Below are 56,046 nucleotides of genomic sequence, written 5' to 3' on the forward strand. Positions count from 1 at the left end.
CCTTCGACAAAGCTCTAGAGCAGCCGCTCGATATCCCCGGCCAGCTTCTCCGGCGCGGTGGAAGGCGCGAAGCGCGCCACCACCCGCCCCTCGCGGTCCACCAGGAATTTGGTGAAGTTCCACTTCACCGCCTCGGTCCCCAGCGCCCCCGGCGCCGCCTTCTTCAGGTGCCGGAACACCGGGTCCGCCCCGGCGCCGTTCACCTCCACCTTGGCAAAGACCGGGAAGGTCACGTCGTACTTCGTCGTGCAGAAGGTCGCGATCTCCGCCGCGTCCCCCGGCTCCTGCCGGCCGAACTGGTTGCAGGGGAAGGCCAGCACCTGGAAGCCCCGCGCGCCGAAGCGCCGCTGCAGCGCCTCCAGCCCTTCATATTGCGGCGTGAAGCCGCAGCGGCTGGCCGTGTTCACGATCAGCAGCACCTTCCCGCGGTAGTCGGAAAGCGGCTGCGCCCCGCCGCCCGGCAGCGGCGCCGAAAGCTCCAGCAGCCCGCTCAATTCGCCGGCTCCAGCCGCAGCACGCGGCCCTGCGCCTCGTCGGTGAGGATATAGAGCAGCCCATCCGGCCCCGGCAGCACCTGGCGGAAGCGCGTGCGGTTCCACAGCAGCCGCTCCTCGCCCACCACGCGGTCCCCCTCCATGGTCAGCCGCACCAGCCCCGAGGGCCGCAGCGCCGCGAGGAACAGGTTCCCCCGCCAGCCCGGAAAGGCATCGCCGGCGTAGAAATTCCCACCGGAGGGACTCACCGCCGGCGTCCAGTGCCGCAACGGCTCCTCGATCCCCGGCGCGCTCGCCCGCCCGGTGCCGACCGGGCTGCCGTCGTAATCCGTGCCGTAGGAGACGATGGGCCAGCCGTGATTCGCCCCGGCCCGCAGCAGGTTCACCTCATCCCCGCCCCGCGCGCCGAACTCCACCTCGATCAGGGATCCGGTGGCCGGGTTCACCGCCAGCCCCTGCGGGTTCCGGTGCCCATAAGTGAACACCTCCGGCCGCGCCCCGGCCCGCCCGATGAAGGGGTTCCCCTCCGCCGGCCGCCCGTCCCGCTCCAGCCGCAGCACCTTCCCGGCCAGGTCCCCCAGCCGCTGCGCCCGCTCCTTGTCGGTGTAGCGGTCGCCGGTGGAAAGATAGAGCTTCCCATCCCGCCCGAAGACGATGCGGCAGCCGAAGTGGTTCCGCCCGGAAGCCTGGGCCGGCCCCGCATCCAGCAGGGTCCGCACCCCCTCCAGCCGCGCCATGTCGGCCGAGAAGGTGGCGCTCGCCAGCCGCGTCAGCGCCCCGCCCTCCGCGGCCCCGGCCAGGCAGAAATACACCTGCCGCGTGGTCGCGAAGTCCGGCGCCAGCGCCACATCCAGCAACCCGCCCTGGCCCTGGGCCACCACCTCCGGCACGCCGGGCACCGGGGCCGAAACCGCCCCGTCCCGCCCGAGGATCCGCAGCCGCCCGGGCCGCTCCGTCACCAACAGCCGCCCATCCGGCAGGAAGGCCGCCCCCCAGGGCCGCTCCAGCCCCGTGGCGAACTCCACCACGCGGAAGGAGGCCCGCTCGCTCCGCACCACCTCCTGCGACGAAACGGGGGCGGCGCATCCCGCCACCCCCGACCCGATACCCAGCAGCAGCGCGAGAAGCCGGGCGCCCCGCAAGCCGGTCAGCCCCTCACCCCTGCGCGCCGATCGCCTGGTCCACCCAGGCCCGAAGCTGGCCCCGCGGCATCGCGCCCACCTTCATGTCCACGGGCTTGCCGTCCTTGAACAGGATCATCGTCGGGATGCCGCGCACCGCATACTCGTTCGGCGTCATCGGGTTCTCGTCGATATTCACCTTCGCGACCGTCAGCTTGCCCGCATAGTCCTTGCCGATCTCATCCAGGATCGGCCCTACCATGCGGCACGGGCCGCACCACTCGGCCCAGAAATCAACCAGCACGGGGCCCTGGGCCTCCAGCACGTCGGTCTTGAAGCTGTCGTCGCTGACGGCCTTGGTGTTTTCGCTCATCTCGCTTCGTGTCCCGGGAAAGGGGTGTCGGGACGGAAAGTCGGGATGAAGCCGGGCCGGGTCAAGGCTGCCGCCCAGCCGGCGGGCTAGGGTCCGTTAGACATGGCTGGCGGCTGAGGTCCGGCGAGGGATTTTTCGGCCCTGCCAGGCGCCGGGCGCGGCCGATGCTCTCTGCATCGGCCGCGCCCGGCAACGCCGCAGGGACGGAAAAGACCCGTCCGGACCGACCCGCCAGCCTTGTCTAACGGACCTTAAAGATACCGCCCGCGCTCCATGATCTCGAGCGTGTACTCGCGGTAGCTCATCCCCAGCTCCTCCGCCCGCGCCAGCCGCCGCAGCGCGATCTCCCGCGGCGGCGTCTTCCACGCCTTCCGATGCGCCTGCCGCCACACGAAAAGCCGCCAGGACGCGCCGGCATCCGGCTCCAACGGCGGGCCGCCATTATGCCCGATCCCCGGCCCCATGCAGGCCTCCATCCTGTCCACCGGAAAGGACAAGCAAGGAAGGGGCCGCCATCCCACCTTCCGCTTCCGGCGCGGCCCCCCTATTCCGGGCCCATGCAGGACGCGACCGACGCCCAACTCGCCGCCCAGTACGAGGCCCTCCCCTACCCGGCCCGCGACCCGCGGGACGAAGCCAAGCGCCTGGTCGTCGGCAGCCCCTCGCACCTCGCGGAGGTCGATCACTGGGTCTTCGGCGCCCGCCGCCCGGCCGGCCAGCCCCTCCGCGCCCTGATCGCCGGCGGCGGCACGGGGGATGGCGCCATCATGCTGGCCCAGCAGCTCGCCTGGGCCAGCCGCCCCGGCGAGGTCACCTGGCTGGACCGCTCCGCCGCCGCCCGCAAGGTCGCCGAGGCCCGTGCCGCCACCCGCGGCCTCACCAATCTCCGCTTCGTCGAGGGATCCATCCTCGCCCCGCCCGCGCTCGGCCCCTTCGACTACATCGACTGCTGCGGCGTGCTGCACCACCTGCCCGATCCGCTGGCAGGGCTGAAGAACCTCTCCACCCTCCTCGCCCCCGGCGGCGGCATGGGCATCATGGTCTACGCCCCCCATGGCCGCACGGGCGTCTACATGCTCCAGGACGCCCTGCGCCTCATCGCCCCGCCGGAGGAAACCCCCGCCGCCCGGGTGGATATCGCCAAGCGCGTCATGCGCCACCTGCCCGAGACCGCCTGGCTGCGGAAGAACCCCTGGATCACCGACCACCTCCCCCTTCCCCAGGGGGGCGGCGACCCCGGCCTCTACGACCTCCTGCTGAACCCACGGGACGTCTCCTTCACCGTCCCCCAGCTCGACACCCTCGTGCGCGATGCCGGCCTGCGCATCACCTGCCTGGTCGAGCCCGTCCGCTACGACCCGGACCTCCTCCTGCCGGACCCCAGGCTCCGCGCCCGCACCGCCGGCATGAGCATGATCGAGCGCGCCGCCCTGGCCGAGGCCCTGGCCGGCAACATGGGCATCCACATCGCCTACCTCGCCCGCGCCGAGGACCCGCCCGCCACGCCCGACTGGAACGACCTCGCCGCCATCCCCATCCTGCGCGGCCAGGACGGCGCGGGCTGGGCCAAGGGCATCCGCAACGGCGCCCTGCCCATCACCTATGACGGGCTGCGTATCAACCTGCCCATGCCGCCCCTCGCCGCCGCGATCCTCGCCCGCATCGACGGCAAGGCCAGCCTCGCCGAGATCGCCCGCGCGGTGGAGGCCGGCGGCGCGAACCCCACCGCCGTGGCGCGGGACATGGCGGCCCTCCGCGCGGCCATGGAACCCACCAACCGCCTCCTCCTCTCCGCCCCACCCGCCGCCTGAACGGCCGCATGACCGCCGCCATCGTCATCTTCGGCGCCGCCGTCCGCCCGGACGCCCGGCCGAGCGAAACCATGCGCCGCCGCGTCACCGCCGCCGTCGAACTCGGGGAAATCCTGGGGAACGACCCGCTCTTCGTCCCCACCGGCGGCCAGGGCCGCCACGGCCCGGCCGAGTCGGCCGTCATGGCGAAGCTCCTGCGGGACTGGGGAATCGACCCCGCCCGCATCCTGGAGGAACCCACGGGCACCGATACCCTCTCCTCCGCACGGGCCGTCGCCGCCCTCCTGCGCGGAAGAGCGGACACGGCCCACCCGGTCTCATCCGGCTACCACCTGCCGCGCTGCGCCCTGCTGCTCCGCCTTTGCGGCCTGAAAACCGGCCGCGGCCGCGCGGCGCGCCCCGGCCCCGGATTCTCGGAATGGCGCTGGCGCCTGCGGGAACTCCCCGCCCTGCCCTACGACGCCGCCCTGGCGGTCTGGCACCGCACGAAAGGCTGAGGGCAAAAGGCGGAAAACACGAGGGCTCCGCCCTCGCCCGCCAAGGGCCTGAGGCCCTTGGAACCCCATCGGACTGCCGTGGATACCCCGGATCGGCAGGGTCTCCGGGGGAATGATCCCGACTGTGCGGTCGCCTCGGTTCGATGACCCGAGGCGCACCGTCAGCCGACTGACGACAAACTCGAAGAAAAAGAACGTGAGGAGCCCGGGGAGAGGAGGAATCCCTTCTTCCCCTCCCCGGGCTCAACCCACCAGCCGGAAAGCCTCAGCTCTCCTCGTCGTCCGCGGTCTCGACGCCGATCTCCTCGCCGAGGTCCTCGTCCTCGTCCAGGTCGTCGGCATCCTCCGCCACATCCGCGTCGGCGTCCTCCACCTCCACGTCATCCACATCCGCGCCCTCCACGGCCGCGGGGCGCTTGCGCACCTTCTCCTCCGGCAGCGGGGCCGCCGCGCGGCGCGGGCGCGGCTGCTCCGCCGGCTGCTCGGTCCCGCATTTCGGGCACACGGCCGGGGACTTGGTCAGGTCATAGAAGCGGGCACCGCAGGCGACGCAGGTCCGCTTGAGGCCGAGTTCGGCAAGGGCCATCAGGGAAGCCTCGGATGGGTCCGGGCGGGCCGCGGACCGGGGTGTGCGAAAGGGCGGCGCCGATTGCCATGCGTGCCCGGGCGTGTCAAACGCGGGACCGGTTTTTTCCAGCGCAAGTGCCGTCGATGCCCCATCTTTCCGAGCACCCGGCCCCCATGCGCGCCTCGGCCGCCCAGGGGAGCCTCCAGGGCCGCCTCACCGTCCCCGGCGACAAGTCCGTCTCGCACCGGGCCCTCATGTTCGGCGCCCTGGCCGTCGGCACCACCGAGATCACGGGGCTGCTGGAAGGCGAGGACGTCCTCCGCACCTCCGCCGCCATGCGCGCCCTTGGCGCCGAGGTGGAGCGCCTGGCCGAAGGCCACTGGCGCGTCGCCGGCCGCGGCGTGGGCGGGCTGGTCGAACCGGCTGATGTGCTGGACATGGGCAATTCCGGCACCGCCGCCCGCCTCATCTGCGGCCTCCTCGCCGGCCATCCCCTCTTCGCCGTCCTCACCGGAGACGCCTCCCTCCGCAAGCGCCCCATGCGCCGCGTGACGGATCCGCTCTCGGCCTCCGGCGCCCGCTTCTCCGGCCGCGCCGGCGGCCGCCTGCCCCTGGCGGTGGAAGGCGCGGCCGACCCCATGCCGCTCGACTACCGCGTGCCCGTCCCCTCCGCCCAGGTGAAGTCCGCCGTGCTGCTGGCCGGCCTCTGCGCCCGCGGCACCACCCGCGTCGAGGAGCGGGAAGCCACCCGCGACCACACCGAGAACATGCTCCGCCACTTCGGCGCCACCGTCCGGGTGGCCGCCGAAGGCCATGGCCGCATCATCGAGCTGGATGGCCAGCCGGAGCTGCGCGCCGCCCCCGTGGTGGTCCCCGCCGACCCCTCCTCCGCCGCCTTCCCCCTCGTCGCCGCCCTGCTCGTCCCGGGCTCCGAGGTCACGGTCCAGGGCGTCGGCCTCAACCCGCTCCGCACCGGCCTCTTCACCACGCTCCGCGAAATGGGCGCCCACCTCTCCGTCTCGAACGAGCGGGTGGAGGGCGGCGAGCCCGTGGGCGACCTCACCGCCCGCTTCTCCGAGCTGCGCGCCGTGGACGTCCCGCCCGAGCGCGCGCCCTCGATGATCGACGAGTACCCCGTCCTCGCCGTCGCCGCCGCCTTCGCCCGCGGCACCAGCCGCTTCCGCGGCCTGGCCGAGCTGCGCGTGAAGGAAAGCGACCGCCTCGCCGCCACCCTCGCCCTGCTGGCCGCCAACGGCGTCCCCGCCACGGTCGAGGGCGACGACCTCATCATCGCGCGCGATGGCCGCCCCGCCGCCGGCGGCGGGCTCGTCGAAACCCATATGGACCACCGCATCGCCATGTCCGCCCTCGTCATGGGCCTGGCCAGCACGGCACCGGTCACGGTGGACGACACCGGCTTCATCGACACCTCCTTCCCCGGCTTCACCGCCATGATGAACGGAATCGCCGGCCAGCCCGCGATCACCCCCGCAGAGGAGCTGGCATGAGCGCCACATCCCCGGGCGCCGCCCCCCCGGAAGCCCTGACCGCCCCCGTCGTCATCGCGGTGGACGGCCCCGCCGCCGCCGGAAAGGGCACCCTCGCCCGCCGCCTCGCGGCCGAGCTCGGCCTGCCCTATCTCGACACCGGCCTGCTCTACCGCGCCACCGCGCGCCGCGTGCTCCTCGCCGGCGGCCTGCCCACCGACACCGCCGCCGCCGAGGCCGCCGCCCGCACCCTGGAAGCCGCCGACCTCCAGCGCCCGGACCTCCGCGGCCCCGATGTGGACCAGGGCGCCAGCCAGGTGGCCGCCCAGCCCCCCGTCCGCGCCGCCCTGCTGGACTTCCAGCGCAGCTTCGCCGCCCGCCACGGTGGCGTCATGGACGGCCGCGACATCGGCACGGTCGTCTGCCCCGACGCCCGGGTGAAGCTCTTCGTCACTGCCTCCCCCGAAGCCCGCGCCCGCCGCCGCTGGCTGGAACGCCAGGCCCGCGGCGAATCCATCCCGCTCGAGGAAGTCGCCCAGGAAATGGCCGTCCGCGACGCCCGCGACGCCGCCCGCGACGTGGCCCCCATGAAGCCCGCCGAGGACGCCATCCTCCTCGACACCACGGAACTCGACGCCGAGGCCGCCTTCCGCGAGGCCTGGCAACTCATCCAGGCCCGCCTCGACGTCTGACCGGCGCCCCGCCGCATTCCTCTTGCCCCGCCCCGCGCCTATGCTGCGGGGCGATGCCGCCCTCCGAAGTCCTGGCCCCCGGGGGTCCGCCCGCGCAGCCCGCGGGTCCGCCCGCCCAGAACGAACCCCGCCTGCGCGACCCCGAGCAGACCCGCCGCGAGATCCTCGAGGCCGCCACCGCCGCCTTCGCCGAAAAAGGCCTCTCCGGCGCGCGGGTTGACGAGATCGCGGCCCGCACCCGCACGACCAAGCGGATGATCTACTACTACTTCGGCTCCAAGGAGGGCCTCTACGCCGCCGTCATCGAACGCGCCTACGGCGCCATCCGGGACGCCGAGCGCGAGCTGAACCTCGATTCCCTCCCCCCCGCCGAAGCCATGCGCCGCCTGGTGGAAAGCACCTTCGACTACCACCACACCCACCCCAGCTTCGTCCGCCTCGTCTCCGTCGAGAACATCGAGGAAGGCCGCCACGTCCGCACCAGCGCCGCCATCGCCCGCCGCAACGCCGAGGTGATCCAGACCATGCAACGCCTGCTGGACCGCGGCGCGGCCGAAGGCCAGTTCCGCCCCGGCGTGGACCCGCTGGACCTGCACATCCTCATCAACGGCGCCAGCTTCCACCGGGTCAGCAACCGCCACACCCTCTCCGCCATCTTCGGCCGAGACCTGCGCGACCCCAACGTGGCCCGCGCCCAACGCGACATGCTGGTCGAAGCCGTCCTCGCCTTTCTTCGGGCGCGCTGAGCCGGGGCTGTTCGGTCTGTCCCGGGGAGAGGAAGAAGGAATTCTTCCTCTCCCCGGACCCCTCACCTTCTTCTTTTTCTGGAAGTTTGGAATCGCTCGGCTGACGGTGCGCCTGAGGTCGATGACCTCAGGCGACTGCAACGGCAGAACGGCACCTAGCAACCCGAGACCCCTTCAATCCGGGGCATCCACGGCAGTCAGACGGGGTTCCAAGGGCCTCAGGCCCTTGGCGGGTGGAGGGCGGAGCCCTCCGTCACGAGGATCAACCCGCCCGCACAGCCTCTTCCCCCAGCGCCGCGAAATGCGCCTCCATCCGCCCCGCATCCGGCTCCAGCCCCGTGAACAGGCGGAAGGCGTGCACCGCCTGGAACACCGCCATTCCGCCGCCATGGGCGGTGCGGCAGCCGAGCGCCCGCGCGGCGCGGAGCAGCGGCGTTTCCAGCGGGAAGTAGACGATCTCCGAAACCCAGAGCCGGGGGTGCAGAAGGTCTGCTGGCAGGGGCAGGCCCGGATGAGCCGCGGTGCCGGTCGGCGTCGCGTGCACCAGCCCGTCCGCCGCCGCCACGGCCGCCGCCAGGTCTTCCCCGGCCTCCGCGCGCCCGGCCCCGTGGCGCCCGCACAGTGTCTCGGCCAGCGCCGCCGCCCGCGCCGGGTCCTGGTCGAACAGCGTCAGCCGCCCCGTGCCCATGGCCAGCATCGCCTCCGCCACGGCGGAGCCCGCCCCGCCGGCCCCCAGCTGCACCACCCGGCCCAGCGGCACCTCCGGCAATTGCCGCCGGAACCCCTCCGCGTAGCCCGAGCAGTCGGTGTTGTGCCCGACCCGCTTGCCGCCGCGGAGAACCACCGTGTTCACCGCCCCGAGCGCCCGCGCCTCGTCGGAAAGCGCATCCAGCAGCGAGATCACCGCCTGCTTGCAGGGATAGGTGATGTTCAGCCCATCGAACCCCATCCGCTCCGCGGCCTGCAGCAGCTCCGGCAGCGCCTCCGTCCCCAGCCCCAGCCGCGTCAGGTCGACCAGCCGGTACACCCCGCGCAGCCCCAGCGCCTCCGCCTCAGCCTCATGCAGCGCCGGCGTGCGCGACAGCCCGATCCCCGCCCCGATCAGTCCCAGCAGCACGGAGCGCCCGCCCGTATGCGGCGCGGAGGCGGGATTCGGCGCCAGAAGAGCGGGCATGGCGGAAGGCATGACGGACCTCTCTTTTCCCCTTGAGAAGTGAATGTACCGGTTAGTACATTCCCCTTCAACGCGCTCCCGAAGGAGCCGGTCCAGGAGGAACACCCCATGCCCATCAGCCGCCGCACCCTCGGCCTGGGAATCACGGCGCTCGCCACCGCCCGCGCCCTGCCGGCCGCCGCCCAGGCCGACTATCCCAGCCGCCCGGTCACCCTCGTCGTCTCCTGGGCCCCCGGCGGCTCCACCGATTTCGTCGGCCGCCTCCTGGCCCAGGGCATGAGCCGCTCCCTCGGCCAGCAGGTGGTGGTGGAGAACCGCGCCGGCGCCTCCGGCACCATCGGCCACGCCTCCGTCGCCCGCGCCCGGCCGGATGGCTACACCATCCTCCTCGGCGTGAACTCCACCTACGCCATGGCCACCCACCTCTTCCCCAACAAGGGCTATGACGACGCCCGCTCCTTCGCGCCCATCGGCCGGGTGGCGGAAACCCCCATCTTCCTCTGCACCACCCCCGCCACCGGGGCGACGACGGTCGCTGAGCTGATTGCCCTCGCCAAGCGCCAGCCGGGCAAGATGTCCTACGCCTCCTCCGGCGCCGGCTCCTCCGCCCATCTCGCCACCGAGCTCTTCCTCAAGATGGCCGATATCGACGTGCTGAACGTCACCTATCGCGGCGGCGCCCCCGCCGTGCAGGCCCTGCTGGCCGGCGAGGTGCAGATGGCCTTCGTCGACGCCGTCACCGCCCTCCCCCTCATCCAGGCGAAGAGCGTCGTGCCGCTGGGCGTCTCCAGCCTCCAGCGCTCCCCCCTCGCCCCGGATGTCCCCACCATCGCCGAAGCCGGCCTCGCCGGCTTCGAATGCTCCTCCCAGTTCGCCCTCCTGGCCCCGGCCGGCACGCCGGAGCCGGTCATCCGCAAGCTGAACGAAGCCATGCTGGCCACGCTGAAGGATCCCGAGGTCCTCGGCCGCCTCCAGGGCGCCGCCAACGCCGCCACCCCCGGCAGCCCCGCCGAGTTCCCCGCCTACCTCCAGGCCGAAAGCGCCAAATGGGGCGAGGTGATCCGCACCCGCGGCATCACCGGCGAATAGCCGCCCCCGCCGGGGAGCCCCGGGCTCCCCGGCCCCTCCGCGGGCATAACCCCATGGCGCGCGCAGGAGCACCCTGCGGGCGCCATGAGTCGCCACGCTTGCATTTCACCCCCGCCAGGGCGTAAACGCACCCTCGCAGCCGAAGGCCCGAAGCCTCAGGCTGCGCACTCGTATGTGGGTGCATCCCCCCATCGGCCCGGCACCGCCGGGCAAGACGTGCCATCCCGGCCAGCCTTGTGAAGGGCAGCCAGAACCGGATGGGGCGCAGACCTCGGCCAGCGCCTCTCGCGCCAGCCACTCAGGAATAGACCGCTACATGGCTTCTGCCACCACCCTCGACCGGCCGGGCGCCGGCGGCGAGGACTTCGCCTCCCTTCTCGACGCCACGCTGGGCGCCGACACCGGCTTCGCCGGCTCCGTCGTCACGGGCAAGGTGATCCGCATCGATGACGACGTCGCCGTCGTCGACGTCGGCCTCAAGAGCGAGGGGCGCGTGCCCCTGCGCGAGTTCGCTCCCCAGGGCCAGAAGCCCGAGGTGAAGCCGGGCGACCTGATCGAGCTCTTCGTCGAGCGCTACGAGGACCGGGACGGCACCATCGTGCTCTCGCGCGAGAAGGCGCGGCGCGAGGAAGCCTGGACCAACCTCGAGAAGCAGTTCCAGGCCGGCGTGCGCGTCAACGGCGTGATCTTCGGCCGCGTGAAGGGTGGCTTCACCGTCGACCTCGGCGGCGCGGTGGCCTTCCTCCCCGGCAGCCAGGTGGACATCCGCCCCGTGCGCGACGTCGGGCCGCTGATGGGCTCCCCGCAGCCCTTCCAGATCCTCAAGATGGACCGCGCCCGCGGCAACATCGTCGTCTCCCGCCGCGCGGTCCTCGAAGAGACCCGCGCCGAGCAGCGCTCGGAGCTGATCCAGGGCCTCAAGGAAGGCATGGTGCTCGACGGCGTGGTCAAGAACATCACCGACTACGGCGCCTTCGTGGACCTGGGCGGAGTCGATGGCCTGCTGCACGTCACCGACATCGCCTGGCGCCGCATCAACCACCCGAGCGAGGCCCTGACCATCGGCCAGCCCGTGAAGGTGCAGGTCATCCGCTTCAACCCGGAAACCCAGCGCATCAGCCTCGGCATGAAGCAGCTGATGGCCGATCCGTGGGAGGGCGTGGCCGCCAAGTACCCGGTGAACGGCAAGTTCTCGGGCCGCGTGACGAACATCACCGACTACGGCGCCTTCGTGGAGCTGGAGCCGGGCGTCGAAGGCCTGGTGCACGTCTCCGAGATGTCCTGGACGAAGAAGAACGTCCACCCGGGCAAGATCGTCGCCACCTCCCAGGAGGTCGAGGTGATGATCCTGGACGTGGACGAGCCGAAGCGCCGCATCTCGCTCGGCCTGAAGCAGGCCCAGGGCAACCCCTGGGAGGTGTTCATGGACGCCAACCCGCCGGGCACCATCGTCGAGGGCGAGATCCGCAACATCACCGAGTTCGGGCTCTTCGTCGGCCTGGCCCCGGAGATCGACGGCATGGTCCACATGTCCGACCTGTCGTGGGACCTGTCGCCGGAACAGGCGATGGCGAACTACAACAAGGGCGACATGGTCAAGGCCAAGGTGCTCGACGTCGATATCGAGAAGGAGCGCATCTCCCTCGGCATCAAGCAGCTCGAGGCCGACCCGGCCGCCGAGGTGCTGGACAAGGTCCGCAAGGGCGATGTCGTCACCTGCATCGTCACCAAGGTCGAGAGCAACGGCATCGAGGTGAAGGTGGACGAGGTCCTCACCGGCTTCATCCGCCGCGCCGAGCTCGCGCGTGACCGCAACGACCAGCGTCCGGACAAGTTCGCGATCGGCGAGAAGGTCGATGCGAAGGTGACGGCCGTCGACCGCGCCGCCCGCCGCCTGGCCCTGACCATCAAGGGCAAGGAGATCGAGGAGGAGCGCGAGGCGGTGAAGGAGTTCGGCACCTCCGACAGCGGCGCCTCGCTCGGCGACATCCTCGGCGCGGCCATCCGCCGCCGGAACCTCTCCAGCGACGAGTGATCCTCGCCACGAGGAAACGAAGCAGGGCCGCTCCGCAAGGAGCGGCCCTTTTTCTTGGGAACCCCCGCCGATGAAGTGCCTCGCCCTCCTCGCCTTCATCCTCCTGGCCGCCTCCCCGGCCGCCAGCGCCCAAACCCCGCCCCAAGCCGCGCCCCAGCCTCTGTCCGTCACGCCGGACCGCATCGGCCCGCCCGGCAGCGGCGCCATGGCCGAGCTGCACTTGCCCCCCGGCCCCGGCCCCTTCCCCGCCGTGGTGCTCCTCCATGGCTGCTCCGGCATCACGCCCAACATGGCCCGCTGGGCCGCCCGCCTGGTCGAATGGGGCCAGGCCGCCCTCGTGCTGGACAGCTTCGGCCCCCGCGGCGTGGAGAATGTCTGCCACCAGGCCGCCCGCGTCCCGCCCGCCCTCCGCGCCGCCGACGCCCTGGCCGCCGCCGCCGCCCTGCGCGCCCGGCTGGAGATCGACCCCGGCCGCATCGCCCTCATCGGCTTCTCCCACGGCGGCAGCAGCGCGCTGGCCGCCGCCTCGCGCGGCATCGTGCACCGCGCCGGCGCCACCCCCTTCACCGCAGTCGTCGCCTTCTACCCCTGGTGCCCCGGCGCGGCCGTCCCCCTCGCCAGCCCCGTCCTCACCCTCATCGGCGACGCCGATGACTGGACCCCCGCCAGCCGCTGCGAAGCCCTGCGCGCCGCCTGGCGCCCCGCCTTCGGCCGCTGGTCCCTGCAGCTCTACCCCGGCGCCACCCATGCCTTCGACGCGCCGGGCCGCGAGCGCCTCTATTTCGGCCACCGCCTCCGCCACGACCCCGCGGCCACCGCCGACGCCGCCGCCCGCCTCCGCCGCTTCATCGAATCCCCGGCTCAACCCCCGGGCGGCGGCTGAACCCGGCTCGACAGCCCCGCGCCCCAGGGCCTCTTATGGCGCCCATGCCCCGCCCGCCCCGCATCGCCATCCTCGGCCTTCACCTGGAGGTGAACGCCTTCTCCCCGGCGACCACCCGCCAGGACTTCGAACAGCTCTCCTGGGCCGAAGGCGAGGCCATCACCGCCGGCTCCCGCACCCCGGTCTCCGCCCTGCCCGCCGAATTCCCCGGCTTCTACGCGCGCATGGACGAAACCGGCCCCTGGGAACCCGTCCCCCTCATCGTCATCGCCGCCCCGCCCGGCGGCACCATGGAACCCGGCCTCTTCCCCGAATTCCTCGCCACCGCCCGCCGCCGCCTCGAAGCCGCCGGCCCGGTCGATGCCGTCTATGTCGGCTCCCACGGCGCCAGCCGCTCGGCGGAGGAGGCGGACACCGACGGCGCCGTCCTCGCCATGCTGCGCGAGGTGCTCGGCCCGGATGTCCCGGTCGTCGGCACGCTCGACCTCCACTGCAACGTCTCGGACCGCCAGGCCGCCCTGGCCGACCTCCTCATCGCCTACCGGACCAACCCCCATGTGGACATGCGCGAACGCGCGATGGACGCCGCCGACGCCATCCGCGCCCGCCTCGCCGGCAGCCCCCGCCCGGAAACCCACTTCATCCGCCTGCCCATGGTCGCCCCCAGCGTCACCCTGCTCAGCAGCGGCGACCTCCCCTATGCCGAAGCCATGCGCGAGGCCGCCCGCCTCCGCGCCGCAGACCCCGACCTGCTCGAAATCTCCGTCACCGGCGGCTTCGTCTATTCCGACATCCCGAAATGCGGCCTCTGCGTCTGGGCCAGCGCCCGCGCCGGCCAGGGGGAAAAGGCCCGCGCCGCCGCCCAGGCCATCGCCGCCCGCCTCTGGGCCGAGCGCGCCCGCTTCCACCGCCCCCTCACCCCGCTGGAGGAAGCGGTCGCCGAAGCCGCCGCCACCGGGACCGACCCCGCCCGCCCCCGCCTCATCCTGGCCGATGTCGCCGACAATCCCGGCGGCGGCGGCGGCGGCAACACCTCCGCCCTCCTCGCCGCCCTCCACGCGGCCGGCGCGCGCGGCGTCGTCCTCGGCGTCTTCGTGGACCCGGCCCTGGCCGCCGAATGCCACGCCGCCGGCGAAGGCGCGCGCATCCAGGCGGTCTTCAACCGCAGCCCCGCCCCCTTCGCCGAGACCTTCGCCGCCCCCGCCACCATCCGCCGCCTCTCCGACGGCCACGGCACCGGCCGCCGCGGCACCATGGCCGGCCGCGCCTTCCAACTCGGCCCCGCCGCCCTGCTGGAACTCGAAGGCAGCGGCCTCCGCGTGGTGCTCGGCTCCCTGCGCCGCCAGTTCCTCGAACCCGCCATGGCCGAAATCATGGGCGTGGACCTCGAAGCCGCGCGCACCATCGTCGTGAAGTCCCGCGGCCACTTCCGCGCGGGCTTCGACCAGCTCGCCACCCCCGACCGCATCCTGGAGGTGGACGGCCCCGGCCTCGTCAGCCCCGTCCTCTCCCGCTTCGCCTTCACCGGCCTGCCCCGGCCCCTCTACCCGCTCGACCCCGCGACGGAATGGGCGGGCTGAAACAGCCAGGAGAGGGCTCCGCCCTCACCCGCCAAGGGCCTGAGGCCCTTGGAACCCCATCGGACTGCCGTGGATACCGTTGATCGGCGGGGTCTCTGGGCCGCGGGCGCTATTCCTGCACCTGCAGTCGCCTCGGGTCGCTGACCCGAGGCGCACCGTCAGCCCCGCGATTCCAGACTTGAAAGAGAAGATGATGGGTCGAAGGCACTGCCTTCGACGGGTCCGGGGAGAGGAAGAATTCCTTCTTCCTCTCCCGGGGACCGACCACCAGCCCAGAACAAGCCGGCAGCCAAACGCTACAGCAGCGCTTCCTTCGTCGCGTTCACCCGCTTGTCCTCGCGCAAAGCGCGCTTCTGCCGGCGAAGCTGCTTCGCCACGCGCTCCAGCGCGGTGGAGAAAGCGGTGTAGGCATTGTTCGAATGCTCGCCATGCCCGTCGAAGAACAGCCCGCGCGCGGCATGGACGCGCACGTTGCACCCGAAGCCCGCACCCTTTCCACCCGGCGAGAAGGTGACGGTGATGTCCTCCGCGCCATTGAAATACTTGGCCGAAAGGCGGCGCGCCTGTTCCGTCACATGGGTCCGCAGCGCGTCCCCCACATCGGTCTGATGGCCTGATACGATGATCCGGCCCTCATCCTCGCCATCCCGGATTTCCGGAGCTGCCACGGTTCTTTCCCTCCACGATTGGTCAGGTGGAGAGAGAACAACGCATCGCCGCGCGTCGCGTTGACCGGCATCAAAGCGGGCCGCGTCTCTTGTGCATCCTCAGCCCCGCCCGGCCCGCCGCTCAGCCCCGTCATCCCCGCCCACCCAGCTGGCATGGCTGCCGCCGAGCAGGATCCCGAGCACCCCGCCCCGTTCGAGCAGCGCGCCCAGGGCCGGGGTGAGGTCGGCCTCCCCCGTGGTCCAGCGCCGCAGCACCCCATCCCGCCGCTCCGGGTGGGAAAGCCCCTCCTCCAGCCCGGGATGGTCGAGCGGAACGGAAACCGTCCTCCCATCGAAAGGCGTGAAATCCATCGCCCGGAGCTGCACCCCCAGCCATCGCCCGTCGGTGCTGCCCGGCACGGTCCCGCAAGGCCTTCCGGCCCGCGAGACCAGGCGCAGCGCCCCCGTGCCGGCCGGCACCGGAAAGCGCCAGGCCCCATCTTCCGCCTCGCCCGCGATCCACCGCCCATCCGCCAGCAGGTGCGGCGCGGCCTCCCGCGTGCGGGTCCAGCCCAGCGCCTCGGCCCGTTCCATCAACCGCGCCATGATCGCCAGCAGCGCCGGATTCCCCTCCGCCCCCGGCCGCAGGAAGGGCGCGCAGGGCACATAGGCCGGAATGGCGGGCGCGGCGCCCGTGCGCAGCGCCACCACCGCCGCGCTCCGGGCATTGTCGAAGCTCGCCCGCCCGTCCTCGTTCAGATAGCTCTCGGCCAGCGCCCCCTCGGCCAGCACCACGTCATGGCAACCGAGGTCGAGATGCAGGTAGGTCACCGCATCCCACGCCTCCTGCACCACGGTCGCCCCGTTCACCAGCGTCTTGGCATGCACCAGCGCGCCATCCAGCAGCAGCCCGTGCTCGGGGCTGACGAGAAGATCGCGATGCGGCACCCCCTCCGCCAGCGCACCGGCCCGGATCCGCACCGGCCGCACCCGCTGCGGCTCGGCATGCGCCGCGATATCCACCCGCCGCCGCCCCACCCAGCGGAGCGGCTTGAGCACCGGCCCCCGCCCCGAGAAGGTCACCACCCCCTCCCCGGCCGAAAGCGCCTCGACCGCCACCTCGCCCCGCGCCGTCAGCACCCGCGTGCCCGCCACGTAGCAGGTCACGTTGATCGCCGTGTCCCCGACCAGGTCATACCCGTTCGCCCCCGTCACGGGGTCCACCCGCTCCAGCGCCACCTGGGTCCCGACCACATAGGGAATGTCCGACAGGAGGATGTAGCTCCCGCCCTCGACCCCGAAGACAATGGCCGAGCTGTCGCCCGCCAGGGTGCCGGCATAGGGAACCAGCGCGCCGCCCACCACGTCGCCGGAAAGCTGGGCAAGGTCCATGGGGCGGTCCCCCAGCACCGAGAGGTCGTCGAGCGGGTCGTCCACCAGCTCGCCCTCCTCGTCCGCCGCGAAGGGCGCATCCGAAACCCCGATGCTGTACGGCCCCGCCGGCCCATCCGCCGCCACGAGGAACCGTCCGTCCTCCTGAATCTCAAGGCTGTAGAAAAAGGTGGCGGTGGTCGGCACGGCATGTCCCCGCACGCCACCCCGCGGCCCGGCCCAAAGGCGCGCGCCACATGCAGGAGGGCCCGCGTTCCCCTTCAGGCCCCGGCCCCGCGGCCCCGCCCATCGACACCGAGCCTAGCCGTGCGGCGCTGTGAAAGCCCGTGCTTTCCGCTGGCGGTCTGTCCCGGGGAGAGGAAGAAGGAATTCTTCCTCTCCCCGGACCCGTCGAAGGCAGTGCCTTCGACCCATCATCTTTGTCTTCGAGTTGGAGTCATTCAGCTGACGGTGCGCCTTGGGTCATCGACCGGAGGCGACTGCAATGGCAGAATCAACATCTAACGAGAGACCCCTTCGATCCGGGGTATCCACGGCAGTCAGACGGGGTTCCAAGGGCCTCAGGCCCTTGGCGGGGGGAGGGCGGAGCCCTCCTCACACCACCGCCAGCACCGCCCCCCCGGCCGCCGAAAGCGCCACCACCCCCCAGGACGGCACCCGCGCCCAGACCAGCAGCACGAATCCCACCGCCGCCAGCGCCACATCCTCCCAGCCCAGCACCGCCCCCTGCCAGACCGGCCCGGCCAGCGCCGCCGCCAGCAACCCCACCACCGCCGCATTCGCCCCGCGCAGGGCCGCCCGCGCCCCTGGCCGCGCCCGCAGCCCGGCCCAGAAGGGCAACGCCCCCACGACCAGCAGCAGCCCGGGCAGGAACACCGCCACCAGCCCGAGCGCCGCACCGCCCCAGCCGCCGATCAGCGCGCCCAGATAGGCCGCGAAGGTGAAGAGCGGCCCTGGCACGGCCTGTGCCGCCCCATAGCCCGCCAGGAAATCCTCCTGCCGCACCCAGCCCGGGCGCACCACCTCCGCTTCCAGCAGCGGCAGCACCACATGCCCCCCGCCAAACACCAGCGCCCCCGCCCGGTAGAAGGAATCGAACACCGCCAGCCCCGAGGAAGCCTGGGCCAGCAGCGGCAGGCCCAGCAGCAGCACGCCGAACGCCACCAGCGCCGCCACCCCGGCCCGGCGCGACACCCCGAACCCCTCCGCGCCCGAACCCGGCGCCTCCGCCCCGCCCCGGCACAGCACCAGCCCCGCCAGCGCCCCCAGCGCGATCGCCCCCACCTGCCCGAAGGCCCCGGCCACGAGAAAGGCCAGCACCCCCGCCGCCACCGCGATCCCGGCGCGCGGCAGGTCTGGGCAAAGGCTCCGCGCCATCCCCCACACCGCCTGCGCGACGATCGCCACCGCCACCACCTTCAGCCCATGCAGCGCTCCGGCCCCCAACGGCCCCTGCACGGTCCCCAGCCCCATGGCGAACAGCGCGAGGATGATCGCCGAGGGCAGGGTGAACGCCGCCCAGGCCGCCAGCCCACCCAGCGCCCCGCCCCGCAACAGCCCCATGGCGAAGCCCACCTGGCTGCTCGCCGGCCCCGGCAGGAACTGGCAGAGCGCCACCAGGTCGGCATACCCCGCCTCCCCGATCCAGCGCCGCCGCACCACCAGCTCCTCCCGGAAATAGCCGAGATGCGCCACCGGCCCCCCGAAGGAGGTCAGCCCCAGCTTCAGGAAGGTCCCGAACACCTCCCCCGCCCGCCCCTGCCCCACCCGCAACCCCCTCCGAAACGCCCCCCATCACACCCCACCCGCCGCGCCCGGTGAAGGCACGCCCCGATGACACCGCCAGATCGCACCCAAACCGCGCGCCGAAAGACAACACGGAACGAAGACAATGGCCCGCCATGCGCCCATGGCGGTTGAAGCAGGGGGCGCAGGAGGACTATCTGCGGGGCCATGATCCGCAAGACCTTCGCCGCCCAGGGCCTCGTCCTCGCGGCCCTGTCCCTCCTCGCCGCCAGCCCGGCCCCCGCCCAGCAGCGCAACGCCGCCCAAGGGAACGCCCAGGGGAATGCCCCGGGGAACGGCCCCCAGCGCCTCGGCACCTTCGGGGAATGGACCGCCGCCACCCACCAGGAAGGCAACGCGAAGGTCTGCTACGCCTTCACCCGCATGGAAGGCCGCCAGAACGCCCTCCTCACCGTCACTCATCGCCCCCAGGGCCGGGACCAGGTGGCGCTCCGCATCGGCCGCGCCTTCCCCCGCAACGCCGAGGTGAAGGTCGACGTCGGCAGCAACGACCTCGACTTCTACACCGCCGGCGACAACGCCTTCGCGCGCGACGGCCGCGCCACCGTCGCCGCCTTCCGCGCCGGCCGCGAAGCCGTCGCCAAATCCCCCGCCCCCAACAACCGCAGCACCACCGAGACCTTCTCCCTCACCGGCTTCACCGCCGCCTACGAGGCCATCTCGCGCGAGTGCCCCGCCCGCTGAATGGCCCCATGAACGCCCAGACCCCCGCCATCCCGGTCGCGCCCCCCACCGCCTCCCTCACCGAGGCCGAGCGCACCCGCATCCTCGCCAAATCCGCCCTCTTCGCCCCCCCGGCGCAGGTGGACGAGCACGGCCGCCGCGAACTCGTCGGCCTCTCGCGTGAGGAACTGACCCAGGCGGTGGTCGAGTTCGGCGAAAAGCCCTTCCGCGCCAAGCAGATCTGGCACTGGATCTACTTCCAGGGCGCCCGCGACTTCGCCCAGATGTCCAGCATCGCCAAGCCGATGCAAGCCAAGCTGGCCGAACGCTTCACCATCGGCCGCCCCGGCGTCACCACCGAACAGACCAGCACCGACGGCACCCGCAAATGGCTCTTCCAGATGCGGGACAAGCAACAGGTCGAAACCGTCTACATCCCTGAGGAAGACCGCGGCGCCGTCTGCATCTCCACCCAGGTCGGCTGCACCCTCTCCTGCCGCTTCTGCCACACCGGCACCCAGAAGCTCGTCCGCAACCTCTCGGCCGGCGAAATCATCGGCCAGTTCATGGCGGCGCGGGACAGCTACGGCGAATGGCCCACCCCCCAGTCCGAAACGAGGATGCTCTCCAACATCGTCGTCATGGGCATGGGCGAACCCCTCTACAACTACGAGAACATCGCCACCGCCCTGAAGATCGCCATGGACAATGAGGGCATCGCCCTCTCCCGCCGGCGCATCACCCTCTCCACCTCCGGCGTCGTCCCCATGATGGACCGCGCGGGCGCGGAACTCGGCGTCAACCTCGCCGTCTCCCTCCACGCCGTCACCGACGAACTGCGGGACGAAATCGTCCCCCTCAACCGCAAATACCCCATCAAGGAACTGCTCGCGGCCTGCCACCGCTACCCCGGCGCCTCCAACGCACGCCGCATCACCTTCGAATACGTCATGCTCGACGGCATCAACGACTCCGAAGCCGAGGCCCGCGAACTCGTCCGCCTCCTCCACGGCCTCCCCGCCAAGGTGAACCTCATCCCCTTCAACCCCTGGCCCGGCTCCCCCTACGCCACCTCCAAGCGCGCCCAGATCGAACGCTTCGCCAACATCCTCAACGACGCCGGCTACTCCTCCCCCGTCCGCCGCCCCCGCGGAAAGGACATCATGGCGGCCTGCGGGCAGCTGAAGACGGAAAGCGAGCGCGCGAAGAAGGCAGCGGCAGCAGCATAAAGGCCGGGGGGAGGTATCCCCCCGGGCCCCTTTCTATTTTTGGGGAATGGCACGGGCCCGCTAAACCCGACCGGCGCACTCAACCACCACCAGCCCCGCACCGTTCCACCCCGGCAAATCACGGGCGCACAGGAATGGCCGAAACCCGCTTCGTCGCCCTCACCATCGTCGCGGTCGCCCTCCTCCTCGCCCTGGCCCGCCTGACGAAAATCCCCCCCTCTATCGCCTGGTTCGCCGGCGGCCTCGCCTCCATCCTCCTCCCCGGCCCCATCCCCGAAATCCGGGTGAACCCCCTCATCGTCCTCGGCCTCGTCCTCCCCCCACTCCTCTACGCGGCCATCACCAACCTCCCCCCCTCCCTCCTCGCCCGCACGGCCTGGCGCGGCGTCGCCATGGGCGCCGCCTGGACCCTCGCCCTCACCGCCGCCTGCGGCTACGCCGCCTACCTCCTCCTGAACCTCGACCCCATCGCCTGCATGGCCATCGGCGTCGCGGCCGCCGTCGCCGAACCCCGCGTCCTCACCGAATCCGGCCTCGCCGACCGCCTCCCCCCCGCCATCACCGAATCCCTCTCCGCCCAACTCGCCTCCGCCCCCCTCCTCGGCGTCTCCCTCTCCATCTGGACCGCAAAACAGGTCGGAAACCCCTTCCCCGGCCTCCTCCCCATCGCCCAAACCCTCGCCTACGACCTCACGGCGGGCTGCGCGGCCGGCATCGCCCTCGGCCTCGCCATGGCCGCCCTCCGCAAACGGCTGGACAACCCAGCCACCGAAACCGCCCTCTCCCTGGCCACCCCCTTCGCCGCCGCCGCCCTGGGCGAAGCCATCGGCGCCTCCCCCATCGCCCCCCTCATCGCCGCCGGCCTCACCCTCGTCGTCATCCGCCACCGGGAAGCCCTGAACACCGAAATCGCCTCCCCCGAATCCCGCCAGCTCACCTCAGACCTCTGGCGCAGCCTCGACACCCTCCTCACCGGAACCCTCTTCTTCCTCATGGGCCGCGCCATCCCCGAAGCCCTGGCCGGAACCCACGCCCTCCCCTGGCCCACCCTCGCCCTCACCGCCCTCGCACTGATGACCCTCTGCTGGGCCGTCCAGTTCGCCCTCTCCTGGCTCGCCCTCGCCCACCCCCGCTCGCCCCCCATCCCCCACGCGGAAGGCGGCTGCGTCCCCTCCTGGAAAGCCGCCTGCCTCCTCGCCGGCGGCTCCGGCCGCAACGTCGTCGCCCTCGCCATCGCCCTCGCCCTCCCCACCACCCTCCCCAACGGAGACCCCTTCTGGGCAAGGGATGCGGTGGTGGCCGTGGTGGCGCTGATGGTCGTGGCCTCGGCGGGGCTTCAGTGGGTGGGGGTGCCGGGGTTGGTGCGGTGGGTCAGGCCGGGCGCGGAAGATCGGGCCGGGTAGGGAATGCGGCCCGCGGGAGGCGCCGCCTCCCGCACCCTCCGCCGGGGACTTTTGGTCCCCGGACCCCTGTAAGGGCTGCCGCGCTGGGTCGGGACTAGGGATACAAGGTTTCTTCAGAATCGCACCTGAGGCAGTAGGGTAAGTTGAGTCAGGCATACAGATTCGGGGGACAACAGTGACCATACTCAAGTTGGCTGCGAAGCAGGACCATCTTGAGAAGATCGCTCGCGTTCGCGATCCAGTGAAGGCGGTCGCGGAGTTCATTTGGAACGCTCTTGATGGCGATGCCACCGAAGTACTTGTAGAATTTGACGTCAATGAGCTTGGAGGCACTCTCGCGGTAATTGTTCGGGATAATGGAACCGGGTTTTCCCAACAGGAAGCCGAGCGAGAGTTTCAGGGCCTAGGCAATTCTTGGAAGCTCCAAACGAACCGGACTCCCAAGTATAATAGAGTTGTTCACGGCAAAGAAGGAAAAGGACGCCTACGCTTTTTTTCTTTGGCCCATAAGGCAAAATGGGAGAGCGTCTGGGAGTTAAAAGGGGACTTTAAGAAAACTACCGTTCTAATGGACTCCAAGACGCTCGAGGAATGCGACGTCACAGAGGAGTCGACCGATGCCAAAGCTACGGGAACCAAAGTATTTTTGAGTCAATTGAAAGAGCCGTTCGACTATTTAACAACCAATGCTGCACACGCTGAAATTACCGCGATATTCGCCCCATATCTCCTCGAATACGACGCCGTCAGAGTACTTTACAATGGCAAACTCGTTGATCCAAAATCAGCAATAACGTTCCAGCGTAGTTTTCCTGTCCGCCTCATACATGCACCTGGAAGAATTATCGATGACCTAAAGCTTAGCGTGATCGAATGGAACGCCGCAGCGGAGCCTCTCGCTAATCGCCGCATTCAGCTTGGTCTAGAAGCTGGCGTTGTGCTCGGATCCCAACCAGCTGGCATAACAGCGCCTGACTTTCTGTTCACCGTGTATGCGTATTCCTCCTTTTTCAAGGAAGTTTTCGAAGGTAACTTGCTAGAGATTGATGATTTGACCGATCCGGATTTTAGATACGTACTGGAAGAAATTCGAGATGTAGTTGGGAGACATTTCCGAGAGAGAAAGCAAGAACTCACGAGTGAACTCATCGATCAACTTCGTAAGGATGGCGCCTACCCTTACGAAGGCGATCCTGGCTCTGAGGTAGAAAAGCGAGAACGTCAGGTCTTTGACATGGCGACACAAGCCCTGTCATCTTACTCTCGGCATTTCCGAAAAGCCGAGACGCAGCTTAAGCGCATGACTCTGGTTCTTCTTAAAGAGGCACTAAGGCACAACCCAGAGTCACTTTCACACATTCTTCAAGCAGTGGTAAACCTGCCGAAGAATAAACAGGATGATTTTTCGGACCTCCTAACGAAGACGGATCTTGGCTCGGTTATTGCCGCGTCCAGCTTTGTGGCCGAGCGGGTTCGTACTCTGACTTTACTGAGAAAGCTGGTTTTTGATCCGAAGCACAAGGCCATCACCCGCGAACGCGGTGAACTCGACATGCTAGTAAGGGATAATACATGGATCTTCGGCGAGAACTTTAATGTTTCGGTGCCTGAAGTGGGACTGACACGCGTTGTGGAACGCGTAGCTCAAGAGGTAAATGCCAAGAGTTCGAAGCGCTCAGTTCGGAAAATGGACGGAAGTATTGGTAGACTCGATTGTCTTTTAGGGCGCACCTTGCCGACCGGGCGTGAGGACCAGTTTGAGTTCTTGATCGTGGAGCTAAAGCGCCCCTCAATTAGCATCGGCACCAAAGAGATCGATCAGATTATGGAATACTGTCATGTATTAACGTCTCAAAGCGAGTTCGCTGGTCTATCAATAAATTGGACGTTCTTCCTTGTGACTGGCGAGATGAACGCTTTGGCCAAAATGCGGGCTCATCAACGCGACAGACCTGCCGGACTGCTTCATGAGGGCGAGAATGAGAAGATTTGGGTGAAGACTTGGGCTGAGGTTATACAACCCTGCGAGGCGCGCCTGAAGTTCGTGCAAGACCGATTACAGATCCGAGTATCACAGGAGGACCTTGATCGGACTATATCAGCGACCAGAGACAAGCTATTTCGAGCGAAAATTGGGCCTAATAGCTCGGGCGGGGAAAGTGAGCAGGGACAATAGTCAGCCGGAAAGACTGTTGACAAAAGGACTAAACTCCTATAGCTGATCAAGTCCAGTTGCAGCGGAGGCACCCCCACCCATGTCCCGCCTCACCCCACCCCGCCCCCACACACCCCTCACCGACCTCCAGTGGCACGCCCTCGCCCCCTATGTCCTCCCCCGCTCCCCCCAGGGCCGCCGCACGGCCGATCTCCGCGCCCGCATGAACGCCATCTTCCACCTCGCCCACACCCCGGGCGAACCCTGGAAGAACCTCCCCGCCCACTACGGCAACGCCCAATCCGTCGCCCGCTTCTTCCGCCGCCTCACCCATGCCGGCCTCTGGCACCGCCTGCTCGAAGCCCTGCCCGCCCTCGCCCCCACCCACCCCCTGCGCCAGCTCGAATACGCCATCTGCCGCGCCACCCGCCGCGCCGCCCGCATCGGCGGCATGCCCCTTCTCCTCCTCATCCGGAAGCTGGGCCTCCACACCGCCCTCAACGGCCCGCCCTGGCTCCTCCCCAACCCCCTTTTGTCCGAAATGCTGGCCCGCCTGCCCCCGCCCCGCCTCGCCCCCACCCGGGCGGCCATCGCGGCGGCCCGGCAGCACTTCAAAAGCCTCGCCTGGCTCGCCCGGGCCGCCCTCGGCCGCAAATCCATCCCCCGGGTCGTCCGCTATGGCTGGCCCTGATCCCCGGCGCGGTGCTTGCACCGTCGCCCGCTGCGGTGCCCGCACCGTCACCCGGCGCGGTGCCCCCGCCGCCACCCGGCGCACGGCCCGCACCATCGCCCGGCGCGGCACCCGCACCGCCGCCCGCCCCGCCACAGCCCGCGCCCTCGGCCCCCACGCGCCCGCCATCCCCGGCGCAGCGCACGGCCCCGCCGCCCCGGCGCCCGCCGGCCCGCGGCGCCCCGCGCCCGGCCGCGCTCACGCCTTGCGGCGGCGCCTTCGCTGCGGCACACCCGCCCCCCAGCGGAACGCGCCGGCGCTCCCGCCGGGGCCCGCCCACGCACGCCCCCGCGGCAACGCAGGCCCCCCGCACCGAATTCCCGGAAGGTTCCCGCGATGCGCGTGCCCATGAACAGCAAATCCGTTAAGAAGGTTGTCCTCGCCTATTCCGGCGGGCTCGACACCTCCGTCATCCTGAAATGGCTGCAAACCACCTACAATGCGGAAGTCGTCACCTTCACGGCCGATCTCGGCCAGGGTGAGGAACTCGGCCCCGCGAAGGAAAAGGCCCGCCTCCTCGGCATCAAGGAGGAGAACATCTTCATGGACGACCTGCGTGAGGAATTCACGCGGGACTTCGTCTTCCCGATGTTCCGCATGAACGCCCAGTATGAAGGCTGCTACCTCCTCGGCACCTCCATCGCCCGCCCCCTCATCGCCAAGCGCCAGATCGAGATCGCCGAAAAGGTCGGGGCAGACGCCGTCAGCCACGGCGCCACCGGCAAGGGCAACGACCAGGTCCGCTTCGAAATCGCCTACTACGCCCTCAAGCCGGACGTGAAGGTCATCGCCCCCTGGCGCGAATGGGACCTCACCTCCCGCACCCGCCTCATCCAGTTCGCGGAAGAGCACCAGATCCCCATCGCCAAGGACAAGCGCGGCGAAAGCCCCTTCTCCGTGGACGCCAACCTCCTCCACTCCAGCTCCGAAGGTAAGGTCCTCGAGGAGCCGTGGGACGAGCCCCCCGAGATCGTCTGGCAGCGCACCGTCTCCCCGGTCGACGCCCCGGACCGCGTGACCGAAATCACCATCGAGTTCGAGCGCGGCGACGCCGTCGGCATCAACGGCGAACGCCTCTCCCCCGCCGCCCTGCTGACCAAGCTGAACGCCCTCGGCAAGGAAAACGGCATCGGCCGGCTGGATCTGGTGGAGAACCGCTTCGTCGGCATGAAGTCCCGCGGCGCCTACGAAACCCCCGGCGGCACCATCCTCCACACCGCCCACCGCGCGATCGAGAGCATCACGCTGGACCGCGAGGCCGCCCACCTCAAGGACAGCCTGATGCCCCGCTACGCGGAGCTCATCTACAACGGCTTCTGGTTCTCCCCGGAACGCCGCATGCTCCAGGCCATGGCCGATGCCTCCCAGGCCAGCGTCACCGGTGAGGTCCGCCTCAAGCTCTACAAGGGCAACACCATCGTCACCGGCCGCCGCAGCCCCAACAGCCTGTACTCGATGAAGCACGTCACCTTCGAGGAAGACCAGGGCGCCTACGACCAGTTCGATGCCCAGGGCTTCATCAAGCTCAACGCGCTCCGCCTCCGCCTCGGCGCCATGGCCGGCCGCAAGGGCGGCGAACTGTGAGACCCCCCGGGGGGAGCACCAGCCTCCCCCCGGCCCACCGCGCGCCAGCGCAGTCCGAATCCCCCGGGCGGCCTGCGCCACCCCGGCGCTCCAGGCCAAGCCGATGACCGTCCCCGCCCCCCCGAACCACGCCCGGCGCTGGGACGACATCCTCCTCGCGGCCCTCCTGGTCGCCCTCGCCGCCACCCTCCTCCTCATCCGCCGCCAGGCGATGACCGGGGACGAGCCCCGCTACATCCTCTACGCCGCCTCCCTCCTGCGCCACGGCAGCTTCCAGATGCCCGCGGCCGAATGGTCGGCCCTCCACCAGCTCGCCAACGGCGTCCCCTCGGCAGACCTCCCCCGCGGCGCGGGCGGCGCGGTGGTGATGAACCCCGTCTACCTCCCCGCCCTGCTCTCGCCCCTCTCGCTCCTCTCCCCGCTGCACGCCCCCCGGCTCGTCACCCTCCTCGCCGGCCTCGCGGGGCTCTTCACCCTGCACCGCCTCTGCCGCCTCGCGGCCGGCCCGCGCCCCGCCCTCCTGGCCACCGCGCTGGCCGCCTTCTCCATCCCGCTCCTGCCCTATCTCCACCTCTTCTACATGGAGACCTTCGTCTTCGCCCTCGTCTGCCTGGGCTGGTGGCGGGTGCAGCGCGCCGGGGAAAACCTCCGGGCGGATCTCCTCACGGCGGCCATCCTCGCCGTCATCCCCATCGTCCACATGCGCGGCTCCGTCGTCGCCGCCGCCCTCTACGCCTTCCTCCTCTGGCCCGCCCTCCGCGCCTGGGATCTCCGGCGCAGCGCCCTGCTCGTCCTCTCCGGAATCCTGGGCCTCGCCCTGCTCGTCACCCTCAACCTCGCCGTCTACGGCGCGGTCACCGGCCCGGTGAACACCGCCCGCCCGCCCCTCCCCTGGGCCTGGACCGAGGTGCTGCCCATGCAGCTCTTCAACATCCGCCACGGCCTCCTCGCCTATGCCCCGGTCTGGGTGCTCGGCTATGCCGGCCTCGCCGCGGCCGCCTGGCGGGGCAGCCCGGCCGCGCGCCAGGGCCTCGTCCTCGCCCTCCTCGCCGCCCTCACCGGCGTCGGCGTCAATCCGGGGGAGGGCTGGCCCGCCCGCTTCTGGGTCCTCTCCGTCCCCATGCTGACCCTCGGCCTCTCCTTCTGGATCGCGCGGGAACGCGGCCTGGTCATGCGCATCCCCGGCGCCGTCCTGGCGGCCATCACCCTGCTCAACACCGGGCTCTTCCTCGCGGACCCCAACGCCTTCCTCGAAAACCGCCAGTCCACCATGACCTACCAGCTCCTCTTCGACCGGGGGCTGCCCTTCCATTTCGGCCTGCTCCTGCCCGTGGAGCTGGACGACCCGGCGCAGCGCGCCACCGTCGCCCGGCTGATGCTCGGCTTCGGCCTCCTCTTCCTCCTCGGCCTCGGCGCCGCGCTCCGCCCGGGCTGGCGCTGGGCCCTGCCGATGGTGCTGGTCCTCGCTGCCGGCCTCGACCTCGCCCGCGCCCGCGCCCTGCCCGCCGATGCCTTCACCCTCCGCATCGCGGAAGGCACCGCCCGGGTGGAGCTCGCCGCGCCGCAGCGCCTCACCGCCCTGCAATTCGGCCGGGGATGGGAGACCTGGGCCTACGAGACCCGCCCGCTGCTGGCACTCGATTCCCTGCGCGCGGATGGCTCCACGGCCCGGCTCCAGCTCATCGCCAACCAGCTCATCCCGCTGCGCTGCCTGGGCAACCTGCGCGCCGTCACCCTCTCCAGCCCCACCGGCTTCGACATCCCGGCCCAGGCCGGCTTCCGGCTGCGCCTCTACCGCTCCGCCTCCTGGCTGGAGCGGCAGGCAACGCGGAACGGGGTCGGCTGCGGATGAGCACATGGGCGCCATGCGGTCCCCCGCCTCGCGCCCCGCGCCGCCTCCCGTTAAGGCGGCAGGAGGAGGCCGCGCCATGATCCAGCGACCGAACCGCGCCGGCATCATCGCGGCGCTCGATACTCAAAGCCCCGAGCAGGCCGAGGCCTGGGCGGAGGCGCTGGCGCCGCATGTGGGCTGCCTCAAGCTCGGGCTGGAGTTCTTCGTCGCCAACGGCCCCGCCGCGGTGGCGCGCATCGCCCCGCACCGGCCGCTCTTCCTCGACCTCAAGTTCCACGACATCCCGAACACGGTCGCCGGCGCGGTGCGCTCCGCCTGCGCGCTCGCCCCGGCGATGCTCACCATCCATGCAGGCGGCGGCCCCGCCATGGTGCAGGCGGCGCGCCGCGCGGCCGAGGAGTTCGGGCCGGACCGGCCGGCCATTCTCGCCGTGACGGTGCTCACCAGCACCGATGCCGCCACCCTCTCGGCCACCGGGGTGTCCGGCGGGCCGGCCCAGCAGGTGCTGCGCCTGGCGCGGCTGGCGCTGGAGGCCGGGGCGGATGGGCTGGTCTGCTCCCCGCGCGAGGTCTCCCTCCTCCGCGATGCCCATGGCACGGGGCCCCTGCTGGTCGTGCCCGGCATCCGCCCGGCCGGCAGCGCCGCGGGCGACCAGTCCCGCATCGCGACGCCGGAGGAAACGGCGGATGCGGGCGCGGACTGGCTGGTGATCGGGCGCCCCATCACCGCCGCGCCGGACCCGGCGGCGGCGGCGGCGGCCATCGCGGCCTCGCTCCACCCATGACCCTGGTGAAGATCTGCGGCCTGAACGACGCCGCCGGGCTGGACGCCGCGCGGGCGGGCGGGGCGGACATGGTCGGCTTCGTCTTCTTCCCGCCCTCGCCGCGCGCGGTCACCCCGGCCCGGGCGGCCGCCCTGGCCGCCGCGATGCCGGCCGAGGGGGCGCCGCTGCGCGTGGGGCTGTTCGTGGATGCGGGCGACAAAGAGCTGGCCGCCACGCTGGAGGCGGTGCCGCTCGACATCCTCCAGCTGCATGGGGAGGAGACGCCGGAGCGCTGCGCCGCGGTCCGCGCCCGCTTCGGCCGGCCCGTGATGAAGGCGCTGGGAATCGCGACCGAGGCGGACCTCGCCCTGCTCGACGCCTATGCCCCCGTGGTGGACCGCTTCCTGCTGGACGCCAAGCCGCCGCCCGGCGCCACCCTGCCGGGCGGGAATGCGGCGGTGTTCGACTGGTCGCTGCTCACCCGGCGCGCCATCCCGCGCCCCTGGCTGCTGGCGGGCGGGCTAACGCCGGGGAACGTGGCGGAGGCCATCCGCGCCACCGGGGCGCCGGGGGTGGACGTGTCCTCGGGCGTGGAGCGCGCGCGGGGGGTGAAGGACCCGGCCCGGATCGCCGCCTTCCTCGCCGCGGCCAAGGGGGCGTGAAGCCCTCCCACCTCGCCCTCGCGCTGCTGACCACGGCGCTCTGGGGCTTCAACTTCGTCATGATCCGGATCGGGCTGGAGGCGGGGCTGCCGCCGCTGCTGATGGCGGCGCTGCGCTTCGTGGTGGTGGCCATCCCGGCCTTCTGGCTGCCCCGGCCCCGGATTTCCCTCGGCCGGATGCTGGCGCTCGGCGCCTTCCTCTTCGTCGGGCAGTTTGCCCTGTTGTTCACGGGCATGGCGGCGGGGATGCCGCCGGGGCTGGCCTCCGTGACGCAGCAATCCCAGGCCTTCCTGACCGCGCTGATCGCCGCGCTGGTGCTGCGGGAGCGGCCGAGCGGTCGCGCGATCGCCGGCATGGGCATCGCCTTCGCGGGGCTGGCGCTGATCTCCACCACCGTGGGCACGGGCGGGGTGACCATGGCGGGGCTGCTGCTCTGCCTCGCCGGGGCGGCGAGCTGGGCGGTGGGGAACGTGCTGCTGCGCGGGGCGGGCCCGCCGGGGGTGGGGGCGCTGGCCTTCATGACCTGGCTGGGCATGGTGCCGATCCTGCCGCTCTTCGCCCTCTCCCTCGTGGTGGAGGGGCCGGCGGCGATCGGGCAGGCCATGGCGAACCTGAACCTGCCGGGGATCCTCGCCATCCTCTATGTGGCGATCCTCGCCACCTCGGTCGGCTATGGGATCTGGGGCTTCCTGATGGCCCGCTATCCCGCGACCACCGTCGCGCCCTTCGCCCTGCTGGTGCCGATCACCGGCGCGCTTTCGGCCACGCTGGTGACCGGGGAGAGCTTCGGGCCGGTGCGGCTGGCGGGGATGGCGCTGATCCTGGTGGGACTGTGCGTGACGGCGGTCCGATGGCCCCCTCGCAAAGCGGCGGCGTGACCACACCTTCGCCGCACGCTAAAGCATTCGCCGCCCCTCTTCCGGGCCAGCCAGAGACGGGAAACCCCGCCGTGAACAAGCCTCTTCCCAACAGCCTCCGCATGGGCCCCGACAACCGGGGCCGCTTCGGCGATTTCGGCGGCCGCTTCGTGGCCGAGACGCTGATGCCCAACATCACCGAGGTGCAGGAGGCCTATGAGGCGGCGCGGAAGGACCCGGAGTTCGAGCGCGAGTGGCGGCGGCTGCTGAAGGACTATGTCGGCCGCCCCTCGCCGCTTTGGTTCGCCGGGCGGCTGACCGAGCGGCTCGGCGGCGCGAAGGTCTACTTCAAGCGCGAGGAGCTGAACCACACCGGCGCGCACAAGATCAACGCGGTGCTCGCGCAGATCATGCTCGCGAAGCGCATGGGCAAGACGCGGATCATCGCCGAGACGGGTGCGGGGCAGCATGGCGTGGCGACCGCCACGGCCTGCGCGCTGTTCGACCTGCCCTGCACGGTGTTCATGGGCGCGACGGACGTGGAGCGGCAGAAGCCGAACGTGTTCCGCATGAAGCTGCTGGGCGCGGAGGTGAACGCCGTGACCTCGGGCGCCGCGACGCTGAAGGACGCGATGAACGAGGCGCTGCGCTACTGGGTGGCGAATGTGCACGACACCTACTACTGCATCGGCACCGTCGCCGGCCCCGCGCCCTATCCGCAGATGGTGCGCGACTTCCAGTGCGTGATCGGCGAGGAGACGAAGGAGCAGTGCCTCGCGATCGAGGGGCGGCTGCCGGATGTGGTGGTGTGCGCCGTCGGCGGCGGGTCCTCGGCGATGGGCATCTTCCATCCCTTCCTCGACGATTCCGAGGTGAAGCTGGTGGGCGTGGAAGCGGCGGGCCATGGCATTGAGAGCGGCCAGCATGCCGCGGCCATCAATGGCGGGGCGCCGGGCGTGCTGCACGGGAACAAGACCTACCTGCTGCAGGACCGGAACGGGCAGATCACCGAGGCGCATTCCATCTCCGCCGGGCTGGATTATCCGGGCATCGGGCCCGAGCATTCCTGGCTGCACGAGATCGGGCGCGTGGAATACACGGCGGCGACCGACAACGAGGCGCTGGATGCCTTCCTGCTCTGCTCGAAGCTGGAGGGGATCATCCCCGCGCTGGAATCGGCGCATGGGCTGGCCGAGGTGATCAAGCGCGCGCCGACCATGCCGAAGGACAGCATCATCGTGCTGAATCTCTCCGGCCGCGGGGACAAGGACATCTTCACCGTGGCGCATCACATGGGGGTGGAGCTGTGAGCACGACGATCTCCGAGCCCGCGGCGGCGGGCTGCGTGGAGCCGGTGCCGGGCGGGCGCATCGCCCGGCGCTTCGCGAAGCTGCGGGCCGAGGGGCGCGGGGCGCTGATGCCCTTCCTCGAGGCCTATGACCCCGACCCGGCGACGAGCATGGCGATCCTGCGCGGGATGCCGGGCGCGGGGGCGGACCTGATCGAAATCGGGGTGCCCTTCACCGACCCGGCGGCCGATGGGCCGACGGTGCAGAAGGCGGGGCAGCGCGCGCTGAAGGCCGGCGGCTCGCTGGCCGGGGCGCTGGCCATGGTGCGCGACTTCCGGCGCGACGACGACGAGACGCCGCTGGTGCTGATGGGCTACCTGAACCCCATCCTCGCCTATGGGCCCGAGCGCTTTTGCGAGGATTGCCGCTGCTCCGGCGTGGATGGGCTCATCATCGTGGACATGCCGCCCGAGGAGGCGGACGAGGTTCAGCCCTTCGCGCACGGGCTGGACATGGTGCGGCTGGTGGCGCCGACGACGCTCGAGAGCCGGCTTCCCATCGTGCTCGATGGGGCCAGCGGCTTCATCTACTACGTGGCCATCACCGGCATCACCGGCACGCGCTCGGCCGATGCGGCGGATCTGGCGGCGGCCATTCCCCGCGTGCGGGCCGCCACGGACCTGCCGGTGGCCATCGGCTTCGGTGTGCGCACACCGGAGCAGGCGGCGGCGGCGGTGCGCGTGGCGGATGGGGCGGTGGTCGCCTCCTCGCTCATCGAAATCCTGGCGGGGACGCTGGATGCCGAGGGGCGGGCCACCAAGGGCACAGTGCGCGCCGTGCTGGACGGGGTGCGCGCGCTGGCCGAGGGCGTGCGCGGGGCGCGGGACTGAAGGGGTTTTGGCCTGGGGTGTTGGTCTGTCCCCGGGGAGAGGAAGAAGGAATTCTTCCTCTCCCCGGACCCGTCGAAGGCAGTGCCTTCGACCCATCATCTTTTTTTTCGAGTTGGAGTCATTCGGCTGACGGTGCGCCTGAGGTCTTCGACCTCAGGCGACTGCAAAGGCAGGATCAGTCCTCTTCAACCCGAGGCCCCACTGATCCGGGGCATCCACGGCAGTCAGACGGGGTTCCAAGGGCCTCAGGCCCTTGGCGGGCGGAGGGCGGAGCCCTCCCGAGGGCCCGGAATCTCCGTTCAGCCTCATGAGGGAAGCGGAGCGGCCCCCCGTTCCGCATCTTCATCGACCACCCGCGCAAGCTGGGGTAAGATTGCCGCCCAAACGGCGTGGTCCCTTCCGGTCATGGCTTGTTCCTTCTCGACGCGCCGATCGCCCGCCTGGGCGCGGCGCCGGGCTTCCTGCCCGCCGCTGCCGTTGCCGCCCCTCCTCTCCGGAACCGGGCAGGCGGGGGGCTGCGGGCGGCGATGATGGCCACCCACCCCCGCCCGGAGGAGCGTCCCGATACGCTTCTCGAGGCCTGGGGTGGGGAAGTGCTTTCCCCGGTTCGCCTTGGCGGCGAACCGGAGCATCCGGCCGCAACCATCCGCTTTGCCCTGCTGCACCGGGATTACGGCGTCGCGCTGATCGACCTGGCGCCGGACGAGGTGCCGGAGGCGGCCGAGCGCTTCCGGCGGGGGTATCGTGCGCTGCATCCGGGGGCGGCCTTGCCGCCGGTGGTTTATCGCTCGCTCTCGCGGGCGGATCTCTGGCGCCTGACCATCCTCCTCGATTCCGCCTTCGCGTTGGAGGCGCCGCCGGGGGCGGATCAGGGCTGGGTGGTGCGGGCGCGGGCGTTGCTGGCGCGGCCGCCGGATCCCCCGGCCCCGGTGGTGGAGGTGGCGCGGGTGGTGGCGCCGCCCGCGCCGGCCGAGGCGCCGCAGGCCGGTGTGGTGGCCCAACCGGCGCGAAGGGGGCGGGTGGGGGCCTGGCTTCTGCTGCTGTTGCTGGCGGGGGGCGGGGCGGGGTTGGCGTGGATCGCCGGGCCGGCGGGCTGGAGCGTGGCGGAGGCGCCCTTGCCGGCACCGCCATTCGCGGCCGCGGCGCCGGCTTCGGAGCCGGGCGCCCTGCCTGAGCCGCCGCTTCCTGCGCCGGAAGCCCTGGCCGCGTTGCGGCTGGCCCCCGAGCCGGCCCTTCCGGTGTTGCCGGAGGCGGTGCTGCCAGGGGTGCCGTTGCCCGAGGCGCCGTTGCCCGGGGAAGTGCCGCTCGCGGCGCCGGTCCTGCATGACCCGGCGATGGTGCCGGAGCCGCCTCCGCCGGGCCGGGCGGAGGCCTGGGCTTCCTTCGCGGTCGCGGCCCTGGTGCCGCCGCCGGAGCCGGCCGCCCCCGCCCTGCCCCCGGATTTGCCCCTGAATCTACCCCCGAATCTACCCCGGGACCTGCCCCGGCCGGACAGGCCGCCGCTGCACGATGCCTTGCCGCCCTCCCCGCCTGAGGAGCGCCCGCTGGCCCTGGCTGCGCCGGATGAGGCGGCGCGGGCCGAGGTGGCGCCGGAGGAGGCCGTGGCTCCGGTGACGCCGGCGCCGGCTCCGCCATCCGACGTGGCGTCGTTGGGCGGGCCGAGGCCGGTGCCGGGGCCGGTCTCAGCCCCGATGGGTGTTCCAGCGCCGGCCCCAACGCCGGTCCCAGCGACGGTCCCAGCGACAGTCCCAGCGACAGTCCCAGCGACGGCCCCCGTGCCAGCCCCCATGCAGGCACCGGCTCCGTCCCTGTCTCCGGCGGTGCTGGAGGTACTGGTGCGGCGGGGGGATGCGATGCTCGCGATCGGCGATGTCTCGGCGGCGCGGCTTTTCTACGAGCGGGCCGCGGCGGGGGGCAGCGGGCCGGCGGCGACGGCGATGGGGCGCAGCCACGACCCCGCGGTGCTGGCCGTGCTCGGCGTGCGCGGCCTGCGGCCCGATCCGGAGCGGGCGGCGGCCTGGTACCGGCGGGCCGTCGCGCTGGGGGACCCGGCGGCGGAGGCGCTGCTGCGCCGGCTGACCGGGGAGGATGGAAGGCCCGTCGCGGCCCAGGAGGGAGGAGGGAGAGGATGAGCGGCATCCCGACACGACGGGGCCTGTTGCTGGCGGGCGCGCTGGCCCTGCCGGCGCTGCGCGCGGGGGCGCAGGCGCCGCCGGCCCCGGGCAGCAGCCTGGCCGCGATGACGGCGCGGGCGAATGCGGGGACGGTGGGCGTGGTCTCGGGCGGGGTGGACGGGACCTATATCCGCATCGCGGCGGATCTGGCGGCGGTGCTGGACGACGGCGACCGGCTGCGCGTGCTGCCCATCATCGGGCGCGGATCGGTGCAGAACATCTCGGACATCATGTTCGTGCGCGGGGTGGATGTGGGCATCGTGCAGTCGGATGCGCTGGCCTATGTGCGCGGCCGGCGGATGTTCCCCGCCGTGGGGCAGATGATCCAGTACATCGCCAAGCTCTATGACGAGGAGGTGCATGTGCTGGCGCGCGCGGAGATCGGGCGCGTGGAGGAGCTGGCGGGGCGGCGCGTGAACGTGGACGTGGCGGGCAGCGGCACGGCGATGACGGCCTCGCTTCTCTTCGAGGCGCTGGGGATCACGCCGGACTTCGCGCATGACCCGCAGGATGTCGCGCTGGAGCGGCTGCGGCGGGGCGAGATCGCGGCGCTGGTCTATGTGGCGGGGAAGCCGGCGCGGCTCTTCGCAGGGCTGGGTGCGGAGGCCGGGCTGCGCTTCCTGCCGCTTCCGATGGCGCCGGCGCTGATGGAGACCTACCTGCCCTCGCGCCTTGGGCATGAGCAGTATCCCGCGCTGGTGCCGGAGGGGGCGCCGGTGGAGACGCTCGCGGTGGGTGCCGTCATGGCGGTCTATGCCTGGGCGCCGGGGACGGAGCGGTTCCGCAAGGTGGCGAGCTTCGTGGAGGCGCTGCATGCGCGCTTCGAGCAGTTCCTCCGCCCCCCGCGCCATCCGAAGTGGCGCGAGGTGAACCTGGAGGCGCAGGTGCCGGGCTGGGTGCGCTTCAACCCGGCGCAGGAGCCGCCGCCGCGCCTCCGGGCGGAGGGCGGGTTCAGTCCACGATGAAGAGCCGCGCGCCGGTTTCGGTGGAGGAGCGGTGCGGGGCGTCGCCGAAATCGGAGACGGTGTAGCCCTCGCCCGGCCCGAAGGTGAAGCGCCGGCCGTCCTTCAGCTCGGTCTGCAATTCGCCTTCGAGGACGTAGAGGACATGGCCGCGGTCGCACCAATGGTCGGCGAGGTAGCCCGGGGAATACTCCACCACGCGCATCCGGACATCGCCGTTGTTCAGGGTGCGCCAGGTGGCGGAGCCGGTTTCGCCGGGATGCTGCGTCGCGGGCAGCGCATCCCAGTGGACGGCGGTGAAGGGGAGTTCGGGCAGTTTCACGGCGGGTTCCATCGCGGCGGGGAGCGGCGAGGATAGGGCCGGCGGGCGTGGCGCGCGAAGCCTCTGGACCGCCGGGCGGGGCCGCCGCTTAATCCGGCCGGAGCGCGCCACGGAGATGCGCGACACCGGAAGGAAAACGCCCTTGTCCCTCACCCATGCCGCGCGCGGGCTCGCCCTCGGCGCCGCGCTGCTGTTCGGCGCCACGGCGGCGCACGCCCAAGCCCCAGCCCAGGCCCAGCCGCCCCGCCCCGCCGTGCAGGCGCTGGACGAGCGCCCGGCCTCGGCGATCTTCATCGGGAATAGCTTTTTCTACTACAACAACTCGATGCACGGGCATCTGCGCAGCCTGATCACCGGCGCCGGGGAACAGCGGCCCTTCTCGGGCGTGTCCGTCACCATCAGCGGGTCGGGCTTCGAGTGGCACGACGTGGAATCCTATTTCCGCCCGAATGCCGTCGGCAGCTACACCTTCGATGTGGACAACAACATCGTCTTCAACAACCGGGCGCGGCTGTTCGACATCGCGGTGATGATGGATTGCAGCCAGTGCCCGATCCATCCGCGGCTCGGCCCCGTCTTCACCGATTTCGCGAAGCGCCACAGCGAGACGGTGCGGCGGCATGGGGCGAAGCCGGTCTTCTTCATGTCCTGGGCCTATGCCGACAAGCCGGAGATGACGGAGCAGCTCGCCGAGGCCTACACGCGCGCGGGGAACGAGAACAACGCGCTGGTCATCCCGGCGGGCCTGGCCTTCGCGCGCAGCGTCCGGGACCGGCCGAACCTGAACCTCTATGTCGCGGACAAGCGGCATCCGAGCCTGGCAGGCACCTATCTCGCGGCGGCGACCACCTATGCCGCGCTCTTCGGCAACTCCCCGGAAGGCAACCGCTACACGGCAGGGCTGGATGCGGAGACGGCCGCCTTCCTGCAGACGGTCGCGTGGCAGACGGTGCGGGACTACCTCGGCACGCGGCGGGCGGGGAACTGAGGGTTCTGGGCTGACGGTCTGTCCCGGGGAGAGGAAGAAGGAATTCTTCCTCTCCCCGGACCCGTCGAAGGCAGTGCCTTCGACCCATCATCTTTTTCTTCACGTTTGGATTCACTCGTCAGGCGGTGCGCCTGAGGTCCACGACCTCAGGCGACTGCAAGGGCAGGATCAGTCCCCTTCAACCAGCGATCCCTTCGATCCGGGGTATCCACGGCAGTCAGACGGGGTTCCAAGGGCCTCAGGCCCTTGGCGGGTGAAGGGCGGAGCCCTTCGCGGCGCCTATGCCCCCAGCGGAATGGCGAGGGTGCAGTGGAGGTGGTCCCCCTCATGCCGGAGGCGGGTTTCCGCGCCGAGGGCGAAGGCGAGGGCTTCCTCGATCATCGGCCAGGCCTGGGCGGAGGCCTGGGCGTTTCGCGCGCGCCAGTCCAGGCGCAGGCGCAGGCCTTCTTCGATGTGCCAGGTCACAGTCACGTCCTCACCGGACTGGGCCGCGAGTTCGTGCAGGGCGAGGGCCAGGGGTTCGGCCGTGCCGGGCGGGAGGGTGACGGGCGGGCCTTGCAGGGTGGTTCCGGCGGAGTTGGGGCCGAGCACGGCGCGCAGCAGGGCGGGGAAGTCGGTGCCGCCCGCCCCGGCGAGGGCCTGGGCGCGGCCGAGGGTGGCGAGGCGACTGCCGAAGGCGCGGCCTTCCTCCGGCACGGTGAGGGTGCGGGCGGCGATGGCCCGCACCGTTTCCAGCAGGGCGGCGGTGCGGGCCCGCAGCGCCGGGGCGCCGGGATGGGGCCCGCCTTCCCGCGAGACGTCGCGCTGGATGGAGAGCCAGTGAGTCACGGTTTCGCCCAGGGGCCTACCGAGGCCGAGGATGGGGAGGACGACCCATTCGTTGAGGTAGGAGGACCCGTCCTTGCGGTAATTCACCGCGGCGCCGATGAAGTGGCGTGTCTTCTCCAGTTCCTGCCGCAGCCGGTGCAGCTCGGCTCGGTCGGTCTCCGGCCCTTGGAGCATGCGGGGGGTGCGGCCGATGACCTCGGCGGCGGGGTAGCCGGTCACCGCCTCGAAATGGGCATTGGCGTAGCGGATGACGGGGCCGGGCGGGTCGAGCGGGGCGTCGGTGATGATGACGGCGAGGCCGGCGACGTCCAGGGCCGCCCCGAGGAGGGCGGCGCTCAGCGCGCCGACGCTGCCGGACAGCTCCGGGGCGGGCGCCTCAGCCATGGTCGTTCCCTGTTTCGCCCCGCGCCTGCTCCAGCGCCTCGGCGAGCCGGCGGAGCTGGCGGCGGGTCTGGTGGAGCTGGTCGAGGAGGCGGAGCACCACGGGCATGGCGGCCTCGTTCACCTCCAGCTCCTCGTGCAGTTCCAGAATCAGGCGGCAGCGGGCGATGTCGATCTCCTCGAAGAGGAGGCGGCCTTCCTGGCGGGCGGGGCGGACCCAGCCCTCGGCGATCCAGGCTTCGAGGCGCGGCGCGTCCAGGCCGGAGACGCGGGTGAGCACGGATTCGAAGGTGATCATGCGCGCCTCCGCATCTCGGCACGGGGGTCGGGGGGGTTCTCGGGCGTCCAGCCCCTGAGGAATTCGGCCAGACGGTCATCCACCGGGCCCAGCACCAGGCGCAGGGTGACGAGCAGGTCCCCCGCCGCCGTGCCACCGGCTTCGGCCACGCCCCGGCCGCGCAGGCGCATCTGGGTGCCGGCATCCGAGCGCGGGGGGATGGTCAGCATCACCTCCCCGCGCGGCGTGGGGACAGGGACCTTCGCGCCCAGCACGGCTTCCTGCACCGTCACGGGCAGCTCCATGAGGATGTCGCGGCCTTCCCGCGTGTAGAAGGGGTGGTTCCCCACCGCGACCTCGATCAGCGCGTCCCCGTCCGGGCCGCCCTGGATGCCCGGGGAGCCCCGGCCGCGCAGGCGCAGCACCTGCCCGTCCTCCAGCCCCGGGGGGATGCGGACGTCGAGGTCCCGGCCGTCGGGCAGGGTCAGGCGGCGGGTGGCGCCGTTCACGGCGTCCAGGAAGTCCACGGCCAGGCGGTACTGGGCATCGCGGCCGCGCCGGGGGCCGGCCTGGGCCCGCCCGCCGCCCCGGAACATGCCGAGGATGTCCTCCAGGTCGTCCGGGTCGAAGCTGCCGCCGGACCAGGTGGTGCCGCCGGCCTCGAAGGGCCCGCCGGGGCCTTCCGCGCCCGGCCCGCCTCGGTAGCGAGCGCCCTGCGCGCCTTCCGCGTAATCCCGGTAATAGCCCCGGGGCGGCATTTCCTGGCCGGAGGCGTCGATCTCGCCGCGGTCGAAGCGGGCGCGCTTCTCCGGGTCCGAGAGCAGCTCATGGGCGGCGTTGGCGGCCTTGAAGCGCGCCTCCGCCGCCTGGTCGCCCGGATTCAGGTCCGGGTGGTTCGCCTTGGCGATCTTGCGGAAGGCCTTCCGGATTTCATCCGGGCTGGCGGTCCGGCTCACGCCGAGGGTCTGGTAGGGATCGTCCGACGCCATGGGAGCGAGGATAGCGCGCCTCCCGGGGGATCGGCCATGGCCCCTGCTGGGCCCCTTGCCGGGCTTCGCCTCTTGCACAGCCATGCCCGACGCGCCTACCTCCCGCCCGCTGGCGCCCCGGTGGGGGCGAGGGCCGGCCCGAACCCGTGCGATCCGCGCGGGATGGGCAGCGGATAGGGTTTGGGATGAACTGGATCTCCGACTGGGCGCTGCCCAAGATACAGACGCTCTTCGGCACCAAGCGCGACGTGCCGGAGAATCTCTGGATCAAGTGCCCGCATTGCGGGGAGATGATCTTCCACCAGGATCTGGAGCGGAACCTGCATGTCTGCCCGAAATGCGGGCACCACATGCGGATCTCGGCCCAGCGGCGCCTGGACTACACCTTCGACCCGGGCTGGCAGCGGATCGAGCTGCCGCGCGCGCCGGCGGACCCGCTGCGCTTCCGGGATTCGCGCCGGTATGGCGACCGGCTGCGCGAGGCGCAGCAGAAGAACGGGATGGATGACGCGATCGCGGTCGCGCACGGGACCATCGAGGGCCGGCCGGCGGTGGCCGCGGCCTTCGAGTTCTCCTTCATGGGCGGCTCCATGGGCGCGGGCGTGGGCGAGGGCATCGTCACCGCCGCGCGGCTGGCCGTGCTGCAGGATGCGCCGCTGATCGTCTTCACCGCCTCCGGCGGGGCGCGGATGCAGGAGGGGGCGGTCTCCCTCATGCAGATGCCGCGCACGGTGATCGCGACGCGCATGGTGAAGGAGGCGGGGCTGCCCTTCATCGTGGTGCTGTGCGACCCGACGACGGGCGGCGTGACGGCGAGCTTCGCCATGCTGGGCGATATCCAGATCGCGGAGCCCGGCGCGCTGATCGGCTTCGCCGGCGCCCGCGTGATCGAGCAGACGGTGCGCGAGAAGCTGCCCGAGGGCTTCCAGCGGGCCGAATACCTGCTGGAGCACGGCATCCTGGACATGGTGGTGAAGCGGCCAGAGATGCGCGCGACCCTGGCGCGGCTGATCGGCTTCCTGCGCCCGCCCGCCCCGGCCCCGGAGGCCGAGGCGGTCGCCCCGTCTCCCGCTCCCACCCCGGCCCCCGCCCCGGCGGCGGAATAGGCCGCTTCGACCCGCCCCGCCCCGCGCGGGGCGGCCCCGGCCGGGATGCCGGCCGCCCCAACCCGGACGACCGGCCATGGCCGACAGCAAGACCACTCCCTGGGGCGCGCCCGCCGGGCTTCGCGCGGCGCCGGATGCGGGCCGGGCGGAGAGGATCATCGACCGGCTGCACGCGCTGCACCCGAAGCTGATCGACCTCAGCCTCGACCGGCTGCAGCGGCTGCTGGACGCGATGGGCAACCCGGAGCGGCGCCTGCCGCCCGTGGTGCATGTGGCCGGGACGAACGGAAAGGGCAGCACCTGCGCCTTCCTCCGGGCCATCGCGGAGGCCGCGGGGCAGCGGGTGCATGCCTATACCTCCCCGCATCTCGTCCGCTTTCACGAGCGCATCCGCCTCGCCGGGCGGCTGGTGGAGGAGGAGGTGCTGGCGGCCGCGCTGGAGGAGGTGGAGGCCGCGAATGGCGGCGAGCCGATCACCGTCTTCGAGATCACCACCGCCGTGGCGCTGCTGCTGTTCAGCCGCGTGCCGGCGGACCTGCTGGTGCTGGAGGTGGGGCTCGGCGGGCGGTTCGATGCGACCAATGTGGTGGAGCGCCCGGCGGCCTGCGCCATTGCCTCGATCTCCATGGACCATACGGACTTCCTCGGCGACACGCTGGCGCGGATCGCGGGGGAGAAGGCCGGCATCATCAAGCCCGGCGTGCCCGTGGCCACGGGGAACCAGCCGCCCGAGGCGCTGGCCGTGCTGGAGGCCGAGGCCGTGCGGAGGGGCGCGCCGCTTCTCGCCCGTGGGAGGGACTGGGAGGCGGAATGGATGAAGGACGGGCTGCTCTACCGCGACGCGGGCGGCACGCTGCGCCTTCCCCGCCCCGCCCTGCCCGGCCCGCACCAGGCGGACAATGCCGGCATTGCCATCGCCGCCCTGCGCGCCTGGAACCCGGCCTGGCTGACGGAAGAGGCGGTCGCGCACGGGCTTTCGGCCGCGGCCTGGCCCGCGCGGCTGCAACGGCTGCGCGGCGCGCTAGCGGCCATGCTGCCGGCCGGCTGGGAGCTCTGGCTGGACGGCGGGCACAACCCCGGCGCGGGGCAGGCGCTGGCGGCGCAGCTTCGGAACTGGTCGGACCGGCCGCTGCACCTCGTCGTCGGGATGAAGAAGTCCAAGGCCGTGGACGGGTTCCTCGCGCCGCTCCTGCCCTTCGCCAGCAGCCTCTGGGCCGTGGCGGAGCCGGGGCAGCACCTGGCGGTGGAGCCGGCAGAGATCGTGGCGGCCTCGGGCGGGGTGGCGCGCATCGGGCCGCGCGTGGCGGATGCGCTGGCGGGGATCGGTGGGCCGCCGGGGCGGGTGCTGATCTGCGGGAGCCTCTACCTTGCCGGGGAGGTGCTGAAGGCGGATGGGAGCTGGCCGGAGTAGGGGCTTCCCGCCCCGGGGGCTTTGCCCCCGGACCCCCACCGGGGTGGCGGCGGCCACCCCGGACCCCGCGTTCGGACTGCCGTGGATGCCCTACGTCGGTGGGGTCTCTGGTGGGCGGGGGTTTTTCCTGCCCTTGCAGTCGCCTCGGGTCACGGACCCGAGGCGCACCGTCAGCCCCGTGATTCCATACTTCCAGAAAAAGATGATGGTGAGGGGTCCGGGGAGAGGAAGAATTCCTTCTTCCTCTCCCCGGGACAGACTTACCCATCAGAATGAGTCCCCCGCCTCCACGAAGGCCAGCGGCACCCCCACATGTTGCGCGCCCCCGGCCCAGCGCGCACCATTGGGGCAAAGAACGCCAGAGGAATGCCTCTCATGGACGACATCGTCATCGCTTCCGCCGCCCGTACGCCGGTGGGCAGTTTCAACGGGGCTTTCGCCACGCTGCCCGCGCATCAGCTGGGCGCCATTGCCATGAAGGCCGCGCTGGAGCGGGCCGGGGTTTCGCCGGAGGAGGTGGACGAGGTCATTCTCGGCCAGATCCTGACGGCGGCGGCGGGGCAGAACCCGGCGCGGCAGGCTGCCGTGCTGGCCGGCATTCCGGTGGAGCGGACGGCTTTCGGGATCAACCAGCTTTGCGGTTCGGGGCTGCGTTCCGTCGCGCTGGCGGCGCAGCAGATCGCGACCGGGGATGCCGCCATCGTCATGGCCGGCGGGCAGGAGAGCATGACCCAGGCCCCGCATGCCGCGCAGCTCCGCGCCGGGCAAAAGATGGGCGACCTGGCGATGGTGGACACCATGATCCGGGACGGGCTGTGGGATGCCTTCCACGGCTACCACATGGGCCAGACGGCCGAGAACGTGGCCGAGAAGTTCCAGATCACCCGCGAGCAGCAGGACGAGTTCGCCGCCGCTTCCCAGCGCAAGGCGGGCGAGGCGATGAAGGCCGGGCGCTTCCGGGACGAGATCGTCCCCGTGACCGTGAAGGGCCGCAAGGGCGACACGGTGGTGGAGAACGACGAGTATCCGAAGCCCGAGACGACGCTGGAGGTGCTGCAGAAGCTGCGGCCGGCCTTCAACAAGGAGGGCTCCGTGACTGCCGGGAATGCGAGCGGCATCAATGACGGCGCGGCCGCGATCCTGGTGATGCGCGGGGCGGAGGCGGCGAAGCGCGGCATCACGCCGCTGGCGCGCATCGTCTCCTGGGCGACGGCGGGGGTGGACCCGTCCATCATGGGCACGGGGCCGATCCCGGCTTCGCGCAAGGCGCTGGCCAAGGCGGGCTGGAACATCCAGGACCTGGACCTGATCGAGGCGAACGAGGCCTTCGCGGCGCAGGCCTGCGCGGTGAACAAGGACCTGGGCTGGGATCCGGCCAAGGTGAACGTGAATGGCGGGGCGATCGCGCTCGGGCATCCGATCGGCGCCTCGGGCGCGCGGGTGCTGAACACGCTGCTGTTCCAGATGAAGCGCCAGGGTGCGAAGAAGGGCCTGGCTACGCTGTGCATCGGCGGCGGCATGGGCGTGGCCATGTGCGTCGAGGCCGCCTGAGGCGGTGAGGCGGGCGGGCGGGGGCGCGACGCCTCCGCCCGCCTCCCTTCCTCCGCGGGGCTGGCGTGCCTGGGGCGGGGGTGTTGCGTAGTTTCCCGCTGTTGATTCCCGTGAAACGGGGGCTTAACCCCAGGGGCGGAAAACATATGCCCAGCGCCATGCCCGATTATGATGCCCTCCTCGCCGGCCATCTCGACGCGCTTCGCGCGGAGGGCCGCTATCGCCACTTCCTCACGCTGCACCGACAGGCCGGCGCCTTCCCGAAGGCGCTGCGCGCGGATGGGCGCGCCGTGACGGTGTGGTGCAGCAACGACTATCTCGGCATGGGCCAGCACCCCAAGGTGCAGGAGGCCATGATCGCCGCCATCCGGGAGGATGGCGCGGGCGCGGGCGGGACGCGCAACATCTCCGGCACCGGCCGCCACCATGTGGCGCTGGAGGCCGAACTGGCCTCGCTGCACGGCAAGGAAGCGGCGCTGGTCTTCAATTCCGGCTTCACGGCGAACGAGGCGGCGCTGTCCACCCTCGCGACGCTGCTGGGGGCCACGATCCTGTCCGATGCGGACAACCATGCCTCGATGATCGCGGGCATCCGCAACGGGCGCGGGCCGAAGCGCATCTTCCGGCACAATGACGTGGCGCATCTGGCCGAGCTGCTGGCGGAGCTGCCGCCGGGGGCGCCGAAGGTGGTGGCCTTCGAATCCGTCTATTCGATGGATGGCGACATCGCCCCGATCCGCGCGATCGCGGAGCTGGCGCGGCGCCACAACGCGCTGACCTATATCGACGAGGTGCATGCCGTCGGCCTCTACGGCCCCGGGGGCGCGGGCGTTGCCGCGCGGGACGGGGTGAAGATCGACGTGGTCGAGGGCACGCTCGGCAAGGCCTATGGCGTGGGCGGCGGCTATGTGGCGGGCAGCCGGGTGCTGATCGACGCCATCCGCTCCTTCGCGCCGGGCTTCATCTTCTCCACCACCCTCACCCCGGCCGTGGCCGCCGGGGCGCTGGCGAGCATCCGGCACCTGCGGGGCTCCGACGCCGAGCGGACCGCCCACCAGGAGCGCGCCCGGGCCACCCGCGCCGCGCTGCGGGCCGAAGGGCTGCCGGTGATGGAGAACCCCAGCCACATCGTGCCGGTGATGGTGGGCGACGCGGCGCTGTGCCGGCAGGCAAGCGAGCTGCTGCTGGAAGACCACGGCATCTACATCCAGCCGATCAACTTCCCCACCGTGCCGCGCGGCACCGAGCGCCTGCGCATCACGCCGACGCCGCTGCATGACGACGCGGCGGTGTCGCACCTGGCGCGGGCGCTTTCCGCGGTGTGGGACCAGCTGGGGCTGGCGCGGCAGAAGCGGGCGGCCTGAAGGGGCGGCACGCGGGTTTACAGGGGGAAGGGAGGGCTCTGCCCTCCACCCGCCAAGGGCCTGAGGCCCTTGGAACCCCATCGGACTGCCGTGGATGCCCTGATCGAAGGGGTCTCGGGTTGAGGGGGTTTCCTTCTGCCCTTGCAGTCGCCTGAGGTCTGAGACCTCAGGCGCACCGTCAGCCGAGTGATTCCAAACTTCTAGAAAAAGATGATGGTGAGGGGTCTGGGGAGAGGAAGAATTCCTTCTTCCTCTCCCCAGGACAGACCGGACCCTATCGTTGCGAGCGCCGCTGCGTCGCCACGGCACCCGGCGGGGCGCCGACGCGGGTCGCCTGGTCGTCGCGCGCGCCGGTGATGTTGGCGGCGCAGGTGCCGTTCTCGATCATCAGCCGGTAGCCGGAGGCGGTGGGGCCGCAGGCGCGGATCAGGTCGTCGCGGTGGGGGCCTCGGGCGTCGAAGACGTCGCGCACGAACTTGTCCACCTCCGTATTGGCCTGGGACTTGTCGGCGGCGGGCTTGGGCGAGGCGGCGATGCAGGCGCGCCAGGCGGCCACGGCGTCGTCGCAGGTGGCATCGCCCGTCGAGGGCGGGGTGACGCCCTGGGTGATGGAGCGCGAGCGGAGCTGGGCCTGTGCCTGGGCCGGGGCGGTGGAGGCAACCGTGGCGGCGAGCGCGAGGAAGAGGGCCGGCAGGACCAGCGGCAGAGGGCGCATGGGGTGGTGTCCCGGTCAGAGGGCGGGGCGGCCGGGCCGGAGCGTGGCGCATCCGCCCCGGTGCAGCGGGCCGCATTCTAAAGCGCCACCCGGTCCCATGTCACGCGACGATGCGCGCATTCCGGAACACGGCGTGCAGGGTGCTGGCGCGCGCCGCCGTGCTCGCGCATAGACGGGGCATGGCAACCCCCTCCCCCTGGCCCGGGCCATCCGGTTCCACCCCGACCCAGCCGCCGGCGCAGCCGCCGCCCCCGCCGCCCGTCGCGGGGCTGGAGGCGGATTTGCTGCTCGACCGGCGGCGGCTGAAGCGCAGCCGTGGCATCTGGCGCGCCCTGGCCGTGTTCGCCGTGCTGGGTGGGCTGGCCCTGGCCATGACCCAGGCGGGGGTGGAGGCGCCGGGGCTGGACGGGCTGCGGGGGCCGCATCTGCTCCGGCTGACCGTTTCCGGCACCATCACGGATGACCGGCGGCTGGTGGAAGCCATCGACAAGGCGGCGAAGTCGGATGCCGTGCGGGGGATGCTGCTGGCGGTGGACAGCCCTGGCGGCACGGTGGCGGGGGGCGAGGGGCTGCATGCCGCCCTCGCCCGCTTCCGCGCGGCCAAGCCGCTGGTGGCGGTGTTCGGCGGCACGGCGGCCTCGGCCGGCTACATGATCGCGATGCCGGCGGAGCGGATCTTCGCGCGCGAGGGCAGCGTGACCGGCTCGATCGGCGTGCTGTTGCAATCCTTCGACGCGCAGGAGGCGATGCGGATGCTGGGCTTGCGGGCGGAGGCCATCACCTCCGGCCCGCTGAAGGACCAGCCGAGCCCCTTCCGGCCGCTGACCGATGAGGGCCGCGCCGCCCTGCGCGCGGTGGTGGACGACCTGCATGCCCAGTTCGTCCGCATGGTGGCGGAGGGCCGGCGCATGCCGGAGGAGCGGGTCCGGGCGCTGGCGGATGGGCGGATCATGACCGGGCGCCAGGCGCTGGCGGCGGGGCTGGTGGATGCGATCGGCGGCGAGCCGGAGGCGCGGGCGCATCTGGCCAGCGCGCATGACATCTCGGCCGAGCTGCCGGTGCGCGACCTGCGCGCGCGGGACCTGCGGGAGCGGACCTTCGGCGCCGCGCTGGGGGAGGGCTTCGGCAGCGCCCTGGCCACGGTGCTGGAGGATTCGGTGAAAAGCCTGATTTCAGAAGGGCTTGGCCAGCGTCTGGGCGTTGACGGCGCCTGGGCGCTTTGGCAGCCTTCCGGCCGATGAGACGAGGTGGAGAGCCGCGCGCCCGATGACCAAATCGGAACTGATCGCGGCGCTGGCGGCGGCCAACCCGCATCTGCGCCAACCGGACGTGGAGCTGATCGTGGCCACGATCTTCGAGGAGATCACGGCGGCGCTGGCGCGCGGGGACCGGGTGGAGCTGCGTGGCTTCGGCGCGTTCTCCGCCAAGAAGCGCGACGCGCGGACCGGGCGCAACCCGCGCACGGGCGAGTCCGTTGCGGTGTCCGGCAAGGCCGTTCCCTATTTCAAGCCGGGCAAGGAGCTGCGCGAGCGGGTGAATGGCGGCCCGTTGCAGCAGCCCCGCCGGGGCGCCGCGCCGGCGGCTGACTGAGGAGTTCCGCCCCATGTGGCGCTGGTTGCTGATTGCCCCGCTTCTGATCCTGCTCGTGCTGTTCGCCGTGTCGAACATGCAGCCAGTCGCGGTCGGGCTCTGGCCCTTCGACCTGACCTGGCAGACCCCGCTGGCCCTGGCCGTGCTGCTGATTGCGGCGCTGGCCTTCCTGCTCGGGGCCTTCATCGCCTGGGCGGCGGGCGGGCCCTCGCGCCGCAGGGCGCGGGCGCGCATCCGCGCGGGCGAGGCGGCGCAGGCCGAGCTGTCGGAGCTGCGCGCGCGCGAGGCCAAGCGGGTGGAGGCGGAGACGCTGGCCCGGGACCAGGCGATGTATGCCGGCACGGGCAGCCGTGCCGTGCGGGTGGTGGGCTAGCCCCACCCGCATCCCGGCGGCGGCCGCCTCAGAGCGGCCAGCCCCGGTGCTTTCCTTCGGATTCGAGAGTGAGGTGAGCCCCGTGCGGGGCTGATGGCGCATGCGCGGCTCATCCAGGCCAGCGTATCGCTTGGCGGGTCGGATCGTAGAATTTTCACGGACTGAATGCCATTCTCGGTGTTGAATGGCGCCCCGAAGCTGGCTAGCCTTCCCCCAAGAGCAAACATGGGGGGAGCGGATGGTGGGTGCGCCCCGGCGCGCCCCCGATCCGGGAGAGGAATGGACGCTTTGCCGAAGGCGGACCCGCGGACTCCCCCTCCCCCCGACGCGCTTTCGGCCCTGCTCGCACCGCGCAGCGTGGCGGTGATCGGGGCTTCGGGCGATCCGTCGCGGATCGGGGGGCGGCCCATCGCGGCGATGCTGGAGCGGGGCTTCGCCGGTGCCATCCTGCCCGTGAACCCGAACCGGGCGGAGGTGCAGGGGCTGCCGGCCTTCCCCTCGGTCGGCGCGCTGCCGCTGGTGCCGGATGCCGCCATCATCGCCGTGCCGGCCGGGGCGGCGGAGGTGGCGGTGGCGGAGCTGGCGGCGCGGGGCACGCGCGCGGCCATCGTCTTCACCGCCGGCTATGCCGAGATGGGGCCCGCCGGGGCGGAGGCACAGGCGCGCATGGTGGAGACGGCCCGGGCGCATGGGATGCGCCTGCTGGGACCGAACAGCCTCGGCCTCTTCAACACCGCCAATGGCTTCTACGGCACCTTCAGCTCCTCGCTGGAGCGGGGCTACCCGGTGGCCGGGCCGATCGGCATCGCCAGCCAGTCCGGCGCCTATGGGATGCATCTGTTCAGCATGGCCCGCGACCACGGGATGGGCCTGTCCTGCAGCGTCACCACCGGCAACGAGGCCGACCTGAACATCGGCGACCTGATCGGCTGGATGGCGGAGGACGAGGGGACGGAGGTGATCGCCGCCTATTCCGAGGGGATCCGCGATGCGCCGCGCTTCCTCGCGGCGCTGGAGCGGGCGCGGCGCAACCGCAAGCCCGTGGTGATGATGAAGGTGGGGCGCAGCGCGGTGGGCCGTGCCGCCGCGAGGTCCCACACCGCCTCCATCGCGGGGGATGACGCGGTGACGGATGCGGTGCTGGCCGAGTTCGGCGTGGTGCGCGCGCGCACGACGGAGGAGCTGCTGGACGTGGCGCGGCTGGCCACGCGCAAGGTCTATCCGGCCGGCAACACGCTGGGCGTGCTGACGGTGAGCGGCGGGGCGGGCGTGCTGATCTCCGATGCCGCGGAGGCGGCGGGGCTGCCGATGCCGCCCATGCCGGAGGCGGCGCAGGAGGCGCTGCGCCGGGACCTGCCCTTCTGCGCCCCGCAGAACCCGGTGGACTGCACGGCGCAGGTGCTGAACGACCTCTCGCTCGTCACCCGTTTCGGCGGCGCGCTGATCCGGGATGGCGGCTACGGGTCCATCCTTCTCTTCTTCACCCATGCGGGCGGCGCCCCTTCCATCACGCCGCGGCTGCGCGAGGCGTTGCGGGCGCTGCGGGCGGAGCATCCGGACCGGCTCTTCGTCCTCTCGGTCCTGGCCGATCCGCCGCAGATCCGGGAGTTCGAGGAGGATGGCTTCGCCGTCTTCGGCGATCCGTCCCGGGCGGTGGCGGCCATTCATGCCATGGGGCGGTTCGGGGATGCCTTCGCGGCGGCGCCGCCGGCGCCCGCCCCCGTGCTGCTGGTGCCAGCGCTGCCGGAGCGCACGCCCAGCGAGGCGGAGGCGAAGCGCATCCTGGCGGAAGCCGGGATCGGGGCCGCGCCGGAACGCGCCTGCGCCAGCGCGGAGGAAGCGGTGGCCGCCGCCGGGGCGTTGGGCTTTCCGGTGGTGATGAAGATCCTGTCCCCCGACATCCTGCACAAGTCGGAGATCGGCGGCGTGCTGCTGGATGTGGGCGATGCGGCGGCGGTGCGGGAGGGGTTCGCGCTGCTGCTGCGCCGCGCCGCCGAGGCCGCGCCGGCGGCGCGGATCGAGGGCGTGCTGGTGGCCCGGCAGCTTTCGGGCGGGGTGGAGTGCATCCTGGGCGTGCACCGGGACCCCGTGTTTGGGCCGGTGGCGATGTTCGGCCTGGGCGGGATCTTCGTGGAGGTGCTGAAGGACGTGGCCTTCCACCGCTGTCCCTTCGGCGAGGATGTGGCGGAGGCGATGATCCGCTCCATCCGCGGGGCGCCGCTGCTGCTGGGGGCGCGCGGGCGGCCGCGCGCGGATATCGCGGCGCTCGCGCGGATGCTCTCGCGCCTTTCCGCCTTTGCCGCGGCGGCGGGGCCGCGCCTGGCCGGGATCGACCTCAACCCGGTCTTCGCCATGCCGGAGGGCGAGGGCGCCTTCGCGGCGGATGCGGTGATCGACATCGCGGAGGAGGCGGCGTGATCGAATACGAGAGGCTGCTGAACTACCCGATCCCGGAGGTGCGTCAGCGCCTCACGCGGCGGGATGCGGTGTTCTACGCGCTCTCCGTCGGGCTCGGGCAGGACCCGATGGACCGGCGGCAGCTCGACTATGTGGATGCGGACAGGGTGCTGCGCGTGCTGCCCTCCATGCCAGTGGTGCTGGCGCATCCCGGCTTCTGGGTGGCGCATCCCGATACCGGGGTGGATGCGGTGAAGGTGGTGCATGGGGAGCAATCCATCACCCTCCATGCCCCGCTTCCGGCCGAGGGCGAGGTCATCGGCCGCACCCGCGTGACGGGGCTGGTGGACAAGGGCGAGGGCAAGGGCGCGCTGCTCTATTCCGAGAAGGAGCTGCGGGATGCGGGCGGGCGGCTGCTGGCGGTGACGGGCAGCACGACCTTCCTGCGGGGCGATGGCGGGTTCGGCGGCCCCCCCGGCCCGGTGAAGCCGGTGAACCCCGTGCCGGAGACGGAGCCGGACATGGTGGTGGACCTGCCGACGCGGCCGGAGCAGGCGCTGTATTACCGGCTGAACGGCGACGACAACCCGCTGCATGCGGACCCCGAGGTGGCGGCGCGCGCGGGCTTCCCGCGGCCGATCCTGCACGGGCTCTGCACCCTTGGCGTGGTGGCGCATGCGCTGCTGCGGGTGCTGGGGGATTACGAGGCGGGCGCGATGCGGAGCCTTTCGCTGCGCTTCTCCGCGCCGGTCTTTCCCGGCGAGACGATCCGCACGGAGATCTGGCGGGGCGGCGCCTTCCGGGCGCGGGTGGTGGAGCGGGACGTGGTGGTGGTGAACAACGGCGCGGCGGTGTTTGCATGAGCGAGGTTCCCCAGCGCGAGAGCGCGGAGGATCGGGCGGAATCCATCCGCATGATCCGTGACAGCGCGGCCGGCATCGCGCCGCGCGGGGGCGACCGGAAGCGCATCCGCGCCCTTCGCTTCAGGGAGCCGGGCTACGACCCCGCCATGCTGCGGCAGATGGGCGAGCAGGGCTGGATCGGGCTGCGCGTGCCGGAGGAGCGGGGCGGCGCCGGGTTGGGGATGAGCGCCTTCTGTGCCCTGGCCGAGGAGCTGGGCGCGGCGCTGGCGCCGGAGCCGCTGGTTCCCGCCGCGCTCTCCGCCGCGCTTCTGGCCGAAGCCGGGGCGGAGGAGGCGCTGGCCGGGCTGATCTCGGGCGAGGCGCTGGTGCTGACGGCCTGGCAGGAGGCGGCGGGCACGCTGGAGGCGCCGGGCCATGCCGAGGCGGCGCGGCTGTTCATTCCCCAGGCGGCGGGAGCGAGCGCCTTCCTCGTGCCGGTGCGCGAGAACGGCGCGCTCGCGCTGCGGCTGCTGCCGCGCGAGGAGGCGGAGCTGCTGCTGGAGAAGACGCAGGATGGCGGCTTCTACGGCACGTTGAACCCGCGGGGCGGCGAGGTGATCGCGCGCGATGTGGGGGAGGCGATGGAGCGGGCGCTGGACGAGGCCGCGCTGGCAGCCGCCGCCATGCTGCTGGGCGTGATGGACCAGGCCTTCGCCCTCACGCTCGAATACCTCCGCACCCGGCATCAGTTCGGCAAGCCGATCGGCAGCTTCCAGGCCCTGCAGCACCGGGCGGCGGACCTGAAGGTGCAGATCGCGCTCAGCCGCGCGAGCATCGATGCCGCGGCGGCGCTGCTCGACCGTGGCGCCGAGCGCGCGGCTCGGCGGGCCGCCGTCTCGCGCGCGAAGGCGCGTGCTTCGGATGCCGCGATGCTGGTGACACGGCAGGCGATCCAGCTGCATGGCGGCATCGGCTATACGGACGAGGCGGATATCGGCCTCTATCTCCGCAAGGCGATGGTGCTGGCGAACGGGTTCGGCCCGGCCTCGCTGCACCGCCGGCGCTTCGCGGCCGAGGCGCGGGAGGAGGAGGCATGAGCGACCTCAACGATCTCTCCGACGAGGATTTCCGCGCGGAGGTGCGGCGCTTCGTCGAGCGCGAGTATCCGGCCGCGCTGCGCAACCCGCCGCAGCGGCTGCACTGGGAGCAGGGGCGGGCCTGGTTCGAGACCTTGCGGGCCAGGGGCTGGGTGGCGCCGGGCTGGCCGCGGGACTATGGCGGTCTGGGGCTCAGCGCCTCCAAGCAGATCATCCTCATCGAGGAGTATGAGCGCCACGGCGTCGCGCGCTTGCCCGACCATGGCATCATCATGCTCGGCCCGCTGCTGATCCGCTTCGGCACGGAGGAGCAGCGGCGGCGCTTCCTGCCGCGGATCCTGGCGGGCGAGGACATCTGGTGCCAGGGCTATTCCGAGCCGGGCGCCGGTTCGGACCTCGCCTCCCTCCGCACCGAGGCGGTGCTGGAAGGCGACCACTACGTGGTGAACGGCCAGAAGATCTGGACGACGCTGGCGACCGACGCGAACTGGATCTTCTGCCTGGTGCGGACGGACAAGGGCGCCAGGAAGCAGGAGGGGATCAGCTTCCTGCTGATCGACATGCAGAGCCCGGGCGTGACGGTGCGGCCGATCATCAATCTCGGCCTGCATGACGAGTTCTGCGAGGTGTTCTTCGACAACGTCCGCGTGCCGCGCGAGAATCTGGTGGGCGAGCCCAACAAGGGCTGGAGCATGGCCAAAGCCCTGCTGGGCTTCGAGCGTATCTTCCTCGGCTCCCCCCGGCAATCCGGCTATGCGCTGGCGAGGCTGAAGACCCTGGCCGAGCGGATGGGCGTGTTCGAGGAGCCGGAGTTCCAGGACCGCTACACCCGCCTGCGGATGGATCTGGAGGACCACAAGGACCTCTACGAGACCTATGTGGCGGTGCTGCGCCGTGGCGAGACGCTGGGCCCTGACGTCTCCATGCTGAAGCTGCACCAGGCGGAGCTGTTCCAGCGCATCACCGAGCTGATGCTGGAGATCGCGGGGGAGAATGCGGGACTGCTGGAGCCGATGGGCGGCAACCGGGACCTGCATCCGGCCGGCCAGTTCATCGAGGCGCGGCCGACCACGATCTATGGCGGAAGTTCCGAGATCCAGCGCGGCATCCTGGCGAAGAACGTGCTGGAGCTGCCGGGCTGAACGGGGGCGCAAGGGGCCGTGCAGAAGGCTCCACGCCAAGGGAGAGGGAACGGGATGGCGATGATCGTGACACGGCGTGGCCTGGTGGCGGGAAGCGCCGCGCTGGCCTTCCCCGGGTTGGCCACAGCGCAGGAAGGCGGCTGGCCCCGGCGCAGCCTGCGCCTCGTCATCCCCTTCCCGCCCGGCGGCACGACGGACCTGATCGGGCGGCTGCTGGCCGAGCGGCTGGCGGCGCGGCTGGGGCAGCCGGTGGTGGTGGAGAACCGGGGGGGCGCGGGCGGGAATATCGGGGCCGATGCGGTCGCGAAGTCCGAACCCGATGGCTACACCTTCCTGATGGCCTCGATCGGCACGGCCTCGATCAACTACGCGGCCTATGGTGCGCGCATGCCCTACCGGCCGCAGGACCTGGCGGCGGTGGGGCTCGTGATCCGCGTGGCGAATGTGCTGCTGGCGGCGAAGGACGTGCCGATCCGCGATGCGGCGGGGATGATCGCGGCGGCCAAGCGCGAGCCGGGGCGGCTGAACTATGGCAGCTCCGGTTCCGGGGGCAGCCCGCATGCCTGCATGGAGCTGCTGGCCGCGCGCGAGGGGATCAGGCTGCAGCATGTTCCGTATCGCGGGTCCGGCCCGATGCTGACGGAGCTGGTGGCGGGGCGGATCGAGCTGGGGATGGACAACATCCCCTCCGCGCTGGGCTTCATCCGCAACGGGCAGATCCGGGCCCTGGCGGTGACGAGCCGGGAGCGCTCCGCGGTGCTGCCGGATGTGCCGACGCTGCACGAGGCGGGAATCACGGATTTCGACGCCGTGTCCTGGTTCGGCGTGCAGGCCCCGGCGGCGGTGCCGGCGCCGGTGATCGCCCGCATGGGGCGGGAGATCGACGCCGTGGTGCGGGACCCTTCCTGGGTGGCGAAGATGCGGGAGTTCGCCGCCGAGCCGCCGCGGCTGACGCCGGAGGGCGGCACCACCCCCGAGGCCTTCGCCGCCTTCATCCGGGAGGAGATCGCCCGGTGGGCGGAGGTTGCGCGGGTGAGCGGTATGGCGGTGGAATAGGGGACGGCATGACAGAGGGACCGTACGCTTGAGCATTCGAGGGAAGGCCTGCATCGCCGGTGCCTATGAGCACCCGACGCGCAAGGCCGGTGACAAGAGCACCGCGCAGCTCCATGCCGAGGTGGCGCTGGGCGCGCTGCGCGATGCGGGGCTGACGCGGGCCGATGTGGATGGCTATTTCTGCGCGGGCGACGCGCCGGGGATGGGGCCGCTGAGCATGGCCGACTATCTCGGCCTGGACCGGCTGCGGCATGTGGATTCCACGGATGTCGGCGGGTCCTCCTACCTGCTGCATGTGGCGCATGCGGCGGAGGCGATCGCGCTGGGGAAGTGCGACGTGGCGCTGATCACCCTGGCCGGGCGGCCGCGTTCGGAGGGGCAGGCGACCGGCACGGCGCCGCGCGCGGGCAACCCGACCCAGCCGGACGTGCAGTTCGAATATCCCTATGGCGCGGCGGTGGCGAACATGTACGCCATGTGCGCCAAGCGCCACATGCATGAGTTCGGCACCACCAGCGAGCAGCTGGCCTGGGTGAAGGTGGCGGCCAGCCACCATGCCCAGCACAACCCGCATGCCATGCTGCCCAAGGTGGTGACGGTAGAGGAGGTGCTCGCCTCCCCCATGGTGGCGGACCCGCTGCACCGGCTGGATTGCTGCGTGATCAGCGATGGCGGCGGCGCGCTGGTGGTGGTGCGGCCGGAGGTGGCGCGCAACCTGAAGCGCCCCGTGGTGAGCGTGCGCGGCGCGGGCGAGGCACTGAAGCACCAGATGGGCGGGCAGCTGGACCTGACCTATACCGGCGCCCGCTTCTCCGGCGCCCGTGCCTTCGAGGAGGCCGGGGTGAAGCCGGCCGATATCAAATACGCCAGCATCTATGACAGCTTCACCATCACGGTGCTGATGCAGCTGGAGGATCTCGGCTTCTGCGAGAAGGGTGCCGGCGGGCGCTTCGTGCAGGACGGCAACCTCATTAGCGGCGTGGGGCGCCTGCCCTTCAACACGGATGGCGGCGGGCTGTGCAACAACCACCCGGCCAATCGCGGCGGCATGACCAAGGTGATCGAGGCGGTGCGGCAGCTGCGCGGAGAGGCGCATCCGGCGGTGCAGGTGAAGGATTGCAACCTGGCGCTGGCGCATGGCACCGGCGGTTCGCTCGGCACGCGGCATGGCAGCGCCACACTGGTGCTGGAGAGGGAGTGACGGCGATGAGCGAGCAGACCGCGCGGCGCGTGCCGCCCAGCCCCACCCCCGATCCCTCCACCCTGGCCTTCTGGGATGCGGCGCGGGAGGGAAAGCTGCTGATCGGGCGCAACACGAAGACGGGCAAGGCGCATTACCCGCCGCGACCCATCTGCCCCTTCGACGACGAGGGCGAGGTGGAGCTGGTGCCCGCCAGCGGGCGGGGAACGATCTACACCTACAGCGTGATGCGCGCGAAGACGCCCTATGTCATCGCCTATGTGGAGCTGGCCGAGGGGCCGCGCATCATGACGAACATCGTCGATTGCGACTTCGAGGCGCTGCAGGTGGGCCAACCCGTGCGCCTGACCTTCGTGGACAGCGAAGGCGGCCAGCCCATTCCCATGTTCACCCCCGCCTGAGAGGAGCCCCGCCATGCCGATGCTGGAGGGAAAGGTCGCGATCGTCACCGGTGCGGGGGGCGGGATCGGGCGGGAGATCGCGCTGGCCATGGCGCTGGCCGGCGCGAAGGTGGTGGTGAACGACATCGGCGCCTCGCTCACCGGCCTGGGCGAGGGATCCGCGACGCCGGGGGAGCAGACGAAGGCCATCATCGAGCAGCGCGGCGGGCAGGCGGTGACGAACACCGACAGCGTGGCCGACTGGGAGAGCGCGAGGCGGATCGTCGCCAGCGCGATCGATGCCTTCGGGCGGGTCGATATCGTCGTGAACAATGCGGGCATCCTGCGCGACCAGATCTTCCACAAGATGACGCCGGAGGAGTGGCGGGCGGTCATCGACGTGCATCTCAACGGCAGCTTCTACGTCT

At 71.5% G+C, this 56,046-nt stretch carries 53 protein-coding genes (1 of these 53 only partly in view); 39 read left to right on the forward strand and 14 right to left on the reverse strand.

The window, feature by feature from the left end; translation table 11 throughout:
- Window positions 1–14 precede the first annotated feature (14 nt).
- From BUB97_RS06990 to BUB97_RS07005, 4 genes are all read right to left on the reverse strand, one after another.
- Window positions 15–485: a glutathione peroxidase gene (locus tag BUB97_RS06990; protein ID WP_217659597.1), complete on the reverse strand. Its 471-nt coding sequence runs from the start codon at window positions 483–485 to the stop codon at window positions 15–17.
- 5 nt (window positions 486–490) lie between these two features.
- Window positions 491–1,636, reverse strand: a complete 1,146-nt coding sequence (locus BUB97_RS06995) for a PQQ-dependent sugar dehydrogenase (protein WP_175562572.1) — start codon at window positions 1,634–1,636, stop codon at window positions 491–493.
- Window positions 1,637–1,649: 13 nt separating this feature from the next.
- Window positions 1,650–1,988 (reverse strand): thioredoxin TrxA, encoded by a 339-nt coding sequence (gene trxA, locus BUB97_RS07000; RefSeq protein ID WP_073133053.1) that lies wholly within the window; start codon window positions 1,986–1,988, stop codon window positions 1,650–1,652.
- Window positions 1,989–2,239: 251 nt separating this feature from the next.
- A complete protein-coding gene (locus BUB97_RS07005; protein WP_073133359.1) occupies window positions 2,240–2,452 on the reverse strand; it encodes a hypothetical protein in 213 nt (70 codons plus the stop codon).
- A gap of 93 nt (window positions 2,453–2,545) precedes the next feature.
- Between BUB97_RS07005 and BUB97_RS07010 the strand changes: the two genes are divergently transcribed.
- Together BUB97_RS07010 and BUB97_RS07015 are read left to right on the forward strand one after the other, a co-directional pair.
- Window positions 2,546–3,799 (forward strand): class I SAM-dependent methyltransferase, encoded by a 1,254-nt coding sequence (locus BUB97_RS07010; protein WP_073133055.1) that lies wholly within the window; start codon window positions 2,546–2,548, stop codon window positions 3,797–3,799.
- Between the two features lie 8 nt (window positions 3,800–3,807).
- The gene (locus BUB97_RS07015) at window positions 3,808–4,296 is read left to right on the forward strand and encodes a YdcF family protein (RefSeq protein ID WP_073133057.1); all 489 of its coding nucleotides are present in this window, start codon (window positions 3,808–3,810) and stop codon (window positions 4,294–4,296) included.
- Window positions 4,297–4,561: 265 nt separating this feature from the next.
- Here the strand turns inward: BUB97_RS07015 and BUB97_RS07020 are convergent, their stop codons facing one another.
- Complete coding sequence (locus tag BUB97_RS07020) at window positions 4,562–4,882, reverse strand: TIGR02300 family protein (protein WP_073133058.1); 321 nt, start codon at window positions 4,880–4,882, stop codon at window positions 4,562–4,564.
- A 155-nt stretch (window positions 4,883–5,037) separates the two neighbouring features.
- Here BUB97_RS07020 and aroA point away from each other — a divergent pair, with 155 nt between their 5' ends.
- The 3 genes from aroA to BUB97_RS07035 are packed head-to-tail and all read left to right on the forward strand — an operon-like array spanning window position 5,038 to window position 7,789.
- Complete coding sequence (gene aroA, locus BUB97_RS07025) at window positions 5,038–6,372, forward strand: 3-phosphoshikimate 1-carboxyvinyltransferase (RefSeq protein ID WP_086061997.1); 1,335 nt, start codon at window positions 5,038–5,040, stop codon at window positions 6,370–6,372.
- A complete protein-coding gene (locus tag BUB97_RS07030) occupies window positions 6,369–7,043 on the forward strand; it encodes a (d)CMP kinase (protein ID WP_175562573.1) in 675 nt (224 codons plus the stop codon). Before aroA ends, BUB97_RS07030 begins: the two co-directional genes overlap by 4 nt.
- A gap of 53 nt (window positions 7,044–7,096) precedes the next feature.
- Window positions 7,097–7,789 (forward strand): TetR/AcrR family transcriptional regulator, encoded by a 693-nt coding sequence (locus tag BUB97_RS07035; protein WP_073133063.1) that lies wholly within the window; start codon window positions 7,097–7,099, stop codon window positions 7,787–7,789.
- A 262-nt stretch (window positions 7,790–8,051) separates the two neighbouring features.
- On the opposite strand, the gene BUB97_RS07040 is transcribed toward BUB97_RS07035, so the two are convergent.
- Window positions 8,052–8,975, reverse strand: a complete 924-nt coding sequence (locus BUB97_RS07040) for a shikimate dehydrogenase (protein WP_175562574.1) — start codon at window positions 8,973–8,975, stop codon at window positions 8,052–8,054.
- A gap of 96 nt (window positions 8,976–9,071) precedes the next feature.
- Here BUB97_RS07040 and BUB97_RS07045 point away from each other — a divergent pair, with 96 nt between their 5' ends.
- The 4 genes from BUB97_RS07045 to BUB97_RS07060 all read left to right on the forward strand — a co-directional run bounded on the left by BUB97_RS07045 (window position 9,072) and on the right by BUB97_RS07060 (window position 14,550).
- On the forward strand, window positions 9,072–10,052 hold the full coding sequence (locus BUB97_RS07045; RefSeq protein ID WP_073133065.1) for a Bug family tripartite tricarboxylate transporter substrate binding protein: 981 nt from the start codon (window positions 9,072–9,074) through the stop codon (window positions 10,050–10,052).
- 316 nt (window positions 10,053–10,368) lie between these two features.
- Window positions 10,369–12,087: a 30S ribosomal protein S1 gene (gene rpsA, locus BUB97_RS07050; RefSeq protein WP_073133067.1), complete on the forward strand. Its 1,719-nt coding sequence runs from the start codon at window positions 10,369–10,371 to the stop codon at window positions 12,085–12,087.
- A 70-nt stretch (window positions 12,088–12,157) separates the two neighbouring features.
- Window positions 12,158–12,970 (forward strand): dienelactone hydrolase family protein, encoded by an 813-nt coding sequence (locus BUB97_RS07055; protein WP_086061969.1) that lies wholly within the window; start codon window positions 12,158–12,160, stop codon window positions 12,968–12,970.
- Between the two features lie 44 nt (window positions 12,971–13,014).
- Window positions 13,015–14,550, forward strand: a complete 1,536-nt coding sequence (locus BUB97_RS07060) for a M81 family metallopeptidase (protein ID WP_073133368.1) — start codon at window positions 13,015–13,017, stop codon at window positions 14,548–14,550.
- A 296-nt stretch (window positions 14,551–14,846) separates the two neighbouring features.
- On the opposite strand, the gene BUB97_RS07065 is transcribed toward BUB97_RS07060, so the two are convergent.
- The 3 genes from BUB97_RS07065 to chrA all read right to left on the reverse strand — a co-directional run bounded on the left by BUB97_RS07065 (window position 14,847) and on the right by chrA (window position 18,332).
- Complete coding sequence (locus BUB97_RS07065) at window positions 14,847–15,218, reverse strand: HPF/RaiA family ribosome-associated protein (protein WP_073133069.1); 372 nt, start codon at window positions 15,216–15,218, stop codon at window positions 14,847–14,849.
- A 99-nt stretch (window positions 15,219–15,317) separates the two neighbouring features.
- The gene (locus BUB97_RS07070) at window positions 15,318–16,775 is read right to left on the reverse strand and encodes a Hint domain-containing protein (RefSeq protein WP_073133072.1); all 1,458 of its coding nucleotides are present in this window, start codon (window positions 16,773–16,775) and stop codon (window positions 15,318–15,320) included.
- Between the two features lie 408 nt (window positions 16,776–17,183).
- A complete protein-coding gene (chrA, locus tag BUB97_RS07075) occupies window positions 17,184–18,332 on the reverse strand; it encodes a chromate efflux transporter (RefSeq protein WP_217659592.1) in 1,149 nt (382 codons plus the stop codon).
- Window positions 18,333–18,542: 210 nt separating this feature from the next.
- On the opposite strand from chrA, the gene BUB97_RS07080 reads away from it, so the two are divergent.
- The 14 genes from BUB97_RS07080 (at window position 18,543) to BUB97_RS07145 (ending at window position 35,611) form a co-directional block, all read left to right on the forward strand.
- Window positions 18,543–19,079, forward strand: coding sequence for an invasion associated locus B family protein (locus tag BUB97_RS07080; protein ID WP_073133076.1), 537 nt, complete (start codon window positions 18,543–18,545; stop codon window positions 19,077–19,079).
- An 8-nt stretch (window positions 19,080–19,087) separates the two neighbouring features.
- On the forward strand, window positions 19,088–20,287 hold the full coding sequence (gene rlmN, locus BUB97_RS07085; protein ID WP_073133369.1) for a dual-specificity RNA methyltransferase RlmN: 1,200 nt from the start codon (window positions 19,088–19,090) through the stop codon (window positions 20,285–20,287).
- Window positions 20,288–20,421: 134 nt separating this feature from the next.
- Window positions 20,422–21,690, forward strand: coding sequence for a cation:proton antiporter domain-containing protein (locus tag BUB97_RS07090; protein ID WP_073133078.1), 1,269 nt, complete (start codon window positions 20,422–20,424; stop codon window positions 21,688–21,690).
- A 175-nt stretch (window positions 21,691–21,865) separates the two neighbouring features.
- Window positions 21,866–23,866: an ATP-binding protein gene (locus BUB97_RS07095; protein WP_175562575.1), complete on the forward strand. Its 2,001-nt coding sequence runs from the start codon at window positions 21,866–21,868 to the stop codon at window positions 23,864–23,866.
- Window positions 23,867–23,945: 79 nt separating this feature from the next.
- The gene (locus tag BUB97_RS07100) at window positions 23,946–24,536 is read left to right on the forward strand and encodes an IS5/IS1182 family transposase (RefSeq protein WP_073133083.1); all 591 of its coding nucleotides are present in this window, start codon (window positions 23,946–23,948) and stop codon (window positions 24,534–24,536) included.
- Between the two features lie 387 nt (window positions 24,537–24,923).
- A complete protein-coding gene (locus BUB97_RS07105; protein ID WP_073133371.1) occupies window positions 24,924–26,159 on the forward strand; it encodes an argininosuccinate synthase in 1,236 nt (411 codons plus the stop codon).
- Between the two features lie 103 nt (window positions 26,160–26,262).
- The gene (locus BUB97_RS07110) at window positions 26,263–28,011 is read left to right on the forward strand and encodes a hypothetical protein (protein WP_073133085.1); all 1,749 of its coding nucleotides are present in this window, start codon (window positions 26,263–26,265) and stop codon (window positions 28,009–28,011) included.
- 76 nt (window positions 28,012–28,087) lie between these two features.
- Window positions 28,088–28,795, forward strand: coding sequence for an orotidine-5'-phosphate decarboxylase (gene pyrF / locus BUB97_RS07115; RefSeq protein WP_073133088.1), 708 nt, complete (start codon window positions 28,088–28,090; stop codon window positions 28,793–28,795).
- Window positions 28,792–29,436 carry a phosphoribosylanthranilate isomerase gene (locus BUB97_RS07120; protein ID WP_073133091.1) on the forward strand — a complete coding sequence of 215 codons (645 nt, stop codon included), beginning with the start codon at window positions 28,792–28,794 and terminating at the stop codon, window positions 29,434–29,436. Before pyrF ends, BUB97_RS07120 begins: the two co-directional genes overlap by 4 nt.
- Window positions 29,433–30,314 carry an EamA family transporter gene (locus tag BUB97_RS07125; protein ID WP_073133093.1) on the forward strand — a complete coding sequence of 294 codons (882 nt, stop codon included), beginning with the start codon at window positions 29,433–29,435 and terminating at the stop codon, window positions 30,312–30,314. Before BUB97_RS07120 ends, BUB97_RS07125 begins: the two co-directional genes overlap by 4 nt.
- Before the next feature lie 71 nt (window positions 30,315–30,385).
- On the forward strand, window positions 30,386–31,603 hold the full coding sequence (gene trpB, locus BUB97_RS07130) for a tryptophan synthase subunit beta (protein WP_456306323.1): 1,218 nt from the start codon (window positions 30,386–30,388) through the stop codon (window positions 31,601–31,603).
- 44 nt (window positions 31,604–31,647) lie between these two features.
- On the forward strand, window positions 31,648–32,472 hold the full coding sequence (trpA, locus tag BUB97_RS07135; RefSeq protein WP_073133374.1) for a tryptophan synthase subunit alpha: 825 nt from the start codon (window positions 31,648–31,650) through the stop codon (window positions 32,470–32,472).
- Between the two features lie 410 nt (window positions 32,473–32,882).
- Complete coding sequence (locus BUB97_RS07140) at window positions 32,883–34,604, forward strand: hypothetical protein (RefSeq protein ID WP_073133095.1); 1,722 nt, start codon at window positions 32,883–32,885, stop codon at window positions 34,602–34,604.
- Window positions 34,601–35,611, forward strand: a complete 1,011-nt coding sequence (locus tag BUB97_RS07145; RefSeq protein WP_073133097.1) for a TAXI family TRAP transporter solute-binding subunit — start codon at window positions 34,601–34,603, stop codon at window positions 35,609–35,611. Before BUB97_RS07140 ends, BUB97_RS07145 begins: the two co-directional genes overlap by 4 nt.
- Here BUB97_RS07145 and BUB97_RS07150 read toward each other — a convergent pair.
- Window positions 35,598–35,930 (reverse strand): DHCW motif cupin fold protein, encoded by a 333-nt coding sequence (locus tag BUB97_RS07150; protein ID WP_073133099.1) that lies wholly within the window; start codon window positions 35,928–35,930, stop codon window positions 35,598–35,600. The genes BUB97_RS07145 and BUB97_RS07150 overlap by 14 nt on opposite strands.
- A 142-nt stretch (window positions 35,931–36,072) precedes the next feature.
- Between BUB97_RS07150 and BUB97_RS07155 the strand changes: the two genes are divergently transcribed.
- A complete protein-coding gene (locus tag BUB97_RS07155; protein WP_086061974.1) occupies window positions 36,073–36,918 on the forward strand; it encodes a hypothetical protein in 846 nt (281 codons plus the stop codon).
- A gap of 279 nt (window positions 36,919–37,197) precedes the next feature.
- Here the strand turns inward: BUB97_RS07155 and BUB97_RS07160 are convergent, their stop codons facing one another.
- Genes BUB97_RS07160 through BUB97_RS07170 form a run of 3 tightly spaced genes read right to left on the reverse strand, consistent with a single transcriptional unit; the run spans window position 37,198 to window position 39,393 of the window.
- On the reverse strand, window positions 37,198–38,130 hold the full coding sequence (locus BUB97_RS07160; protein ID WP_073133103.1) for a PAS domain-containing protein: 933 nt from the start codon (window positions 38,128–38,130) through the stop codon (window positions 37,198–37,200).
- Window positions 38,123–38,425, reverse strand: a complete 303-nt coding sequence (locus BUB97_RS07165; protein WP_073133107.1) for a chaperone modulator CbpM — start codon at window positions 38,423–38,425, stop codon at window positions 38,123–38,125. Before BUB97_RS07165 ends, BUB97_RS07160 begins: the two co-directional genes overlap by 8 nt.
- A complete protein-coding gene (locus BUB97_RS07170) occupies window positions 38,422–39,393 on the reverse strand; it encodes a DnaJ C-terminal domain-containing protein (protein WP_073133109.1) in 972 nt (323 codons plus the stop codon). Before BUB97_RS07170 ends, BUB97_RS07165 begins: the two co-directional genes overlap by 4 nt.
- Window positions 39,394–39,578: 185 nt before the next feature.
- Between BUB97_RS07170 and accD the strand changes: the two genes are divergently transcribed.
- From accD to hemA, 4 genes are all read left to right on the forward strand, one after another.
- Complete coding sequence (gene accD, locus BUB97_RS07175; RefSeq protein WP_073133111.1) at window positions 39,579–40,499, forward strand: acetyl-CoA carboxylase, carboxyltransferase subunit beta; 921 nt, start codon at window positions 39,579–39,581, stop codon at window positions 40,497–40,499.
- Window positions 40,500–40,575: 76 nt separating this feature from the next.
- A complete protein-coding gene (locus BUB97_RS07180) occupies window positions 40,576–41,910 on the forward strand; it encodes a bifunctional folylpolyglutamate synthase/dihydrofolate synthase (RefSeq protein WP_086061975.1) in 1,335 nt (444 codons plus the stop codon).
- 375 nt (window positions 41,911–42,285) lie between these two features.
- The gene (locus BUB97_RS07185) at window positions 42,286–43,461 is read left to right on the forward strand and encodes an acetyl-CoA C-acetyltransferase (RefSeq protein ID WP_175562576.1); all 1,176 of its coding nucleotides are present in this window, start codon (window positions 42,286–42,288) and stop codon (window positions 43,459–43,461) included.
- 146 nt (window positions 43,462–43,607) lie between these two features.
- Window positions 43,608–44,825, forward strand: coding sequence for a 5-aminolevulinate synthase (gene hemA, locus BUB97_RS07190; RefSeq protein WP_073133115.1), 1,218 nt, complete (start codon window positions 43,608–43,610; stop codon window positions 44,823–44,825).
- Between the two features lie 274 nt (window positions 44,826–45,099).
- On the opposite strand, the gene BUB97_RS07195 is transcribed toward hemA, so the two are convergent.
- Entirely contained in the window at window positions 45,100–45,540 is a 441-nt protein-coding gene (locus BUB97_RS07195) for a hypothetical protein (protein WP_073133117.1), read from the reverse strand.
- A 179-nt stretch (window positions 45,541–45,719) separates the two neighbouring features.
- Here BUB97_RS07195 and sppA point away from each other — a divergent pair, with 179 nt between their 5' ends.
- The 11 genes from sppA to BUB97_RS07250 all read left to right on the forward strand — a co-directional run.
- Window positions 45,720–46,781 carry a signal peptide peptidase SppA gene (gene sppA, locus BUB97_RS07200; protein WP_086061999.1) on the forward strand — a complete coding sequence of 354 codons (1,062 nt, stop codon included), beginning with the start codon at window positions 45,720–45,722 and terminating at the stop codon, window positions 46,779–46,781.
- Between the two features lie 25 nt (window positions 46,782–46,806).
- Entirely contained in the window at window positions 46,807–47,130 is a 324-nt protein-coding gene (gene ihfB, locus BUB97_RS07205; RefSeq protein WP_073133120.1) for an integration host factor subunit beta, read from the forward strand.
- A 13-nt stretch (window positions 47,131–47,143) separates the two neighbouring features.
- Window positions 47,144–47,503: a lipopolysaccharide assembly protein LapA domain-containing protein gene (locus BUB97_RS07210; RefSeq protein ID WP_073133122.1), complete on the forward strand. Its 360-nt coding sequence runs from the start codon at window positions 47,144–47,146 to the stop codon at window positions 47,501–47,503.
- 279 nt (window positions 47,504–47,782) lie between these two features.
- Entirely contained in the window at window positions 47,783–49,921 is a 2,139-nt protein-coding gene (locus BUB97_RS07215; protein ID WP_073133124.1) for an acetate--CoA ligase family protein, read from the forward strand.
- Window positions 49,918–50,763 (forward strand): MaoC/PaaZ C-terminal domain-containing protein, encoded by an 846-nt coding sequence (locus BUB97_RS07220; RefSeq protein WP_073133126.1) that lies wholly within the window; start codon window positions 49,918–49,920, stop codon window positions 50,761–50,763. The genes BUB97_RS07215 and BUB97_RS07220 overlap by 4 nt, the downstream gene beginning before the upstream one ends.
- Window positions 50,760–51,839: an acyl-CoA dehydrogenase family protein gene (locus BUB97_RS07225; protein WP_073133129.1), complete on the forward strand. Its 1,080-nt coding sequence runs from the start codon at window positions 50,760–50,762 to the stop codon at window positions 51,837–51,839. The genes BUB97_RS07220 and BUB97_RS07225 overlap by 4 nt, the downstream gene beginning before the upstream one ends.
- Complete coding sequence (locus BUB97_RS07230) at window positions 51,836–52,981, forward strand: acyl-CoA dehydrogenase family protein (RefSeq protein WP_073133131.1); 1,146 nt, start codon at window positions 51,836–51,838, stop codon at window positions 52,979–52,981. Before BUB97_RS07225 ends, BUB97_RS07230 begins: the two co-directional genes overlap by 4 nt.
- Before the next feature lie 54 nt (window positions 52,982–53,035).
- Window positions 53,036–54,037 carry a Bug family tripartite tricarboxylate transporter substrate binding protein gene (locus BUB97_RS07235; RefSeq protein WP_086061976.1) on the forward strand — a complete coding sequence of 334 codons (1,002 nt, stop codon included), beginning with the start codon at window positions 53,036–53,038 and terminating at the stop codon, window positions 54,035–54,037.
- Window positions 54,038–54,065: 28 nt separating this feature from the next.
- Window positions 54,066–55,238: a thiolase domain-containing protein gene (locus tag BUB97_RS07240; RefSeq protein WP_073133133.1), complete on the forward strand. Its 1,173-nt coding sequence runs from the start codon at window positions 54,066–54,068 to the stop codon at window positions 55,236–55,238.
- A gap of 5 nt (window positions 55,239–55,243) precedes the next feature.
- A complete protein-coding gene (locus BUB97_RS07245; protein WP_073133135.1) occupies window positions 55,244–55,639 on the forward strand; it encodes a Zn-ribbon domain-containing OB-fold protein in 396 nt (131 codons plus the stop codon).
- A 13-nt stretch (window positions 55,640–55,652) separates the two neighbouring features.
- Window positions 55,653–56,046 carry the 5' end (the start) of an SDR family NAD(P)-dependent oxidoreductase gene (locus BUB97_RS07250; RefSeq protein WP_073133137.1) on the forward strand. The gene runs 521 nt beyond the window's last position, so only the first 394 of its 915 coding nucleotides appear in the window; its start codon is at window positions 55,653–55,655; its stop codon lies off the right edge, out of view.

This window comes from Muricoccus roseus (assembly GCF_900141905.1).
Classification (GTDB): Bacteria; Pseudomonadota; Alphaproteobacteria; order Acetobacterales; family Acetobacteraceae; genus Roseomonas; species Roseomonas rosea.

What these genes read in the sequence shown, in the direction of transcription:
- BUB97_RS07145 (WP_073133097.1), top strand. Translation starts at nt 34,601, where the DNA reads ATGAGCGGCATCCCGACACGACGGGGCCTGTTGCTGGCGGGCGCGCTG.
- BUB97_RS07230 (WP_073133131.1), top strand. Translation starts at nt 51,836, where the DNA reads ATGAGCGACCTCAACGATCTCTCCGACGAGGATTTCCGCGCGGAGGTG.
- BUB97_RS07225 (WP_073133129.1), top strand. Translation starts at nt 50,760, where the DNA reads ATGAGCGAGGTTCCCCAGCGCGAGAGCGCGGAGGATCGGGCGGAATCC.
- BUB97_RS07080 (WP_073133076.1), top strand. Translation starts at nt 18,543, where the DNA reads ATGATCCGCAAGACCTTCGCCGCCCAGGGCCTCGTCCTCGCGGCCCTG.
- sppA (WP_086061999.1), top strand. Translation starts at nt 45,720, where the DNA reads ATGGCAACCCCCTCCCCCTGGCCCGGGCCATCCGGTTCCACCCCGACC.
- BUB97_RS07215 (WP_073133124.1), top strand. Translation starts at nt 47,783, where the DNA reads ATGGACGCTTTGCCGAAGGCGGACCCGCGGACTCCCCCTCCCCCCGAC.
- BUB97_RS07005 (WP_073133359.1), bottom strand. Translation starts at nt 2,452, where the DNA reads ATGGGGCCGGGGATCGGGCATAATGGCGGCCCGCCGTTGGAGCCGGAT.
- BUB97_RS07195 (WP_073133117.1), bottom strand. Translation starts at nt 45,540, where the DNA reads ATGCGCCCTCTGCCGCTGGTCCTGCCGGCCCTCTTCCTCGCGCTCGCC.
- BUB97_RS07170 (WP_073133109.1), bottom strand. Translation starts at nt 39,393, where the DNA reads ATGGCGTCGGACGATCCCTACCAGACCCTCGGCGTGAGCCGGACCGCC.
- BUB97_RS07010 (WP_073133055.1), top strand. Translation starts at nt 2,546, where the DNA reads ATGCAGGACGCGACCGACGCCCAACTCGCCGCCCAGTACGAGGCCCTC.
- hemA (WP_073133115.1), top strand. Translation starts at nt 43,608, where the DNA reads ATGCCCAGCGCCATGCCCGATTATGATGCCCTCCTCGCCGGCCATCTC.
- accD (WP_073133111.1), top strand. Translation starts at nt 39,579, where the DNA reads ATGAACTGGATCTCCGACTGGGCGCTGCCCAAGATACAGACGCTCTTC.
- BUB97_RS07035 (WP_073133063.1), top strand. Translation starts at nt 7,097, where the DNA reads ATGCCGCCCTCCGAAGTCCTGGCCCCCGGGGGTCCGCCCGCGCAGCCC.
- BUB97_RS07015 (WP_073133057.1), top strand. Translation starts at nt 3,808, where the DNA reads ATGACCGCCGCCATCGTCATCTTCGGCGCCGCCGTCCGCCCGGACGCC.
- BUB97_RS07185 (WP_175562576.1), top strand. Translation starts at nt 42,286, where the DNA reads ATGGACGACATCGTCATCGCTTCCGCCGCCCGTACGCCGGTGGGCAGT.
- rlmN (WP_073133369.1), top strand. Translation starts at nt 19,088, where the DNA reads ATGAACGCCCAGACCCCCGCCATCCCGGTCGCGCCCCCCACCGCCTCC.
- BUB97_RS07020 (WP_073133058.1), bottom strand. Translation starts at nt 4,882, where the DNA reads ATGGCCCTTGCCGAACTCGGCCTCAAGCGGACCTGCGTCGCCTGCGGT.
- BUB97_RS07210 (WP_073133122.1), top strand. Translation starts at nt 47,144, where the DNA reads ATGTGGCGCTGGTTGCTGATTGCCCCGCTTCTGATCCTGCTCGTGCTG.
- BUB97_RS07180 (WP_086061975.1), top strand. Translation starts at nt 40,576, where the DNA reads ATGGCCGACAGCAAGACCACTCCCTGGGGCGCGCCCGCCGGGCTTCGC.
- BUB97_RS07045 (WP_073133065.1), top strand. Translation starts at nt 9,072, where the DNA reads ATGCCCATCAGCCGCCGCACCCTCGGCCTGGGAATCACGGCGCTCGCC.
- trxA (WP_073133053.1), bottom strand. Translation starts at nt 1,988, where the DNA reads ATGAGCGAAAACACCAAGGCCGTCAGCGACGACAGCTTCAAGACCGAC.
- BUB97_RS07060 (WP_073133368.1), top strand. Translation starts at nt 13,015, where the DNA reads ATGCCCCGCCCGCCCCGCATCGCCATCCTCGGCCTTCACCTGGAGGTG.
- BUB97_RS07055 (WP_086061969.1), top strand. Translation starts at nt 12,158, where the DNA reads ATGAAGTGCCTCGCCCTCCTCGCCTTCATCCTCCTGGCCGCCTCCCCG.
- BUB97_RS07245 (WP_073133135.1), top strand. Translation starts at nt 55,244, where the DNA reads ATGAGCGAGCAGACCGCGCGGCGCGTGCCGCCCAGCCCCACCCCCGAT.
- BUB97_RS07160 (WP_073133103.1), bottom strand. Translation starts at nt 38,130, where the DNA reads ATGGCTGAGGCGCCCGCCCCGGAGCTGTCCGGCAGCGTCGGCGCGCTG.
- BUB97_RS07120 (WP_073133091.1), top strand. Translation starts at nt 28,792, where the DNA reads ATGACCCTGGTGAAGATCTGCGGCCTGAACGACGCCGCCGGGCTGGAC.
- BUB97_RS07165 (WP_073133107.1), bottom strand. Translation starts at nt 38,425, where the DNA reads ATGATCACCTTCGAATCCGTGCTCACCCGCGTCTCCGGCCTGGACGCG.
- pyrF (WP_073133088.1), top strand. Translation starts at nt 28,088, where the DNA reads ATGATCCAGCGACCGAACCGCGCCGGCATCATCGCGGCGCTCGATACT.
- BUB97_RS07105 (WP_073133371.1), top strand. Translation starts at nt 24,924, where the DNA reads ATGAACAGCAAATCCGTTAAGAAGGTTGTCCTCGCCTATTCCGGCGGG.
- BUB97_RS07100 (WP_073133083.1), top strand. Translation starts at nt 23,946, where the DNA reads ATGTCCCGCCTCACCCCACCCCGCCCCCACACACCCCTCACCGACCTC.
- BUB97_RS07235 (WP_086061976.1), top strand. Translation starts at nt 53,036, where the DNA reads ATGGCGATGATCGTGACACGGCGTGGCCTGGTGGCGGGAAGCGCCGCG.
- BUB97_RS07040 (WP_175562574.1), bottom strand. Translation starts at nt 8,975, where the DNA reads ATGCCTTCCGCCATGCCCGCTCTTCTGGCGCCGAATCCCGCCTCCGCG.
- rpsA (WP_073133067.1), top strand. Translation starts at nt 10,369, where the DNA reads ATGGCTTCTGCCACCACCCTCGACCGGCCGGGCGCCGGCGGCGAGGAC.
- ihfB (WP_073133120.1), top strand. Translation starts at nt 46,807, where the DNA reads ATGACCAAATCGGAACTGATCGCGGCGCTGGCGGCGGCCAACCCGCAT.
- BUB97_RS07090 (WP_073133078.1), top strand. Translation starts at nt 20,422, where the DNA reads ATGGCCGAAACCCGCTTCGTCGCCCTCACCATCGTCGCGGTCGCCCTC.
- BUB97_RS07110 (WP_073133085.1), top strand. Translation starts at nt 26,263, where the DNA reads ATGACCGTCCCCGCCCCCCCGAACCACGCCCGGCGCTGGGACGACATC.
- BUB97_RS07030 (WP_175562573.1), top strand. Translation starts at nt 6,369, where the DNA reads ATGAGCGCCACATCCCCGGGCGCCGCCCCCCCGGAAGCCCTGACCGCC.
- aroA (WP_086061997.1), top strand. Translation starts at nt 5,038, where the DNA reads ATGCGCGCCTCGGCCGCCCAGGGGAGCCTCCAGGGCCGCCTCACCGTC.